This is a genomic window from Amycolatopsis silviterrae (assembly GCF_042684085.1).
GTDB classification, from domain to species: Bacteria; Actinomycetota; Actinomycetes; order Mycobacteriales; family Pseudonocardiaceae; genus Amycolatopsis; species Amycolatopsis silviterrae.
Map to the genome: position 1 here is coordinate 364,203 of NZ_JBHUKS010000026.1, position 53,365 is coordinate 417,567.

General features: G+C 71.5%; 59 protein-coding genes and 2 tRNA genes (1 of these 61 running past the window's edge). 31 read left to right on the plus strand and 30 right to left on the minus strand.

Annotated features, from left to right (window positions below):
* Positions 1–25: 25 nt before the first annotated feature.
* Positions 26–835, minus strand: a complete 810-nt coding sequence (locus tag ACFSVL_RS33035; protein ID WP_378309795.1) for a hypothetical protein — start codon at positions 833–835, stop codon at positions 26–28.
* A 482-nt stretch (positions 836–1,317) separates the two neighbouring features.
* Positions 1,318–2,871, minus strand: a complete 1,554-nt coding sequence (locus tag ACFSVL_RS33040) for a hypothetical protein (protein WP_378309797.1) — start codon at positions 2,869–2,871, stop codon at positions 1,318–1,320.
* An 83-nt stretch (positions 2,872–2,954) separates the two neighbouring features.
* On the opposite strand from ACFSVL_RS33040, the gene ACFSVL_RS33045 reads away from it, so the two are divergent.
* Positions 2,955–3,434: a nuclear transport factor 2 family protein gene (locus ACFSVL_RS33045; protein WP_378309799.1), complete on the plus strand. Its 480-nt coding sequence runs from the start codon at positions 2,955–2,957 to the stop codon at positions 3,432–3,434.
* Between the two features lies 1 nt (position 3,435).
* Here the strand turns inward: ACFSVL_RS33045 and ACFSVL_RS33050 are convergent, their stop codons facing one another.
* The 5 genes from ACFSVL_RS33050 to ACFSVL_RS33070 are packed head-to-tail and all read right to left on the minus strand — an operon-like array spanning position 3,436 to position 7,586.
* Positions 3,436–3,624, minus strand: a complete 189-nt coding sequence (locus ACFSVL_RS33050; RefSeq protein WP_378309801.1) for a hypothetical protein — start codon at positions 3,622–3,624, stop codon at positions 3,436–3,438.
* Between the two features lie 5 nt (positions 3,625–3,629).
* Positions 3,630–4,301: a lipoprotein gene (locus ACFSVL_RS33055; RefSeq protein ID WP_378309803.1), complete on the minus strand. Its 672-nt coding sequence runs from the start codon at positions 4,299–4,301 to the stop codon at positions 3,630–3,632.
* A gap of 46 nt (positions 4,302–4,347) precedes the next feature.
* Positions 4,348–4,755, minus strand: coding sequence for a TIGR03668 family PPOX class F420-dependent oxidoreductase (locus ACFSVL_RS33060; RefSeq protein ID WP_378309805.1), 408 nt, complete (start codon positions 4,753–4,755; stop codon positions 4,348–4,350).
* Positions 4,756–4,758: 3 nt separating this feature from the next.
* On the minus strand, positions 4,759–5,658 hold the full coding sequence (locus tag ACFSVL_RS33065; protein WP_378309807.1) for a S66 peptidase family protein: 900 nt from the start codon (positions 5,656–5,658) through the stop codon (positions 4,759–4,761).
* Positions 5,655–7,586 carry a S9 family peptidase gene (locus tag ACFSVL_RS33070; RefSeq protein ID WP_378309809.1) on the minus strand — a complete coding sequence of 644 codons (1,932 nt, stop codon included), beginning with the start codon at positions 7,584–7,586 and terminating at the stop codon, positions 5,655–5,657. Before ACFSVL_RS33070 ends, ACFSVL_RS33065 begins: the two co-directional genes overlap by 4 nt.
* 130 nt (positions 7,587–7,716) lie before the next feature.
* On the opposite strand from ACFSVL_RS33070, the gene ACFSVL_RS33075 reads away from it, so the two are divergent.
* The 6 genes from ACFSVL_RS33075 (at position 7,717) to ACFSVL_RS33100 (ending at position 12,847) form a co-directional block, all read left to right on the plus strand.
* On the plus strand, positions 7,717–8,292 hold the full coding sequence (locus ACFSVL_RS33075; protein ID WP_344275347.1) for a DUF3090 domain-containing protein: 576 nt from the start codon (positions 7,717–7,719) through the stop codon (positions 8,290–8,292).
* Positions 8,293–8,300: 8 nt separating this feature from the next.
* Positions 8,301–9,110 carry an SCO1664 family protein gene (locus tag ACFSVL_RS33080; RefSeq protein WP_378309811.1) on the plus strand — a complete coding sequence of 270 codons (810 nt, stop codon included), beginning with the start codon at positions 8,301–8,303 and terminating at the stop codon, positions 9,108–9,110.
* Positions 9,110–9,985: a phosphotransferase gene (locus ACFSVL_RS33085; protein WP_378309813.1), complete on the plus strand. Its 876-nt coding sequence runs from the start codon at positions 9,110–9,112 to the stop codon at positions 9,983–9,985. Before ACFSVL_RS33080 ends, ACFSVL_RS33085 begins: the two co-directional genes overlap by 1 nt.
* Before the next feature lie 58 nt (positions 9,986–10,043).
* Complete coding sequence (locus tag ACFSVL_RS33090; RefSeq protein WP_378309814.1) at positions 10,044–10,859, plus strand: DUF3097 domain-containing protein; 816 nt, start codon at positions 10,044–10,046, stop codon at positions 10,857–10,859.
* A 102-nt stretch (positions 10,860–10,961) separates the two neighbouring features.
* Positions 10,962–11,396 (plus strand): NfeD family protein, encoded by a 435-nt coding sequence (locus tag ACFSVL_RS33095; protein ID WP_378309816.1) that lies wholly within the window; start codon positions 10,962–10,964, stop codon positions 11,394–11,396.
* Between the two features lie 116 nt (positions 11,397–11,512).
* On the plus strand, positions 11,513–12,847 hold the full coding sequence (locus tag ACFSVL_RS33100; RefSeq protein ID WP_378310106.1) for an SPFH domain-containing protein: 1,335 nt from the start codon (positions 11,513–11,515) through the stop codon (positions 12,845–12,847).
* A gap of 521 nt (positions 12,848–13,368) precedes the next feature.
* On the opposite strand, the gene ACFSVL_RS33105 is transcribed toward ACFSVL_RS33100, so the two are convergent.
* Complete coding sequence (locus ACFSVL_RS33105; RefSeq protein WP_378309818.1) at positions 13,369–14,712, minus strand: MFS transporter; 1,344 nt, start codon at positions 14,710–14,712, stop codon at positions 13,369–13,371.
* A gap of 166 nt (positions 14,713–14,878) precedes the next feature.
* Here ACFSVL_RS33105 and ACFSVL_RS33110 point away from each other — a divergent pair, with 166 nt between their 5' ends.
* Positions 14,879–15,448: a TetR/AcrR family transcriptional regulator gene (locus ACFSVL_RS33110; RefSeq protein ID WP_378309820.1), complete on the plus strand. Its 570-nt coding sequence runs from the start codon at positions 14,879–14,881 to the stop codon at positions 15,446–15,448.
* A gap of 1 nt (position 15,449) precedes the next feature.
* Here ACFSVL_RS33110 and ACFSVL_RS33115 read toward each other — a convergent pair whose 3' ends face one another.
* The gene (locus tag ACFSVL_RS33115) at positions 15,450–16,523 is read right to left on the minus strand and encodes a DUF5937 family protein (RefSeq protein ID WP_378309822.1); all 1,074 of its coding nucleotides are present in this window, start codon (positions 16,521–16,523) and stop codon (positions 15,450–15,452) included.
* A 100-nt stretch (positions 16,524–16,623) separates the two neighbouring features.
* On the opposite strand from ACFSVL_RS33115, the gene ACFSVL_RS33120 reads away from it, so the two are divergent.
* Entirely contained in the window at positions 16,624–17,814 is a 1,191-nt protein-coding gene (locus tag ACFSVL_RS33120; RefSeq protein WP_378309824.1) for an MFS transporter, read from the plus strand.
* Positions 17,815–17,818: 4 nt separating this feature from the next.
* On the plus strand, positions 17,819–18,586 hold the full coding sequence (locus ACFSVL_RS33125; protein WP_378309827.1) for an SGNH/GDSL hydrolase family protein: 768 nt from the start codon (positions 17,819–17,821) through the stop codon (positions 18,584–18,586).
* Between the two features lie 4 nt (positions 18,587–18,590).
* Here the strand turns inward: ACFSVL_RS33125 and ACFSVL_RS33130 are convergent, their stop codons facing one another.
* Positions 18,591–19,118: a CGNR zinc finger domain-containing protein gene (locus tag ACFSVL_RS33130; protein ID WP_378309829.1), complete on the minus strand. Its 528-nt coding sequence runs from the start codon at positions 19,116–19,118 to the stop codon at positions 18,591–18,593.
* Positions 19,119–19,599: 481 nt separating this feature from the next.
* Between ACFSVL_RS33130 and ACFSVL_RS33135 the strand changes: the two genes are divergently transcribed.
* The 3 genes from ACFSVL_RS33135 (at position 19,600) to ACFSVL_RS33145 (ending at position 21,129) form a co-directional block, all read left to right on the plus strand.
* Positions 19,600–19,685 (plus strand) — tRNA-Tyr (locus ACFSVL_RS33135).
* Between the two features lies 1 nt (position 19,686).
* A tRNA-Arg gene (locus ACFSVL_RS33140) sits at positions 19,687–19,760 on the plus strand.
* Positions 19,761–20,466: 706 nt separating this feature from the next.
* On the plus strand, positions 20,467–21,129 hold the full coding sequence (locus ACFSVL_RS33145) for a GNAT family N-acetyltransferase (RefSeq protein WP_378309831.1): 663 nt from the start codon (positions 20,467–20,469) through the stop codon (positions 21,127–21,129).
* 114 nt (positions 21,130–21,243) lie between these two features.
* Here the strand turns inward: ACFSVL_RS33145 and ACFSVL_RS33150 are convergent, their stop codons facing one another.
* Positions 21,244–21,825, minus strand: coding sequence for a cytochrome b (locus tag ACFSVL_RS33150; RefSeq protein ID WP_378309833.1), 582 nt, complete (start codon positions 21,823–21,825; stop codon positions 21,244–21,246).
* A complete protein-coding gene (locus ACFSVL_RS33155; protein WP_378309835.1) occupies positions 21,822–22,898 on the minus strand; it encodes a catalase family peroxidase in 1,077 nt (358 codons plus the stop codon). The genes ACFSVL_RS33150 and ACFSVL_RS33155 overlap by 4 nt, the downstream gene beginning before the upstream one ends.
* 164 nt (positions 22,899–23,062) lie before the next feature.
* On the opposite strand from ACFSVL_RS33155, the gene ACFSVL_RS33160 reads away from it, so the two are divergent.
* The 5 genes from ACFSVL_RS33160 to ACFSVL_RS33180 all read left to right on the plus strand — a co-directional run bounded on the left by ACFSVL_RS33160 (position 23,063) and on the right by ACFSVL_RS33180 (position 26,866).
* Entirely contained in the window at positions 23,063–23,602 is a 540-nt protein-coding gene (locus tag ACFSVL_RS33160) for a sigma-70 family RNA polymerase sigma factor (protein WP_378309837.1), read from the plus strand.
* Complete coding sequence (locus ACFSVL_RS33165; RefSeq protein WP_378309839.1) at positions 23,599–24,210, plus strand: hypothetical protein; 612 nt, start codon at positions 23,599–23,601, stop codon at positions 24,208–24,210. Before ACFSVL_RS33160 ends, ACFSVL_RS33165 begins: the two co-directional genes overlap by 4 nt.
* Before the next feature lie 409 nt (positions 24,211–24,619).
* Entirely contained in the window at positions 24,620–25,513 is an 894-nt protein-coding gene (locus ACFSVL_RS33170; protein WP_378309841.1) for an aminoglycoside phosphotransferase family protein, read from the plus strand.
* Positions 25,514–25,661: 148 nt separating this feature from the next.
* A complete protein-coding gene (locus ACFSVL_RS33175; RefSeq protein ID WP_378309843.1) occupies positions 25,662–26,627 on the plus strand; it encodes an alpha/beta fold hydrolase in 966 nt (321 codons plus the stop codon).
* Between the two features lie 71 nt (positions 26,628–26,698).
* Positions 26,699–26,866: a hypothetical protein gene (locus ACFSVL_RS33180; RefSeq protein WP_378309845.1), complete on the plus strand. Its 168-nt coding sequence runs from the start codon at positions 26,699–26,701 to the stop codon at positions 26,864–26,866.
* A 6-nt stretch (positions 26,867–26,872) separates the two neighbouring features.
* On the opposite strand, the gene ACFSVL_RS33185 is transcribed toward ACFSVL_RS33180, so the two are convergent.
* Positions 26,873–27,673 carry a pentapeptide repeat-containing protein gene (locus ACFSVL_RS33185; protein ID WP_378309846.1) on the minus strand — a complete coding sequence of 267 codons (801 nt, stop codon included), beginning with the start codon at positions 27,671–27,673 and terminating at the stop codon, positions 26,873–26,875.
* Between the two features lie 46 nt (positions 27,674–27,719).
* A complete protein-coding gene (locus tag ACFSVL_RS33190; protein WP_378309848.1) occupies positions 27,720–28,130 on the minus strand; it encodes a hypothetical protein in 411 nt (136 codons plus the stop codon).
* A gap of 86 nt (positions 28,131–28,216) precedes the next feature.
* On the opposite strand from ACFSVL_RS33190, the gene ACFSVL_RS33195 reads away from it, so the two are divergent.
* Positions 28,217–29,389: a sensor histidine kinase gene (locus tag ACFSVL_RS33195; RefSeq protein ID WP_378309850.1), complete on the plus strand. Its 1,173-nt coding sequence runs from the start codon at positions 28,217–28,219 to the stop codon at positions 29,387–29,389.
* A complete protein-coding gene (locus ACFSVL_RS33200) occupies positions 29,386–29,991 on the plus strand; it encodes a response regulator transcription factor (protein WP_378309852.1) in 606 nt (201 codons plus the stop codon). Before ACFSVL_RS33195 ends, ACFSVL_RS33200 begins: the two co-directional genes overlap by 4 nt.
* Before the next feature lie 3 nt (positions 29,992–29,994).
* On the opposite strand, the gene ACFSVL_RS33205 is transcribed toward ACFSVL_RS33200, so the two are convergent.
* Positions 29,995–30,519 (minus strand): TetR/AcrR family transcriptional regulator, encoded by a 525-nt coding sequence (locus tag ACFSVL_RS33205; RefSeq protein ID WP_378309854.1) that lies wholly within the window; start codon positions 30,517–30,519, stop codon positions 29,995–29,997.
* A 139-nt stretch (positions 30,520–30,658) separates the two neighbouring features.
* Here ACFSVL_RS33205 and ACFSVL_RS33210 point away from each other — a divergent pair, with 139 nt between their 5' ends.
* Both ACFSVL_RS33210 and ACFSVL_RS33215 read left to right on the plus strand, forming a co-directional pair.
* Positions 30,659–30,892, plus strand: a complete 234-nt coding sequence (locus ACFSVL_RS33210; protein ID WP_378309856.1) for a hypothetical protein — start codon at positions 30,659–30,661, stop codon at positions 30,890–30,892.
* A gap of 23 nt (positions 30,893–30,915) precedes the next feature.
* Positions 30,916–31,755: an NmrA/HSCARG family protein gene (locus ACFSVL_RS33215; RefSeq protein WP_378309858.1), complete on the plus strand. Its 840-nt coding sequence runs from the start codon at positions 30,916–30,918 to the stop codon at positions 31,753–31,755.
* Between the two features lie 40 nt (positions 31,756–31,795).
* Here ACFSVL_RS33215 and ACFSVL_RS33220 read toward each other — a convergent pair whose 3' ends face one another.
* Both ACFSVL_RS33220 and ACFSVL_RS33225 read right to left on the minus strand, forming a co-directional pair.
* Positions 31,796–32,647, minus strand: a complete 852-nt coding sequence (locus ACFSVL_RS33220) for an oxidoreductase (RefSeq protein ID WP_378309860.1) — start codon at positions 32,645–32,647, stop codon at positions 31,796–31,798.
* Between the two features lie 85 nt (positions 32,648–32,732).
* Positions 32,733–33,581, minus strand: a complete 849-nt coding sequence (locus ACFSVL_RS33225) for a helix-turn-helix transcriptional regulator (RefSeq protein ID WP_378309864.1) — start codon at positions 33,579–33,581, stop codon at positions 32,733–32,735.
* Between the two features lie 107 nt (positions 33,582–33,688).
* On the opposite strand from ACFSVL_RS33225, the gene ACFSVL_RS33230 reads away from it, so the two are divergent.
* Together ACFSVL_RS33230 and ACFSVL_RS33235 are read left to right on the plus strand one after the other, a co-directional pair.
* Positions 33,689–34,267 carry a TetR/AcrR family transcriptional regulator gene (locus ACFSVL_RS33230; protein WP_378309866.1) on the plus strand — a complete coding sequence of 193 codons (579 nt, stop codon included), beginning with the start codon at positions 33,689–33,691 and terminating at the stop codon, positions 34,265–34,267.
* A 50-nt stretch (positions 34,268–34,317) separates the two neighbouring features.
* Positions 34,318–35,199: an alpha/beta fold hydrolase gene (locus ACFSVL_RS33235; protein WP_378309868.1), complete on the plus strand. Its 882-nt coding sequence runs from the start codon at positions 34,318–34,320 to the stop codon at positions 35,197–35,199.
* Positions 35,200–35,260: 61 nt separating this feature from the next.
* Here ACFSVL_RS33235 and ACFSVL_RS33240 read toward each other — a convergent pair whose 3' ends face one another.
* Together ACFSVL_RS33240 and ACFSVL_RS33245 are read right to left on the minus strand one after the other, a co-directional pair.
* The gene (locus tag ACFSVL_RS33240) at positions 35,261–35,749 is read right to left on the minus strand and encodes a DinB family protein (protein ID WP_378309870.1); all 489 of its coding nucleotides are present in this window, start codon (positions 35,747–35,749) and stop codon (positions 35,261–35,263) included.
* A 239-nt stretch (positions 35,750–35,988) separates the two neighbouring features.
* The gene (locus tag ACFSVL_RS33245) at positions 35,989–37,074 is read right to left on the minus strand and encodes a hypothetical protein (RefSeq protein WP_378309872.1); all 1,086 of its coding nucleotides are present in this window, start codon (positions 37,072–37,074) and stop codon (positions 35,989–35,991) included.
* 266 nt (positions 37,075–37,340) lie between these two features.
* Between ACFSVL_RS33245 and ACFSVL_RS33250 the strand changes: the two genes are divergently transcribed.
* Positions 37,341–38,333: an aldo/keto reductase gene (locus ACFSVL_RS33250; protein WP_378309874.1), complete on the plus strand. Its 993-nt coding sequence runs from the start codon at positions 37,341–37,343 to the stop codon at positions 38,331–38,333.
* Between the two features lie 32 nt (positions 38,334–38,365).
* Here the strand turns inward: ACFSVL_RS33250 and ACFSVL_RS33255 are convergent, their stop codons facing one another.
* A complete protein-coding gene (locus ACFSVL_RS33255; protein ID WP_378309877.1) occupies positions 38,366–39,346 on the minus strand; it encodes a GNAT family N-acetyltransferase in 981 nt (326 codons plus the stop codon).
* A 385-nt stretch (positions 39,347–39,731) separates the two neighbouring features.
* Between ACFSVL_RS33255 and ACFSVL_RS33260 the strand changes: the two genes are divergently transcribed.
* The gene (locus ACFSVL_RS33260; RefSeq protein ID WP_378309879.1) at positions 39,732–40,475 is read left to right on the plus strand and encodes an AfsR/SARP family transcriptional regulator; all 744 of its coding nucleotides are present in this window, start codon (positions 39,732–39,734) and stop codon (positions 40,473–40,475) included.
* Between the two features lie 78 nt (positions 40,476–40,553).
* On the opposite strand, the gene ACFSVL_RS33265 is transcribed toward ACFSVL_RS33260, so the two are convergent.
* Positions 40,554–41,675, minus strand: coding sequence for an FAD-dependent oxidoreductase (locus ACFSVL_RS33265; RefSeq protein WP_378309881.1), 1,122 nt, complete (start codon positions 41,673–41,675; stop codon positions 40,554–40,556).
* Between the two features lie 76 nt (positions 41,676–41,751).
* Here ACFSVL_RS33265 and ACFSVL_RS33270 point away from each other — a divergent pair, with 76 nt between their 5' ends.
* Together ACFSVL_RS33270 and ACFSVL_RS33275 are read left to right on the plus strand one after the other, a co-directional pair.
* Complete coding sequence (locus tag ACFSVL_RS33270) at positions 41,752–42,447, plus strand: TetR/AcrR family transcriptional regulator (RefSeq protein WP_378309883.1); 696 nt, start codon at positions 41,752–41,754, stop codon at positions 42,445–42,447.
* Positions 42,444–43,607, plus strand: a complete 1,164-nt coding sequence (locus ACFSVL_RS33275; RefSeq protein WP_378309886.1) for a tyrosine-type recombinase/integrase — start codon at positions 42,444–42,446, stop codon at positions 43,605–43,607. Before ACFSVL_RS33270 ends, ACFSVL_RS33275 begins: the two co-directional genes overlap by 4 nt.
* Positions 43,608–43,619: 12 nt before the next feature.
* Here the strand turns inward: ACFSVL_RS33275 and ACFSVL_RS33280 are convergent, their stop codons facing one another.
* Together ACFSVL_RS33280 and ACFSVL_RS33285 are read right to left on the minus strand one after the other, a co-directional pair.
* Positions 43,620–44,378 (minus strand): hypothetical protein, encoded by a 759-nt coding sequence (locus ACFSVL_RS33280; protein ID WP_378309888.1) that lies wholly within the window; start codon positions 44,376–44,378, stop codon positions 43,620–43,622.
* A gap of 27 nt (positions 44,379–44,405) precedes the next feature.
* Positions 44,406–45,092, minus strand: coding sequence for a TetR/AcrR family transcriptional regulator (locus ACFSVL_RS33285; RefSeq protein ID WP_378309890.1), 687 nt, complete (start codon positions 45,090–45,092; stop codon positions 44,406–44,408).
* A gap of 84 nt (positions 45,093–45,176) precedes the next feature.
* Here ACFSVL_RS33285 and ACFSVL_RS33290 point away from each other — a divergent pair, with 84 nt between their 5' ends.
* Complete coding sequence (locus tag ACFSVL_RS33290) at positions 45,177–46,313, plus strand: FAD-dependent oxidoreductase (RefSeq protein WP_378309892.1); 1,137 nt, start codon at positions 45,177–45,179, stop codon at positions 46,311–46,313.
* 93 nt (positions 46,314–46,406) lie between these two features.
* Here the strand turns inward: ACFSVL_RS33290 and ACFSVL_RS33295 are convergent, their stop codons facing one another.
* Positions 46,407–47,336, minus strand: a complete 930-nt coding sequence (locus ACFSVL_RS33295; RefSeq protein WP_378309894.1) for an AraC family transcriptional regulator — start codon at positions 47,334–47,336, stop codon at positions 46,407–46,409.
* 146 nt (positions 47,337–47,482) lie between these two features.
* Here ACFSVL_RS33295 and ACFSVL_RS33300 point away from each other — a divergent pair, with 146 nt between their 5' ends.
* Positions 47,483–47,947, plus strand: coding sequence for an anthrone oxygenase family protein (locus tag ACFSVL_RS33300; RefSeq protein WP_378309896.1), 465 nt, complete (start codon positions 47,483–47,485; stop codon positions 47,945–47,947).
* 17 nt (positions 47,948–47,964) lie between these two features.
* Here ACFSVL_RS33300 and ACFSVL_RS33305 read toward each other — a convergent pair whose 3' ends face one another.
* Positions 47,965–48,804, minus strand: a complete 840-nt coding sequence (locus ACFSVL_RS33305) for an alpha/beta fold hydrolase (RefSeq protein ID WP_378309898.1) — start codon at positions 48,802–48,804, stop codon at positions 47,965–47,967.
* A gap of 110 nt (positions 48,805–48,914) precedes the next feature.
* Between ACFSVL_RS33305 and ACFSVL_RS33310 the strand changes: the two genes are divergently transcribed.
* A complete protein-coding gene (locus ACFSVL_RS33310; protein WP_378309900.1) occupies positions 48,915–49,394 on the plus strand; it encodes an anthrone oxygenase family protein in 480 nt (159 codons plus the stop codon).
* A 563-nt stretch (positions 49,395–49,957) separates the two neighbouring features.
* On the opposite strand, the gene ACFSVL_RS33315 is transcribed toward ACFSVL_RS33310, so the two are convergent.
* The 5 genes from ACFSVL_RS33315 to ACFSVL_RS33335 form a co-directional block, all read right to left on the minus strand.
* On the minus strand, positions 49,958–50,446 hold the full coding sequence (locus ACFSVL_RS33315) for a GyrI-like domain-containing protein (protein ID WP_378309902.1): 489 nt from the start codon (positions 50,444–50,446) through the stop codon (positions 49,958–49,960).
* A gap of 32 nt (positions 50,447–50,478) precedes the next feature.
* Positions 50,479–50,802, minus strand: a complete 324-nt coding sequence (locus ACFSVL_RS33320; RefSeq protein WP_378309904.1) for a YciI family protein — start codon at positions 50,800–50,802, stop codon at positions 50,479–50,481.
* Positions 50,787–51,458, minus strand: a complete 672-nt coding sequence (locus tag ACFSVL_RS33325; protein WP_378309906.1) for an alpha/beta hydrolase — start codon at positions 51,456–51,458, stop codon at positions 50,787–50,789. The genes ACFSVL_RS33320 and ACFSVL_RS33325 overlap by 16 nt, the downstream gene beginning before the upstream one ends.
* A 109-nt stretch (positions 51,459–51,567) precedes the next feature.
* Positions 51,568–52,896 (minus strand): RNA polymerase sigma factor, encoded by a 1,329-nt coding sequence (locus ACFSVL_RS33330; RefSeq protein ID WP_378309908.1) that lies wholly within the window; start codon positions 52,894–52,896, stop codon positions 51,568–51,570.
* An 85-nt stretch (positions 52,897–52,981) separates the two neighbouring features.
* On the minus strand, positions 52,982–53,365 hold the 3' portion of the coding sequence (locus tag ACFSVL_RS33335; protein ID WP_449224395.1) for a TetR/AcrR family transcriptional regulator. Its footprint extends 375 nt past the window's final position; the window shows 384 of its 759 coding nt (coding positions 376–759); its start codon lies off the right edge, out of view; the stop codon is at positions 52,982–52,984.

Below are 53,365 nucleotides of genomic sequence, written 5' to 3' on the forward strand. Positions count from 1 at the left end.
ACCGGCGCCACCACTCACGAGGTCCCTACTTGCGCTCCGCCCGGTAATTCCGGAACAGCAGATACGTGGAGAGCACATCCGCCGACGCGCTCTCCACCGAGCGGTAGATGCCCCACTTCGGCCGCACGTAGTCGCCCTCGTCCGGCAGCTTCACCCCGGTCTTGCGGCCCTGCGCCACCACCGGCGCACCAGGACCGGCACCGCCCCGAAGCACGCAGGCCGCCGCCCCGGCGTCGCCCGGAGTGAGCGTCCACTCGACCGTGATCCACTTGTCCCGCAACGGAGCCAGCTTCGCCGCCGCGATCGACGGCGACCCCGGGTTCGCATAGGCGCGCGCCGAAATCATCTCCGTCCCGCCGTCCCGGACGAGATCCAGCGTCACCCACGGACCGTGGTTCGTCGCCGGGGTCTTGGTCTGGAAAATATGCGTGAACCGGCTCGTCCCGTGCAGGCTCGCCGGAATGAACATCTCGTACGACAGCGCCCACGTCTCGCCGTCGCGCATCTTCAGCGCGGAACCGTTCTGCACCATGCCCTTCGTCTCGGTCCGCTGCCGGTCGCCGCCGCCGGTGGTGTCCCGGTCGTCGCGCCAAATGTTGAACCGGTAGTGATCTCCCTCTACCACCACGTACTTCCGGTCCGGGTGCAGCCCGCCGCGATCGGCTTCGACCCCCTCGAACGCCTTCAGCCCGTCCTTCACCGGATCGGGATGCCACAACGGGCTCGCCGCCGAGGCGAACCCCGCCAGCGGACCGGCCAGGACCGGGACGGCGAGCGCCGCACCGGCCATCGTGCGCAGCGCCGTCCGGCGTGGGAACTCAGGGGAATCCGGCATCGCGGAGTGTCCTTTCCGAACAGGAACGAAAGGGGCACATCGGCCGGCGGCGCAGTACATCCGATGTCTGGCAGCTCAAAGGTAAGAGTCTTTCCGAACGCGGTCAACCCTCAGCCACGGGCCCGCGCGACGGTTCCGGTGAGGTCGTTCGCCCATCGCCGCCGACAGCCCGAAACTGTGCGGCGCGCCGCCGGTGCGTGATTGTTGTCCGTGAGGGCCTCCTTCACGGAATCAGATTCCCTCAAGGTGGCCCTCACGGACTTGAAGATACGGTCATAGTGGCGTCAATCGGGCATGCAGGCGACTCTGGTGTCCTTTATGGACAGTCGGCAAGCCGAGGCGCTGCCGCTCAAGTTCCTGGCAGAGGGGGAACAACCGGCGCTGACCCCGGACAGCTCGGCCAGCTCCTCCCGGTGCAGCCCGGGAACCGCGCGGCGGGCCCCGCCGGGCGCGATGTCTGTCCCTGACCGGGATACCCGGGGTCAGAACATCTTGCTCAGCACGTCGTGCCAGGCGGTGACGGCCTGCGCGAGCTGCGCGCCGCCCTTGGCCGCCTCGGTCACCGCGCTCAGCGCCAGCTTCGCCCGGCCGCGCTTCTGCTTCTCGCCGGGTTCGGCGGCGGCCTCGGCGATGTCCTTGACGTGATACAGCAGTTCCTCGCGCTCGCCGTCCGGCAGCCCGGGATCCTCCCGGACCGCCGCGGACAGCGCCTCGATCGCCTCGGCGAGCCGGTCGTCCCGGCCGGCGACCGGGGCCAGCACCGTCGTGATGTCCCGGACGGTGCTGTTGAGGATGAAATTGCTGTGCGTCACGTCGCCGCCGATTTCGATGCGGTGGCCGGACTGCGGCGCGGAATCCCGTTTGTAGTCGGCCATGTTGCCGAGCACCTCCGTCAGATAGTCGAGCGCGATGGTCACATACGCCAGATAGCCGCGGGCGAAGCTTCCGGAGTCGAGCCGGTCGGTGCTCCACCGGGCCACGAACTCGAACCCCTCGGCGCCCTTCGCCAGCCGGCGGCGGATCTCCTCGGTCACGAACCCGTCGAGCACCCCGCCGTCCAGCTGCCACCCGGAACCGAACCGCAGCGGCCACTCCCCGGTGAGCGCCGCCTCCTTCAACCGGGCGGTTTCGCCGAGGAAATCCCGGAGATCCTGCTCCATCGCCTCGCCCGACACGTGCTCCTTGAACCGGGCCTCCTGCGGCCGGTGCATGAGCGGCAGCAGCTTGGGCCGGGGGAGCGCGGCCAGCCCGTCGGCGACCGCGACGACCGCACCGTGCAGGTCGCCGAGGAAGGATTCCCACTCGCCGGGCGGGAGCACCGCGATCCCGGCCCCGTCGTCGGCCCGCCCGTAACGAGTGCTCAGCAGCTCCCGGAACCGCTCGCCCAGCGCACCGGTGACCGGAGCCAGCAGCCGCTCCGCATCCGGATGGATGCCGGAGAACAAAAGCTTCCGGGCGGAAGCCCACACCAGCAGGTCTTTGATCTGGCCGACCACCTCGCGGGTCGGGCGGGTGCCAGTGCGCTCCGGGCCCCACCAGACGTTGTAGCGGCCGTAGTCTTCCTCTTCCTGAAGGAAACGCCCCGGCTCGCACAACCGCTCGACCGGCGGCTGGAACACCTCCGCGTGCGCCCGGGCCTCGTCGGAGACGCCGATCGTGAGCGCGGCGAGCACCTCCCGAATCGTGCGCCGCGCTCGATCCGCGTCGGACACCGCTTCCCGCACCGAGCCGCTCAACGACAGCTGCACGGGCCCCGGATGCCGCGGCGACGGGAGCTTCGCCTCCCTCGTCTGCCGCTGCCAGTCGGACGCCCGCGACGACCGTTCAGCACGCGACTTGTCCTTCACCGCCTTCTCGTTCGCGGCGATCGCGGACTTGTTCTTCTCGTAGGCCTTCGACGCGAGCCAGAGCCCGCCGCCGATCAGCGCGATCCAGATGACCAGGTTCAGCCCGCCGGTCACCGCGGCGTCAGCGTCCTTGTTGACGGCCGCGGCGACCAGCACCACGACGATCACCACCGCGATCGCACATCCCAAGACGCCTCCCCCCGATCCAGAGCATGATGCCACGCCGCCCGGACGCGGGACGATGAACGAAGACAGCCCGAGGGGAGAAGCCGATGCGGGACACGGATCAGCACGAACTAGACGCCTTGCTCGCGACAGCCCGGATCGTCCGCACGTTCAACAGCTACTACCGCGCGGTCGACGAGCAGCAGTTCGACGCACCGCGCTTTCAGCGCATCTTCGCGCCGGACGGGCGGATCGTGCGCAGCAACGGCGGCGAGACCGCCGGACCGGCCAACATCGCCGACAGCCACGCCCGCAGCTTCGCCCGCTTCGAGGCGAGCCAGCACCTGCTCACCGGCCACGACGTCGAGATCAACGGCGCCGCGGCGGTCGTGCGGGCGAACCTCGTCGCCATCCACCTGTGGAAGGACCGGCCGGTCACCGTGCGCATGGACGACCGGGCGTTCACCGCGGGCGGCGTCGTCACCGCGGAACTGCGGCAGACCGGGAACGACTGGCGCATCACCGAAGTCCGCACCAAGATCCTGTGGCGGACCGGCTACTTCGGGGACCTCGCGCAGACCCGCTGAGTCAGCGTTTGAGGGCCCGGTACCGGTTGATCAGCGCCGTGACCGTCGCGTGGTCTGCTCCGCTGTTGAGCGCGGCGACCAGATCGTCCGGGCAGAGCTGGCACGGCTCGCCCCACCAGCGGCGTGCCCGGTTGTCCCAGATCTGGTACCCGCCGGGCACGCCCCTGGCGACGTAGCGTCGTTTCGCCATGGTCTTCAGTCCTGGTCGAACGCGGCGGCGAAGGTCGGGGCGAGACGCTTCAGCTCGGCTTGCTGCTCGGCCGAGGTCGCGCGCCAGCCGGCGGCCGTGACCGCGAGGACGCGGTTGCCGTGCGCGAGCACCAGCGCGCACGCGGTGATCCGGGTCCCCCGGAACTGACCGCAGAATCCGAGCTGCGGGTCGCCGCCGGGGACCGAAAACCGCGTTTTCACCGCGAGTTCCTCGTCCTCCACCACCGCGGTCCCGCAGTCCAGCGCCTTGCCGAGGCCGGAGACCACCTGCTCGCCGGAGTACCCCTGGTATTCGGCGACCAGCTCCCGGATCTGCACCGTGTCCGTCACCGAACCGGCCTGCGCCCCGTTCTTCGCGGCGGAATCCCACGGCTGGTCCGCGCCGCACACCCGCAGGACGCGCAGGGGAGTGGTGGAACCGACCACGTACGGCAGCGGCTTCTGCTGGCTGCGGACGCGGGCCGCGGACAGCTGTGCTTCGGTCGGCAGGTACTTCGTGAGATCTTTCGCGACCGGTGCCGACGAGGACGAAGCAGGCGCCGACGACGGTGCCGGGCTCGACGCGGCGGGCGCTGCCGGTGCCGCGGGCGGGTCGGCGGGTGCGGAGCAGCCGGAAAGAAACAGGACAAGCCCGGCGGCGATGACGACCTTGCGCATGATCCCCCTCAGTTCGCGAGGAAGATCGTCCACGCCCGGCCCGGCGTTACGACCCCGCCCAGCCCCGCCAGACCCGGACCTCCGTCACCACCATCGCGTGCTCCGGCGGCCGCTCCGCGTACTGCGGGTACTTCTCCGCCAGCCACCCGTCATACGGGTCCCGCTCCTCGACCACCCGCGCCGTCCCGTCCGCCCGCGCCCACCACAGCCGCGACCAGTCCTCGTCGTACTCGTCGGCCAGGAACGACACCGCCGGGTTCTCCGCGATGTTCGCCAGCCGCCGCAGCGCCGTCGTGCTCTTCGGCTTGTGGTCGACCGCGAAGACGACCGTGTCGCCGCGCACCGCGAACGTCACCGGCACCAGATGCGGGACCCCGCGACCGTCCGCTGTGGCGAGCCGGGCCACCCGCGCCGCCGCGAACCGCGCCCGGGTCTCCACAGTGGACAGTCGCACGGGTCAGTCCAGCGCCGGCGAGCCGAGGGTCAGCGTGCCCAGTTCGGTGTCGAGCGAGGCGGACACCCCGAGCGGCAGCGTCGGCGACCCGGGCACGTGGCCGAAGCCGAACCCGCTCAGCACCGGCACCCCGAGCGGCGAAAGCCGTTCCGCCAGCAGCTCGCGGATCTCCGCCGCGTCGCCGCACGCGGCCCACGAACCCAGCACGATCCCGCGCACCTCGTCGAGCCAGCCGGACCGCAGCAGCTGCGTCACCATCCGGTCGATCCGGTACGGGCTCTCGGTGACGTCCTCCAGCAGCACGATCCCGCCGCGCGCGGAACCCTGTTCGGCGGTGCCCACGCCGGACGCGAGCAGCGTCAGGTTCCCGCCCACCAGCACGCCCAGCGCCCTGCCCGGTACGAGCACGTCCGGCTCCCGCGCCCGGAGCACGCGCGTGTGGTCCGGCTCGAACAACGTCCGCCGCAAGTGCTCCGACGCCGTTTCGTCGAACAGCACGCTCGCGGGCATCGGCGAAAGCAGCGTGGCGAGGTCCAGATGCGTGTGCACGGCCCGATGCAACGCGGTCACGTCGCTCGACCCGGCCAGCACCTTCGGCCCCGCCGCCCGCAACGCGGCCCAGTCCACCAGATCGATCATCCGCTGCGTGCCGTAGCCGCCGCGCGCCGCGAGCACGCACCGGACCTCCGGGTCCAGCCACGCCTCGGTGAACTCCGCCGCCCGCGCCTTGTCCGGCGCGGACAGGTACGACTGCCCCGGAGCCCGCACCCCGGCGCCGACCCGCACCTTCACGCCCCAGTTCCTGAGCACCGGCAGCGCGGCGTCCAGCAGGTCCTGCGGCACCGGCCCGGACGGCGCGACGAGCGCCACGGTGTCCCCGGCGGAGAGTCTCGGGGGCCTCATCGGGTCAGCTCCAGCCGCGGCACGTCCGGCGTCTCGAAGCCGAACACCTGGCCGTAGAAGGAAAGCTCCGCCTCCAGCGCGGCGACGATCGTCTCCGCCTTCCGGAAACCGTGCTGCTCGCCCTCGAACCGCAGGTACGCGTGCGGGATCCCGCTGCCGTCGATCCCGGCGACGAACCGGTCCGCCTGGTCGGGCGGGCAGATCTCGTCCTCCAGGCCCTGCAGGAACAGCACGGGCCCGGCCAGCGAGCCGACGTGCGTCATCGGTGAGCGCTCCCGGTACCGCTCGGCCGTCTCCGGATACGGGCCGACCATGCTGACCAGGTACTGCGACTCGAAGTCGTGCGTTTCGCCGCCCTCGCCGGTCCAGCCGGCGAAGTCGAGGATCGGGAACTTCACCGTCGCCGCCGCGTACGTGCGGGTCATCGTGATCGACGCCGCCGACGTGAACCCGCCCGCGCTGCCGCCCCGGATGCCCAGCCGCGCCCGGTCGGCGATCCCTTCCGCGACAAGGGCCTCGGCGACCGCGGCGCAGTCGCGCACGTCCACCACGCCCCACTGCTCCCGCAACCGCTCGCGGAACGCCCGCCCGTAGCCGGTCGAACCGCCGTAGTTCACCGCCACCACGCCGATGCCGCGGCTGGTGAAGTACGCGAAGTCCAGATCGAGCGATTCGGAGCTGTGCCCGGTCGGCCCGCCGTGCACGTGGACCACGTATGGCGGCAGTTCGCCTTCCGGCGCAACGAAGTCCGGGTTCGTCGGCGGGAACACGTACGCCGGGATCTCCGCCCCGTCGGCCCCGGTGAACACCCGCTCCTGCGGCACCGGCAGGTACTCCGCGGGCGGCAGCGAAGCCGGCTGCGGCGTGAGTTCGCGCCACTTCCCGGTGCCCGGGTCGAGCACCACCACCGCGCTCTCGTGCCGGGGCCCGCCCGCGATCCCGGCGATCCCGTCCGCCGTCGCGACCAGCCCGGTCGAGGACCACACCGTCAGCTCGGTGTCGACGCGCGTCACCGAACCGTCGCTCTCGTCCAGGATCGCCGGCCGCCCGGAGTCGAGCACAGCGTGCTTCCCGTCGCCCAGCGGCGCGAACCAGCTGGTGCCGAGCTTCCACATCGGCCCGCCCAGCTCGCGCTCCACCGGCGCGAGATTGACCGAAGACCCGTCGAGCCCGACGCGGTGCAGATTCCACCAGCCGTCCGGATCGGCGAGCACGAGCAGCCGATCCGGCGTCTCCCACGAGACCTGGCACACCGCGACCTCCGGCCCGCCCGCCAGCACGCGCGCCTCCCCGAACGAACCGTCGGCCGCCACCGGCGCGACGAACAGCTCGGTCCCGTCCCACGGCATCGCCGGGTGGTCCCACGCGAGCCACGCCGCGTGCGCGCCGTCCGGCGACAGCTGCGGCGCGGTGAAGAACCGATGCCCCTCGACGAGCACCCGTTCGGCGGAGCCGTTCAGCGGGATCGCGACCAGCTCGCGGGAGATGTCCGTGCGCCGCGGCCCGGTGCTGCGCTCGCGGACCGCCCACACCTCGCCCGCACGGCCGGGCCGCAGGTCGCCGTAACGGACGCCTTGCGGCGTGGCCGGTTCCGGGGTCAGCGCGGAGACATCGCCGTCCTTCAGCGCGTACACCCGCTGGTCGGCCCAATGCGTGAACACCACGGCACTGTCGACCGCGAGCCACGGCCGTCCGCCGTACTCGTGCACCCGGTTCCGCACGTTCCACGGCGCGGGCAGCACGTCTTCGGCACCGCCGCCGGGAAGCGCGCGCACGAGCGCGACGCGACCGCCTTCGGCAGGCCGCGCCTCCGCCCACCAGAGCGCGCCGTCCACCGAGGCGAGCCATTGCGCGCCGCCGCCGGCGGCCGCGGCGTCCGCCGCTGTGACGGGTGAGGTCCAGGTTCCATGAGGAGAGATGCGAGGCACCCGGAAAGCGTAACGAGGATCCGCTGCGTGTCCGGATCCGCACGCACCGCGCAGGAATCGCGCGCGAACTCCCCTCAACCCGGGGCGGCGGATGCCGATCATGCGTCCGTGGCCTAGGGTCGAAGACGCTATGTCACGCGTAATCCACGTCTTCCGCAAGCCCGACCGGTTCGTGGCCGGCACGGTCGGCGAGCCCGGCGACCGCACCTTCTACCTCCAGGCGACGGAGGACGTGCGGACGATCAGCGTCACGATCGAAAAACAGCAGGTCGTCGTCCTCGCCGAGCGGCTCGGGTCGCTCCTGGAGGAGGTCGCCAGCCGGTTCGGGGCCGACGTGCCCGCCGAGGCACCCGACGACGAAGTCGACGTGGACCCGCTCGCGGTGCCCGTCGAGGAGGAGTTCCGGGTCGGCACGATGGGGCTCGGCTGGGACGCCGACTCCGGCGCGGTCGTCGTGGAACTGCTCGCGATCACCGAGGGCGAAATCGACGAGACCGTCGTGCTCGACGACACGGAGGAGGGCCCGGACGCGGTCCGCGTGTTCCTCACCCCGGTCGCCGCCCGCGCCTTCGCCGAACGCGCCGACCGCGTCGTCAACGCCGGCCGCAAGCCGTGCCCGCTGTGCGGCGAACCGCTCGACCCGGCCGGGCACATCTGCCCGAGGCAGAACGGGTACCGGCGCGACGTCGACGTGACCGAGGACTGAGGGCGCCCGTGGCGAGCACCGCGCCAGGGCCAGCCGATGCGGCCGCCCGCGACTTCGTCTCCCGCGGCCGCATCGACGTCGAGGGCAGGCTGGTCGACGCGTCCAACGTGACGCTGTTCTGCGCCATCGAACTCGACGGCGTCACCGGCCGCGTCGTGTACAAGCCGGTGTCGGGGGAGCGGCCGCTGTGGGACTTCCCGGACGGCACCCTCGCCGGCCGCGAGGTCGCCACCGCGATGATCTCCGACGCCTGCGGCCTCGGCGCGATCCCGCCCACCGTGCTGCGCGACGGCCCGTTCGGGCCCGGCATGGTGCAGCTGTGGGTCGAGACCGACGAGGACGCCGACGTCGTCGACGTCTGCGCGCCGGAGCAGGTCCCCGAAGGCTGGCGCACCGTCCTGCACGCGCACGACCGGCTCGGCGAACCGGCGGTCCTGGTCCACGCCGACCACCCGGACCTGCGCGAACTCGCGGTCCTCGACATCGTCGTCAACAACACCGACCGCAAGGGCGGCCACCTGCTCGCTGCGACCGACGGCCACGTCTACGGCGTCGACCACGGCATCTGCCTGCACACCGACCCGAAACTGCGCACCGTGCTGTGGGGCTGGATCGGGGAGGAGCTGCCCGCCGACGCCGTCGAAAAACTGCGCAAGCTCCGCGCGGACCTCGACGGCCGCCTCGGCGCGGAACTCGGCGAACACCTCACCGCTTTCGAAATCCGGGCGCTTTCGCAGCGCACCGACTATCTGCTCGCCGAGGCGGTGTTCCCCGAGCCCGGCGACGACTGGCGCGCGATCCCCTGGCCGCTGTTCTGATGGCGGACGTCATGGACACCGCCGCCCGCACCCGCCTCGTCAGCAGGTTCGGCCCCGCCGCCGAGACCTGGTGCGACGCACTGCCCGCGCTCGTCGACCGGCTCTGCCGCCAATGGAACCTCACCGTCGCCGAGGCCCGCTCCGGCAACACCGGCCGCACTCTGCTCTGCCGCGACCGCGAAAACCGGCTGAAAGTGCTCAAACTCTGCCCGGACCGCGCCATCGCCACCGCCGAGGCCACCGCGCTCGGCTCATGGGCCGGGCTGTCGCGCGTCGTGCAGATCCTCGACGCCGACCTCGACCACGGCGCGGTCCTGCTCGAAGGACTCGAACCCGGCACCACGCTCACCGAACGCGGCGCCGACGTCCCGTGGAACCAGATCGGCGAACTCCTCGCCGACGTGCACGGCGTCCCCGCCGCCGGCCCGTTCCCGACCCAGCTCGAACGCGTCCGCTTCATGTTCGGCCTCGCCGAACAACGGCTGGCCGGGTCCCCGGCCGAAGCGCACCTGCCGCTGAAAGCACTGCACGCCGGCCTGGCCCGCTCCGAGAAACTGGCCGCCAGCGGCCCGATCGCCCTCGTGCACGGCGACCTGCACCCCGGCAACGTCCTCGACGCCGGACCGGAACGCGGAGCCGTCGCGATCGACCCGCGCCCGTGCGTCGGCGACCCGGCCTTCGACGCGGTCGACTGGGCAGTCCTGCCCCTGGCCGGCGGCGGCGCGCTCGACGACGGGATCAACCGGCTCCCGCACCTGGACGGCGACCGGGTGCGGGCATGGTGCGTCGCACTGGCCCCGCTGGTGGCGATGGGCCCGCTCCGCCGCGGCGGCCCGACCCCGTTCACCGACGCGGTGCTGCGGATGGCGAGCTGACCCGGTCCCCGGCGTGGCGGCGGGACGGCCCCCTCCGCGAGCGATAGCGTGCCCGACCGTGCGCTCCCGTTCCTATGACGACGTGCTGTCCGGCCCCCGCAAGCGGAAGGTGCCGGAGGTCCCCGCCGAACCCGGGCTCGTGGTCGAAGACCCGGCCAGCGGCTACTGCGGCGCGGTCGTGAAGATCGAATACGGCAACGTCGTCCTCGAGGACGCCAAGGGCCGCCACCGCGTGTTCCCGCTCGCGCCCGCCGCGTTCCTGCTGGAAGGCAAACCCGTCACGCTCGTGCCGGTCAAGAAAACCGCCGCCCCGGCCCGGCAGGTGTCCGCCTCCGGTTCGGTGCGCGTGCAGGGCCTGCAGGCGCGGGTCGCGCGCGACTCCCGGATCTGGGTCGAGGGCAAGCACGACGCCGAACTGGTCGAACGCGTCTGGGGGCACGACCTGCGCGTCGAGGGCGTCGTCGTGGAACCGCTGGACGGCGTCGACGTGCTGGCCGACCGGATCGCCGAATTCGGCACCGGGCCCGGCCGCAGGCTCGGCGTGCTCGTCGACCACCTCGTGCCGGGCAGCAAGGAATCCCGGTTGGTCGGGCAGATCCACGACGAGCAGGTGCTGGTCACCGGCCACCCCTACATCGACGTCTGGCAGGCGGTGAAACCCGCGTCGGTCGGCATCCGCGCCTGGCCGGAGATCCCGCGCGGCACCGAATGGAAGGCCGGCATCTGCGACGCGCTCGGCTGGGGCGAACCGTACGAGGGATGGCAGCGCGTGCTCGCCGGGGTGCGCAGCTTCCGCGACCTCGAAACGCCGCTGATCGGCGCGGTCGAACGGCTCATCGACTTCGTGACCGATCCGGGCGACGACGCTCCGTGATGCCGCGCAGTGTCCGTTATGTCGCAAAAATCCAAGGTCACGCGTCGGTCACGTCGGGTAGCTTGCCCGGTGCGAACCGACGCGATCTGAGAGCATGAGGGCATGGCAGCGGCTCTGATCTGGCTGATTCTCGGCATCGTCCTGATGATCGCCGAGGTGATCTCCGGGGACTTCGTGCTGATCATGCTCGGGATCGGCGCGCTGCTCGGGGCCGGCTCGGAAGCGCTGACCGGCAACATCTACATCGACGTCGCCGTGTTCGCGGTCAGCTCGGTCGGCCTGCTCGCGCTGGTCCGCCCGACGCTCAAACGCCGCTTTCTCGCCGGGTCGAGCATCCCCACCGGCATCGACGCGCTCGTCGGAGCCCGGGCCGTCGTGGTGTCCACTGTGGACTACGATGCCGGCCAGGTGAAGATCGGCGGCGAGGTGTGGTCGGCGCGCGCCGTGCACGAATCGCAGCCGCCGATCGCTCCGGGAACCAGTGTCACGGTCGTCGAGATCTCCGGCGCCACGGCCGTGGTCGACATCGTCTCGTGAGGCGCCGTCCGAGGAAAAACGGTACTAGGTAAGGGGAAACGCTCTTGTCCACAATAGCGATCGTCGTGGTCGCGCTGCTGGCCCTGTTCGTCATCATCACAGTGGTCAAGGCGATCATGGTGGTGCCACAGGCCCAGTCGGCGGTGATCGAGCGGCTCGGCCGGTTCCGCACGGTCGCTTCGCCCGGCCTGACCTTCCTCGTCCCGTTCCTGGACAAGGTGCGCGCGCGGATCGACCTGCGCGAGCAGGTCGTCTCGTTCCCGCCGCAGCCGGTGATCACCGAGGACAACCTGACGGTGAACATCGACACCGTCGTGTACTTCCAGGTCACCGACTCGCGCGCGGCGGTCTACGAGATCTCCAACTACATCATCGGCGTCGAGCAGCTCACCACCACCACGCTCCGCAACGTGGTCGGCGGCATGAGCCTGGAAGAGACGCTGACCTCCCGCGATTCGATCAACACCCAGCTGCGCGGCGTGCTCGACGAGGCCACCGGCCGCTGGGGCATCCGCGTCGCCCGGGTCGAGCTGAAGGCGATCGAGCCGCCCGCCTCCATCCAGGACTCGATGGAGAAGCAGATGCGCGCCGACCGGGAGAAGCGCGCGATGATCCTCACCGCCGAAGGCCAGCGGGAATCGTCGATCAAGACGGCCGAAGGCCAGAAGCAGAGCCAGATCCTCGCCGCGGAAGGCCAGAAGCAGGCCGCGATCCTCGCCGCCGAGGCGGAACGGCAGTCGCGGATCCTGCGCGCACAGGGTGAACGGGCCGCCCGCTACCTGCAGGCGCAGGGCCAGGCGAAGGCGATCGAGAAGGTGTTCGCGGCGATCAAGGCAGGCCGCCCGACGCCGGAAGTCCTCGCCTACCAGTACCTGCAGACCCTGCCGCAGATGGCGCAGGGCGACGCGAACAAGGTCTGGATGATCCCGAGCGACTACGGCAAGGCCCTCGAAGGCTTCGCCCGCGCGCTCGGCGCCCCCGGCGACGACGGCGTGTTCCGCTACGAGCCGCCGCAGGACGACACCCCGGCCCGCCCGGACCTCGACGACGACGAGGTCGCCGGCTGGTTCGACACGAGCAGCGACCCGAAGGTCGCCGAGGCCGTCGCGGCCGCGGAAGCCGTGGCGCGCAAGGAGGTCGACGGGCCCCTGGGCGCGTCGGCGGAGCGCCGCGCGATCGGCGGAACGCCGCAGGCCAAGCCCGAGGCGCCCGCGCCCGCCCGGGAAGAGGAGCCGCCCGCGCCGCCGGAACGCCCGCAGCAGCCCAGCACCCCGCCGCCCGCCCAGCAGCAGCTTCCCCAGCCGCAGCCCCCGGCCACGCCGCCGGGCGGCCCGTACCAGGGACCGCCGCCGCAGCAGTTCGGCGGACCGCAGCAGGGGCCGGGCAGCGGGCCGTTCCCGCAGCAGGGCCCGTTCGGCGGACCGCAGGGCGGACCCCCGCCGCAGCGCTGATCGCTTCGCGAAAAGGGGGCTGCCGCACCGATTTCCGGTGCGGCAGCCCCCCTTGTCCGTCTGTGAAGGGCCCCCTGCGGGACTTAGATTCCCTCAGGGGCCCCTCACAGACGACACGCCCAGCTCCCGCCGCCCGCGTCGGCCCGGGCGCAAGCCGGTCCGGTCCGCCAGCCGCTTCGGCCTGGGCGGACATGCCGCAGCCGCACCAATAACGCCTCCTCAAGTCCCTGGCATGGGAATCTGACTCCCTCGGTGCCCCTCGCGGATGACAAACCCGATGCCGGGGGCTTACGGCCGGGGCCGCGGGTGTGCCTGAGGCGCGAGTTCGTCGTCTGTGAGGGACTCCTTGAGGGAATCAGATTCCCCCAAGGAGTCCCTCACAGACGAAGTTGACCGGTCATGTAGTCACCAATCGGGCATTTCGGCGCTCCTGGTGTCCTTTGTGGACTGCCAACGGGCGTGCGGCAGCGTGTCTTAAGCGCCTGGCACTGGACTCAGGGTCGGTGAAGGGCCCGATGCGATCAGCGGGCATACACGCGGACGTCGTCGATGTCGGCCTTCGACCGGTCCGGCAGCGCGATCACGCACACCGCGGTCACCACGACCGAGGCGACGATGTAGATCGAGATCGAATACGGCGTCCCGGTGGCGTGCAGCAGCCAGGTCGCCAGCAGCGGAGCCGGGCCGCCCGCGAACACCGAAGCCAGCTGATACCCCAGACCCGCGCCGCCGTACCGCAAATGCGTCGGGAAGCTCTCGCCGATCAGCGCCGCCTGCGGGCCGTACTGCATCGAGTGCGCGACCAGCGACACGATGATCGCGAGGAAGATCATCGCGTGGCCGCTGTGGGTCAGCACGGTGAAGTACGGGAACGCGATCACCCCGGTCAGCAGCGACCCGGTCAGATACACCCGTTTGCGCCCGATCCGGTCGGAGAACTGGGAGAACAACGGGATCAGCAGCAGTTCCGCGGCCGCGCCCACCAGCACCGCGTTGAGCACGAAGGTCTTGCTGAACTCCGGCCGCTGCACCACATACACGAGCACATAGCTGGTGAACAGGTAGAACGGCATCTGCTCGCTGAACCGCAACCCGGCCGACAGCAGGATCTCCCGCCAGTGGTGCCGGACGACGTCCTTCACCGGAGCCTTCGAAGTGCGCTTGGCGGCGACCGCGGCGGCGAACATCGGCGTCTCCATGATCCGCAGCCGGATCACCAGCCCGATCGCCACCAGCACCAGGCTCAGCAGGAACGGGATCCGCCAGCCCCACGACGAGAACGCCTCCGGCGACAGCGTCGCGGACAGCAGCGTCATCCCGCCGGTGCCCAGCACCAGCCCGACCGGGACCCCGACCTGCGCGAAACTCGCCAGCAGCCCGCGCCGTCGCTGATCGCCCCATTCCATCGCCAGCAGCACCGACCCGCTCCACTCGCCGCCGATCGCGATGCCCTGCACCAAGCGCAGCAGGACGAGGATCAGCGGGGCCGCGATGCCGATCGTCGCGGCGCCGGGCAGCAGGCCGACGATCGCCGAGGACACGCCCATCAGCAGCAGCGTCACGATCAGCGTCGCCTTGCGGCCCAGCCGGTCTCCCCAATGGCCGAAGATCGCCGCGCCGACCGGACGGGCCGCGAACCCGACCGCGTAGGTGGCGAACGACTGCATCACCCCGGCGTAGGCGGACGAGGCCGGGAAGAACAGATGGGGAAAAACCAGCGCGGCGGCGGTGTTGTACAGGAAAAAGTCGTACCACTCGATGGTGGTGCCGATCGATCCGGCCAGGGCCGCTCGGCGTACCTGCACCCGGCGGTCGCCGGAGGACGCTTGGACTGACTGGGTGACCTCGTTGTCGCCTAGAGTCATGGTCGTGCACCTCTCGTGACGGTCGTCACACTATAGTGTGGACGACCCGGAATGGTTTGACGATTCCCGTCGCCTGCTCCGGACGGGTTGTTTCCGCCCATCCGGCACGCCGTCCGGACCTGGATCGGGCGCCGCGCGGCGGGACCGCGCGACTACCATCACAGCCGTGACCGAGGACAAGCCGCTGCGCGCCGACGCGCGGCGAAACCGGGCGAAGGTGCTCGAAGCCGCCGAGACAGTGTTCGCGGCGAAAGGCACCGGGGCGCCGACCGAGGAGGTCGCGCGCGAGGCCGGGGTCGGCATCGGGACGGTATTCCGGCATTTCCCCACAAAAGAAGCGCTGCTGGAAGCCGTGCTCTACGCGCGGCTGCACCGGTTCGTCGACGAGGCGGACGCGGTCGTCGCGCAGAACGCCGCCGACGCCGGTGCCGCGTTCTTCACCTTCCTCACCAGCTGGATCGAGATGTCCAGCGCCAAAAACGCCTACTTCGAAGCGCTGAGCGCCGCTGGCGTGTGCGTGCCCAGCACCGGATCGGTGATCGGGGAGCGGCTGCGCGAATCCCTCGGCGTGCTGCTGCGGCGCGCGCAGGACAGCGGCGCGGTGCGGCGCGACGTCACCACCACCGAGCTGATTCCGGTCATCATCGGCACCGCGAAAGCGGCCGAGCACGTCGGAACCGACCGCGAACTGCGCGACCGCACCATCGCGATCCTGTTCGACGGCCTCCGCACCTGAGTCAGCGCAGGACGGCGGCGAGCAGATCAGTGCCGAGCGAAGACAACTGCGGCAGATCGAGCGAGTAGCGGACGTACCGGCCGTGCCGTTGCGTGGTCAGCAGGCCCGCCCGCCGCAGGACCGCGAGGTGCCGGGACACCTCCGGAGCCGACAGATCCCAGCTGTGCGCGAGTTCGCCCGTCGTGTGCGGGCTGCGGGCCAGCATGCGCAGCAGCCGCAGCCGCACCGGATGGGCCAGCGCGTCGAGCCGCAGCACGACCGTGTCCAGCGGCACCGGCGCGGCCGCTTCGGCGACGGGGTACTGCACCACCGGCCGCCAGCCCGCCGCGTGCACCACGGCCAGGTGCGGACTGCCGAAAACGCTGGGAATGAACGTGACCCCGCCGTCGTGGGCGGAGGTCGCCTTGTCCTGCAGCTTGTCGATGACGATCCGGGCCCCGTCCTCGGACAGCGCGACCGCGCCGGAAACCGCGTCGAGCGCCGCCCGGATTCCCTTGTGCCGCAGCAAATCCTGCTTGTGCCGAAGGTCGGCGGCGAGCTGCGGCTGGAGCCCGGCCCACGCGCTGTCGAAGAACGTTTCAGCGCACTGTTCGAGAGTGTCGCGGACGCGGGCGCGCGTGGCCGAGGGATTCGTGAGCAGGCTTTCCGCGAACGCTTCCTGCCGAGGGCCGCGTGCCTGAGCGAGGTCCAGCGCACGCTCGCGCGAAGCCGGGTCGGCGAGTGGAGACCGCGCGGCGATCCGGGTGCTGCCGCAGGTCGAGACCAGCGCCGCGGTCGCGTACGTTTCGTCGTCGATCAGGTCGACGTCGGCCAGTTCCTCGGCGAGCGTCGGGCGCGGATGTGCGGGCAGCAGGAAGTCGGCCTGGGCCGAACGCCACAGAGAGTCGGCCTCCCGCACGCGTTCGGCCAGTTCGGGCCGCATCCCGGCGCAGACCTCGCGCGCCCATGCGGCGAAGTGCGGATGATGCGCCGGCTCGGCGAGCACGTGCAGCATCGCGGTCAGCTCCGCGAGCGGCGACGCGGCGAACCGCAGTTGCTCGGCGGGCAGCCCGGCGATGTCGATCCTCAACGTCACCGCCCCAGCATCGCCGATCGGACGGCCCGGTCCTTCGCCGGTTGACGGAAATTGCGAATCGGCGTGCTCCGCACCAGGTCAGCGCAGCACTGTCGGCGCCATGACCACCAAGATCCGGCCAGTCGCGCTGATCCGTGTTTCCGGCGGCCCGCGCTACGCGGCCGCCATGGCCGTCGACGCGGTCGGCACCGGCCTGCTGCGCCCGTTCCTCCTGATCTACGGCGTCACCGTGCCCGGCCTGTCCGCCCCCGCCACCGGAGCCGCGATGACCGCCGGCGTCCTGGTGGGCCTCGGCTGCATGCCCGCCGTGGGCCGATGGCTGGACCGGGGCGCGCGCAGCACCGTGGTGGCCGCTTCGATGCTGGTGCGGGCGCTGGGCGTCGCGACATTGCTGGCGACGCCGACGGGTCAGGTGTGGCCGTTCGTCGCGGCGGCTGTGCTCTTTTCAGCAGGCAACCAAGCTTGGCCAGCCGCGCACGCCGCCCTGGTCGCGACGCTCGCCGTCGGCCGGGAACGCGACGCGGCACTCGCCGCCAGCCGGTCCCTCCGCAACGCCGCGCTCGGCATCGGAGCCCTGCTCGCCACCGCGTGCCTGGCCGGTGGTTCGGAAGCGTTGCGGGCCATGGCAGTCGGCACCGGCGTCGCGTATCTGGTCGCCGCCGGCCTCGCCTGGTCCGTCCACTTGCGCGCCCCGGCCGCCGCGGCGGTGCCGACCGCGGAGGGTGCGCCGCGGATGGGCGCGCTGCTGGCCGCGAACGTCATCTACGCGTTCTGCCTCAACGTGCCGGAGATCGCGGTTCCCTTGGTGCTGACCGCGTATCTGCACGCGTCCCCGGTGTGGTCGGCGGTGGTCTTCGTGGCCAACACGGTGCTCGTGGTCGCCCTGCAGGTGCCGGTCACCGTCGCGCTGGCGCGGGTCTCCCGGCGGGTCGCGCTGGCGGCCGGGGGAGTCGTGTTGACCTTGTCGTACCTCGGCTTCCTCGCGGCGTCCTCGCTCGGACCAGGCTGGGCAGCGCCCGCGATCGCCGCGGTCTCGGTGGTCTGCACCATCGGCGAGATCATCTACGCGGGCAGCGCCACCGCGCTCGTCATCGCAGTGGCTCCCGCGCGCCTCGTCGGCCGGGCGATCGCCCGCTTCGAACTGTCGACCGGTGTCGGGCTCGCCGTGTCTCCGGCGGCGATCACCGCGCTCGCCCCGCTTGGCTCGGGAGCGCTCTGGGGCAGCCTCGCCGGGGCGACGCTGCTGTCCGCGGGCGCCGTGGCCGGGCAGGGAAAGCGCGGCCTAGACTGAGCTGATGACCAACCGCTTAGTCTGTATTGGCGATTCGTTCACCGAAGGCGTCGGGGACGACGACCCGTCCGCGCGCAACGGTGTCCGCGGCTGGGCCGACCGGGTCGCCGAGGCGCTGGCGAGCGAGCCCGGGTTCCGCTACGCCAATCTGGCGGTGCGCGGGAAACTCCTGCCGCAGGTGCTCAACGAACAGATCGAACCGGCGCTGGCGATGAAGCCGGACCTGGTCACCGTGTACGCGGGCGGCAACGACCTGATGCGGCCGCGGGTGGACATCGACAGCCTCGCCGACTCCTACGAACGCGCCGTGGCCCGGTTCCGCGCGGCCGGCGCGCAGGTGCTGCTGTTCACCGGCGTCGACGGCGTGGAAGACGCGCTGTTCCGGCAGATCCGCGGCCGGGTCGCGATCTACAACGAGCACGTGCGCGGCATCGCCGCCCGCCACGAGACGCTGCTGGTGGACATGTGGTCGATGCGCCAGCTGCGCGACCGTCGCATGTGGTCCGCGGACCGGCTGCACCTCAACGCGGCCGGGCACACCGAAATCGCCATCGCCGTGCTCGCCGCGCTGGGCGTGCAGCACAGCCTCACGCACGTCGCGCTGGGACCGCGCCCCCGCCTGTCGACGCGGGAACAGCGCGCGGCGAACCTCCGCTGGGGCCGGGAACACGCGCTGCCGTGGATCGGCCGCCGCCTGCGCGGCGAGTCCTCGGGCGACACGATCGCCCCGAAGTACCCGGAACTGCAGCCCTTCGGCGAAACAGTCGCCTGACGGGTCACCCCGCGAGCTGCCGCGCGCGATGGTCGGCGACGTTGACCCGCGTGCCGCAGCGAGTGGAACAAAACCGCCGCCGACCGTTACGCGACGTGTCCACGAACGCGACGCCGCACCCCTCGCGCGCACAGACGCCGAGCCGGTGCGGCTCCTCGCACACCAGATGCGCGAGCCCGCCCGCGGTGTACGCGTAGAACCTCTCGACCACTCCCGCGCCTTCGCTGGAGTAGTGCAGATGCGGGGCTTTCCCGTCGTGGCTGGCGATATTGGGCCGGCACGCGGCGATCGCGAGCAGATCGTTGACGAGATCGACCCGCTCCGCCGTCGTCTCCGCGACGAAGACCCGGTGCAAGCGCCGTCCCCACGCGAGAATCCGCTCCGCGTCGTCCGCCGCGATGCGCGGCAACACCATCTCGTGCGCCTGCCCCGCGGCCCGCACCTCGGCGGCCGTGACGCCTTCGCGCTGGGCAAGAGTCGCCAGATCGGCGGCTACCTGCGCGCCCGCGCCGCCGTAAGGATTGAAGTGCACTCGCCCATTACAACACGATCCGCCCCGCCCGGGAACGTCCAGCCGGAAAATAGATTGCGTGCCGCTTGCGGGCAGGCGAAGATCAAGGCACGAGAACGGTTGAAGGAGCGCTCATGACGAACCTGCGGGAGATGCGCGGCACCGCCCACACTGCCCGGCGTTCGTCCGGCTATCAGCGTCGCACCTGGCGAAAAGGCGGCCTCCTCGAATGCGCGGGCTCCCCGTCGTGACGTAAGCAAACGTCCGACGAGAGCCGCCCATCGGGGAACCGATCCGGGCGGCTTCTCATTTTCCGGCCCCCCGGAAGCAATTACCTCCGGCACGCGAGCGTAATTTCCTGCTGCCCATTTCACGATGGCCGCCGCGGTTCTTTGACAACTCCACAACGGAGCAAGACTTTTCCCCAAGGCTCGTCCCCGTCGCCTCACCCGCGGCCAGGACGAGCGCCGGGTCCGGCAGCCGAACGCGGCCGGACCCGCACGGTGAAGACGGGGCGGCGGCGCCCCGCCCGGCGGTAAACCGGGTGTCCCTTTCGCGGCACTGGGGGTTCGACTCCCTCCTTCACCACACCCCGGTAGCTCAGCCGGAAAGAGCGCCGCACGACGAATGCGGAGGCCCCAGGTTCGAATCCTGGCCGGGGTACGGGCGCCGGCGCCGGGGGAGCGCCGGCGCCTCGCGCGCAGTTCCCGGGCCGTTGCCTGGCATTGGCGCCGAGGGCATCGCGGAGTCCTGAAGGTTCCGTTGCCGCACCGCTGGCCGGACGCCGAGGTGACCCGAATAGGTGGGCGTCAGTGTCGAACGCCGCGACGAATCAGTCGGGGATCGGGCACTAACGGTGCCCCGAGGACCCGAGCACATCCCAATGCCGAGATCCGCGGGCGCGGTCGCGCGCACCATCGAGAGGGTGGACTCCTTGCATCTCGCGCTCAGTTCGGGGGTGCCGCTCGCCGGGTCGACTGGCATCGGGCGAACGACGCTGCTCGCCCGAGCGGGCGACGAGAATGCCGGTCGTGGGGGCCAGGGTGTCCATCATCCGGCTCGGTGTCCTGCGGCGGCACGAGTCGAAACCGGCGGACGCGGTGCGGATCAGGCTGCTGACCGCGGGGAGGTTGCCCGGCTGGCTGCGGAGTCGTGGCCGGAGGCCGCATTGTTCGCCGAGGTGCGTCCGCTGCGGGCATCCCCGCGGGCGTCCAGGACGCGGTGTACCGGCTGCGGCGCGCCGGATCCGGCGGCTCGGCCGGAAAGCGGGGCGCACCTGGACCAAGACCTGCCGATCTTGGCAGGAGGAGGCGTCGGGATACCTCGTCCGTCTGGGAAGGAAACGTAATACGTGGAGACAGGTGCGCACATGTCGGAGTCCTTTGTCGTCGGTCCGGTCACGGACGTCTCCGAGGACGCCGCCTTCGCGTTTCACCGCGACAACCTCGGCGATTTCATCTTGCCCCTCCCTCGGGACACGTTCCGGCGGATCGTCGAAGAACGCCAAGCGATCGCCGTCGAGCAAGGCGGAGAGATCGCGGGCATCTGCTACGTCAAACCGGACGGCAAGGAGCTCGACGACGTCGTGCGCTGGGAATTCGGCGGGCTTTTCCTCGCGCCGGCCCTGCGTGGACTGGGACTCGGTGCGCTGCTGAGCAGCGTCGCGATCGCAGCTGTCGCCCGTGCCGACGGCAAGCCGGTCATGGGCTACGTGCATCAGGACAATCAGGAGGGCCTTGGCTTGCTCGTCCGTCGGCTCGGTTTCCGGATGACTGGCCAGACAATCCGGCTCGGCCCCGACGACGCCGCAGGGTATCTCCGCCGCGACAGCGCCGGTTTCGCGGCGGCCAACATTCTTCGTCTTCCCGACGCGGCGCTGGCACGCATCGCCGACGCCGTGGAACACCTCGACGATGGTTCGCGGAGCCGCTCCGGGCGGATCCCGGTTCGGCTCGCTGACGGCTTGTTCCCAGCAGGACCGCGGGAAGCCGCGCAATGTCTGCGCGTTTTCGCTGAGCGCAGCGAAAGCTGACACGTCGCTGTGTCCCCAGTGGACGTTCGTGAGGAACCCCGAGTGTGAGCCGCGCGGCCTCGGCCTGCTGATCGGGTCGCCGAAACGGCGTCATCGCCGCTCCGCGGGTCTTGGTCAGCCTTCGCTCGGCTGAGGATCCGATCCCGGCGGCAGGTCGCGCTGCTGTGCGGCGCGGCGCCCGAAGGTCATGCGCGACAGGAGCCGGTCGCGGAGGACGAGGGAGTGGAACAGCACCGCGAGGAGATGCGCGGTGAAGGTGATGAAGAGGGCGTACGCCAGCAGGGAGTGCGCAGTGCGCAGCACCGAGTAGAGGTCCGCGTTCGCCGGCGTGATCGCGGGCAGGTGAACTGAACCGAAAAGCACCGCGGGAGTGCCGGAGGCGCTGACCATGGCCCATCCGACGAGGGGCTGGGCGAGCAGAAGCAGGTACAGCAACAGTTCGGAGCCGGTCGCGGCCAGTCGTTCCATCTTGCCCAGCGGGGCGGGCGGGGGCCGGTGCCGGAGCCGGTTCGCGATCCGGACGACGGCGAGGAGCAGCACGAGCGCGCCGAGCGGCCGGTGCACCGCCTGCAGGAGCCGGTAGTCGGCGAGCGAAGTGACCATGGCGAATCCGATCAGCAGCATCGCGACGACCAGGACGGCCATCGCCCAGTGCAGGATCCGCGTGAACACCGTGAATCGTTGCGGGGCGGTCATGCGGACGCCTCCCGGACCTGGACGGCGCTGGGCTGTTTCGGTTCGCCGCTACGGCGCTCGAACGACCGTGCATACACCGCCGAGCGGGCACTGAGGAGGGGATCGTCCGAGACCGCGAGCCCGTCGGGCAGGACGGTCGGATCGAAGTTCACGTCCCGCGCGTTGCCTTCGGCCTCCGTCTCCGCGCGGTCGAGGACGAGGGTGCCGGCGATGATCCGGCGTCGTCCGGGCGGCCATGCGGTGGTCGCGTCGTCGGTGGGGTCGCCGGGCTCGGCGACAGTCAGCACCAGGCGCCACTGCGACGCGGCTTGCGCGATGGCCGCGGTCGCGGTGTCGAAGAGCCGATCGCGCCCGCCGGCCTGCGCGGACGGCGGGCGGGGCACTGGTTCGAACGTCCAGCGGATCGCGCAGGTCTGCCCGGAACCGGCGGTGGCGACGAAGGCGTTGAGGCCGTGGAAGGTGCTGTCGGCGAACCCCGCAGAGGGCGGCTGGGCCTTCACGCGGGCCATTGCTTTCACGGTTTCGGGATGCCGTCGCAGGAATTCCGCGGTGCGCCGGGGATCGGGTTTGCCGGTGGCGGGATCGGGGGCATAAGCGACGATCCGGTCGGCGAATCCCTGCGGAGTGCGGTCGAGGAACACCGGAATGTTCACCATCGCGGTGCGCCATTGTTCCCCGCCGGGGAGTTCGAAGCGGAGCGCGAGCCCGCGCACGGTCGCCGGGGCGTCCGGGGCGTAGGGCATGCCGCCCGAGAGCGAGAACCGGCCCGTGACCGGGTAACTGCCTCGCCGGAACACCGAAGCGGAACAGACCTCGGCCCCCGCGCCGTTCGCCTCGAATCTGCCGGAGAGACTGACCCCCTTCGCGTGGTTGCGGCGGAAGCCTTCGTGCCTGCCGTACACCTGCTCGAACCGGTCGGCGAAGTCCGCGGGCGTCAGGGAATCGCCGCCGAGCCTGCCGCTCGCGCCGAGGAACGCCCCGACGTCGACGACGCCGATTCCGGCGACGGCGGCCATCCCGAACAACGCGCCGCGCCTGCTGACGGGCAATTCGCGCAGTCGCTTGTTTTCCATTCCAGCCTTTCGAGCGTCGACGTTTCCCGGGGTTACGCGCGGCTCGGCGCGGGCGTTGAACGGCGGCGATGTGGCGAGCGCCACATGGGAAGATCGGGGTGGCGGTTCAACAGCGTGCGCTTGCCGTGCGTATCCATCCGCGGTACGGCGAAACGGGGTGAGCGGTGCGGTTGTGGCGATCCGGGGACGAGGCGGTCGCGGAGTCCCTGCGCGGTGAGGCCGGCGTGCGGGCCGCGTACGACCGGTACGGCGGCGAGCTGTTCGGCTTCGCATTCAACGCGCTCGCCGATCGGCAGCTTGCCGAGGACGTCGTGCAGGAGACCTTCGTCCGGGCGTGGCAGGCAGGCCGCCGGTTCGACCCGGCGCGGGCGAGCCTGCGCTCCTGGCTGTACGGAATTGCCCGCAACCTGGTCATCGACGCGCGGCGCAGGCGTACTGCCAGACCGGTGCCGACCGAGGCGCAGCCCGAACAACGGGCCGACGACCCGTTCGACCGGCTGCTGCTGAGGATTCAGCTGGACGAGGCGATGCGTCAGCTGAGCGACGACCATCGCGCCGTGCTGGAAGCCGTGCACGTCGAAGGCCGTACTTGCGCGGATTACGCCGCGGAGCGCGGCATCTCCGCGTCGACCGCGCGCAGTCGGCTCTACTACGGCATTCGTGCGCTGCGGCTGGCGCTCGAGGAGAACGGGGGCTTGCGGTGACGAACGGGCAGTGCGAGCGGGTGCGCGGCGAGATCGCCGAACTGGTCATGCTGGGCAGACCCCTGGACGCGGAGTTGCTCCGGCACGTCGACGGCTGCGCCGGGTGTTCCCGGGACCTGGCTGAGATCCAGGAGGTGGCTGGCGTGTTCGCCGCTGCCGAGGGAGCTTCGGGGCCGCCGGACCTGGGGCGGCGGATCGAAGCGCGGGTGCGCGTCGCGCGCGGAAAGCGTTTCGTCCGGCGGATCGGCGTCGTGGCGGCGGCCGCGGCGGTAGCGGCCGCGGTGGCGCTGGGCACCGGCATGCTGTCGGGGCCCGCTGAGCCGCCGCCGCAGGTAGCGCTCATCCGCGACGGCTCGATGGTCCCGCGTCCGTGGGGCACCGAGGTGCCGATCATGCTGACCGGTTTGCGGACGGGGGAGACGTATCAGTTCGTCACTGTCGGCCGCGGCGGCCGCAGCATCCCGGCCGGCAGTGTCCACGCGAGCGACGCCGGCACGGTCCACACGCGGATGATCACCGCGATGAGCCGGGACACGATCACCGCTCTGCTGGTGCGCGACGCTGACGGTCAGCAGGTGGCGACGGTGCCGGTCGGACAGCAGGGGTGACCGTCGACGACGCAGGACGACCCGCCCGCCAGCTCGACCAGCCGGGTGCGCTGCGGACGGTGCGCGCTAAGCCAGCGAACAACCGGGTCCATGCGCGAAGACTGCCGGCTGGCGGGCATTCTTGCTGAGTGCAGGGGCAGGGCCCGCAACCGCGAAGCGCGCCTAGCGGGAAGCCGATCCCCGAGCGACCAGGTGCTCGCTCGCCCGCTCCCAGCACCACGGGCCGTGCCAGGCGCCGTGCACGAGAACGAACGTCCTGGACTCGTTGTCCCTCATGATGATCACGCTAACCAGCCAACGGGCGCCCAGCGGTTCGCCGAGCACTTTCCTGCCCGAAACGACCCGGCGCCATTGCCTGGCGGCTCACGATGTCCCGGAGCGAAATCCGCTTCCCAGTACCGTGTTTCCCATGACCGACACCGAGATCGAGATCACCGCCGACCTGGTCCGGGACCTGCTGCGGGACCAACATCCCGACCTCGCCGACCTGGCGATCCACGAGGTGCCGGGCGGCTGGGGCAACCAGATGTGGCGGCTCGGCGACGACCTGGTCGTGCGGATGCAGCGGATGGACCGAACTCCCGAACTCCAGTTGAAGGAACGCCGGTGGCTGCCCGTGCTGGCCCCGCACCTGCCGCTCCCGGTCCCGGCCCCAGTGCGGTCCGGCGAACCGTCCGAACGTTTCCCCAAGCACTGGACCGTGATGACCTGGGTCCCCGGCGACCCGCTGGACCACAGCACGATCAGCCGAGGCACCCACGCGGCCGACACCCTCGCGGACTTCCTCCGCGCACTCCACGTGCCAGCCCCCGCCGACGCGCCGATCGCCACCGACCGCGGCACCCATCCCCGCGACTGCACCGAGGGCTTCCAGCAGTTCTTCGAGGCGGTCCCCCTGGACGACGTCGCCCCCGACGTCCAGGCAATCTGGGACGACGCCGTCGCCGCCCCGGCATGGGAAGGCCCGCCGGTGTGGGTGCACGGCGATCTCCATCCCGCGAACGTCGTCGTCACGGACGGGACGCTTTCCGGCATCGTCGATTTCGGCGACCTGTTCGCCGGCGACCCGGCCTGGGACCTCGCCGCCGCGTGGGTGCTGCTGCCTGAGGGGATGGCCGCGCGGTTCTTCGACACCTACGCCCGCGCGGACAAGGCGACGATCCGGCGCGCCCGCGGCCTGGCGGCGTTGAAGAGTCTCTTCCTGATCCTCATGGGACAGAACGGAGACCGCGGCCTCCCCGGCGGCAAACCGCACTGGGGACCGGCGGGCCGGGCGGCGCTGGAGCGCGTGCTGCGCGATTGACCCTCGGCCGCTGCGGAAACCCCGCAAGCGGCACCGTGCGCGGTTCGGCAACCAGTGGGCGGAGGTCTTCGGCCAACGCCATGTCCAGGACGAGGTGCGTTCGTTTTTCGCTTCGCTGGTCCGGCCGTTTCGGCTACTGTCGGCGTTCATGATCGATAACGTGGAGGTGCGGTCCTCCGGGCTTCTCCCGGTTGGCGGAGGGCACGAGATCTACTGGGAGGAATCGGGAAACCCCGACGGGATCCCCGCCGTGCACATACACGGGGGACCGGGCGCCGGGCTCGGCAGCGGCTCATACCGGAACAAACTCGATCCGGAGCGGTTCCGCATCATCGGTCTGGACCAGCGAGGCTGCGGACGGTCCAGGCCGCTCGTCACGGCGGCGGGCTACCGGCTGGAAGACAACACCACGGCCGACCTGATCGCTGACCTCGAACGGGTCAGGGAGCACCTTCACGTCGGCGAGTGGCTGCTCAACGGCGTGTCGTGGGGCTCGACGCTCGCCCTCGCCTACGCCCAGGAACATCCGGCAAGGGTGCTGGGCATCGTTCTCATGGCAGTCACCACTACTGACCGGTTTCAGGTGGACTGGATCACCGAGACAGTCGGCGCGGTTTACCCCGAAGCGTGGGACAGCCTCGCGACGCATGCCGAGCAGGCGGGCATAGGTTATCGTCGGCACGAAGGCCGTGTCGTCGAGGCATACGCCCGTTTGATGACCGACCCCAAGGCTCGGGACGCGGCGTCCCGGGCATGGATGGACTGGGAAGACCACCACGTCTCGATCGGCACCGGCCAGGTCCATTCCAGTGCCGACTGGAGCGACGAGGTCCGGCAGGTTTTCGCCACGCTCGTCACGCACTACTGGGCCAACGACGGGTTCCTGAATCCGCCGATCCTGCGGCGAATGGACCGCCTGCACGGCATCCCGGCCACCCTCGTCCACGGCCGGCGCGACGTCAGCGGACCGGCGGTCTTCCCCTGGATGCTGCACCGTGCCTGGCCCGGCAGCGAACTGGTCATCGAAGAGAGCGAAGGCCATGGCGGCGAGCTCATGGTGAAGGCGTGGCGCTCGGCCAATGACCGCCACGCCGACCGTATCGAGGCACGGTGAAATGTCCCGCTCCGCCGAGCGAAATCGGTAAGGGTTGAACTGCACTGAACCATTACCGCACGATGGCGGACATGGAAGAAAACCGCTGTCCTCGCTGCGGCTGGCCGCTAGCCGACCTGCCCGCCTCCGCTGTCGTGCCCGCGTCGGCGGGCAGCCGCGCCGACTATCTCCGTTGTGTGTGCGGCGCCTGGATCGCCCGGCTCGGCGGGGTGGTCGTCGGGTCCACCCGGCCGCGCTGAGCTGACTTACCAGTGCGAGGGCCGGGCCAGCCGCTGCGGCAGCTTGGTCGCGTGGTCGCCGCGGGCGGCGTTCACCTGGGACTGGGTAAGGAAAATGCTGTCGGTGAAGTCGGCTCCGCGGACGTCGGCGTCGCGCAGATCCGCGCCGATCAGGTCTGCCCGGCGCAGGTCCGCGCCCCGGAGGTCGGCCGCGATCAGGTACGCGCCGCGCAGGTTCGCGGCACGCAGGTCCGCCCCGGCGAGCTTCGCGCCCATGAGGTCGGCGCCGCGGCGGTCCTTCTTCCGGCCGGCTCCGGCGCGGACGAGTTCGCTCGTGCGCGTCAGCAGCGGGTTCGCCTGGGCCCGCCGGGCGTCGACGTCGATCGCCAGCACCGCGTCCGCGTCTCCCGCCGTCGCCTGTTCGAGGTCGGCGATCGCGGCGTCCAGCTCGGCGTGGATCTCGCGGGTCGCGGCCAGCGAGCGCGCCTCGGTGAGGTACCAGAGCAGCTCGTGCAGGTGCCGCATCACCGGCAGTGCGGCGAACATCCGATCGCGGGTTTCCGGGGCGTCGCGCCAGCTCCGGCCGGCGAAGGTCACCTGCGACACCTGCTGTCCGGCGCCGAAGCAGTCGTACCCGGTGCAGCCCGCGAAACCCTTGGGGCGCAACCGGTCGTGGATCCCGCAGAGATCGTCCGGCCGCAGGTTCGGGCACGGGTCGCCAGCGCGCTTGTCGATGGCGAAATCAGCGGATCTGGTGAAAGTGAGCGCGACGCAGCACAGTGCGAAACAGCTCGTGCAGTCGGCGGTCAGGGTGTGGCGGTCGGGCAAGGTCTCTCCAGCGAAGGCGGGCGAACCCGCCAAGGGTAGTCCCCGCTCAACTGCCGACGACGACCACGACGCGTCGGCGGCGCGCCCGCATCACCAGCAGCGCGAGCGCGAACACCTGCAGTTCCGGTGCGACACCGGGCAAGTCGGCGACGCGGGCGCTGAGGGTGCCGATCGTGTTCCCGGCCTCGTCGACCCGCGCGTGGTCCCGGCGGCCGGTCCGGCGGAAGCGAAGCACCTCGCCGCCGCTCTCGACGCTCCACTCCCGTCGGCCTGGCCGGTGCGCGCTCGCGATCACTGATCCGTCGGCGGCCAGCAACTGCCGGGTGCCGAGCCGATACCCGGCGCCGTCCAGCTGGAACTTCCCGCCGGACCGGGCTTCGACCACGGTGAGCGGCTGCCCGTCGCGGGTGATCTCGTAGCGCTTGCTCGCCAGGCCGGTTTTCTTCGCGTGCAACATGCGGCCAGTCCAGCATCGCCTCGCCGGGACCGCCCGTGCCGTTTGTCATGGGTGATCATCGGCGAGGCGGTCGTACCATGATCGACGTGCGCGAAACCGATCCGGACCGCTTCTCGATCCGGCAGTGGCCGGACTGGAGCTTTTGGACGGACCCGCTCCGCGGCGCCTCCGAACTGCACCGCGGCCGCGTCCGGTCCGTGCTGGTCAACGGCCTGATGATGGGCTTCCTCGCGGCCTGGGTCATCGACCTGTCGGACGGCCGGAACGGCGCGGTGCGCACCGGGCTCGCCGTCGGCTTCCTCTGCTGCTACGCCCTCGCGTACCTGCTCGTGCTGTGGTTCGGCCCGGTCGCGCTGCGCCGTCGGCGGATCGCGATGGTGGCGGTGATGTTCGTGCTCGGCGCGCTGCCCGCGCTGATCCTGGGCTCGCCGGTGTACCTGACCGATCTCACCTACGCCATCGCGATCGGGCTCATGCTGTTGCCGCTGCGGTTTTCCCTGCTGCTCGGTTTCGGCACGGCCGCCGCCCAGATCGCGTGGATGGCCGTCAAGGACGGCCGCGTCGGGTGGGGCGTGGTCCTCACGCTCGTCGCGGTCACCGCGATCCTCGGCGTCGTCTACGCCCTGATGTTCACCATCGGCCACCTCAAGCTCGCCCGCGAGCAGGTCCGGCGGATGGCGGTCGACCAGGAACGGCAGCGCGTCGCCCGGGACCTGCACGACGTCCTCGGCCACAGCCTCTCCACGATGACCCTGAAACTCGGCCTGGCACGGCGGATCCTGGAATCGTCGGACGACGCCGCCCCGGCACTCGCCGAGATCCGGGACCTGGAAGGACTGTGCCGGGAAGCCCTTTCCGACGTCCGCGCCACCGTCTCCGACTACCGCACCGTGTCGCTCGCGACCGAGGTCGCCGGCGCGAAAGTGGCCCTGCGCGCCGCCGGCGTCCAAGCCGAACTGCCCGCCGCGGCCGACGGTGTGGCTCCCGAACTCCAAGGCGTTTTCGGTTACGTGGTAAGGGAAGCTGTGACCAACGTGCTCCGCCACTCCGACGCCCAGCGCTGCAGTATCCGCGTCGGCCGCGACTGGCTGGAGATCGCCGACGACGGCACTGTCCCGGCCGATGTCGTCCCCGGGCACGGCCTCACCGGCCTGGCCGAACGGATGGCCGTGGTGTCCGGCTCGCTCGAACACGGCCGCGGCCCCCAAGGCGGGTTCCGGGTCCTCGCACGCGGACCGGCGACCGGAGGTGCGGCGTGATCCGGGTCCTGCTGGCCGACGACCAGGCGCTCGTGCGCGGCGCGCTGGCCTCCCTGCTGCGGATGGAGTCCGACATCGAAGTGGTCGCCGAGGTCGGCTCGGGCACCGAAGTGGTGCCTGCCGCGCAACGGACCACGCCGGACATCGCGCTCGTCGACGTCCAGATGCCCGGCCGCGACGGGCTCTCCGTCACCGCCGAACTGCGCCGCGCGCTGCCGGACTGCCGCGTGCTGATCTGCACCACCTTCAGCCGCCCCGGCTACCTGTCCCGTGCGATGTCCGCGGGCGCGGCGGGCTTCGTGGTGAAGGATTCGCGGCCGGAACAGCTGATCAACGCGATCCGCCGGGTCCACGCCGGGCTGCGGTTCGTGGACCCGGCGCTCGCCGCGGAATCGCTGGCCAGCGGCGCGAGCCCGCTCACCGACCGCGAGGCGGACGTCCTGCGCGCCGCCGCGGAAGGCGGAACGGTCGCGGACATGGCGACGGCACTCGGCCTGTCGGCGGGCACCGTGCGGAACCACCTGTCGTCGGCGATCGGGAAAACGCAGGCCCGCACCCGCGCGGAAGCGGTCCGGGTCGCCGAGACGAGCGGCTGGCTGTAGCGCCTACGCGGCCAGGCCGTGAAAGACCAGGTCGAGCAACCCGGCCGCCTGCCCAGCCGGGTCCGGTTCGGTCTCGGTGACCAGCGCGACGGCGTTGACCAGCTTGAACACCTGCCCGACCGAGACCTCCCGACGGACCTCGCCGGCCTCCTGCGCGCGGGTCAGCAGTCCTTGCGCCGCCTCGAATACCGCCGCCCGGCAGGACGAGCCGTCCTCGCCCAGCGCCGCCGCGAGCCCCCGCTCCGCGCTGCCGTACGCGATGACCTCGCCCAGCCACTCCTTCAACGCCGCACCCGGCGACGGTGCCGCAGTCAGCTCGCCGGCTCGGTGGCACAACGCGTCGATGTGGTCGCGGAAGACCGCCTCCAGCAGCGCCTGCCGGGTGGGGAAGTGGCGGTACAGCGTGGCGTTCCCGACCCCGGCGCGCTGCGCGATGTCGTCCAGCGCCGCGTCGGCCCCCTGCTCGGCGAAGGCGCTTCGCGCGGCCGCCACCAGCCGGTCGTAGTTGCGCTGGGCGTCGGCCCGCATCGCGGCCTCCTGGTTGCCTAATCGGGGATTGTCCCCGTATCGTAGCCGACGGAAAACGGGGACGGTCCCCGATTAGGAGGTTTCGTGGGCTCCCGGCTGCGGGACTACGCCGCCCGGCACGCCGAGCCCGGGCAACGAGGTGCTGATCCTCACCGGCACCGGCGACGCGTGGACCAGCGGCACCGTCTTCGCCGACACCCACTTCCGCTCCGGCGCGGTCGCAGGCGACGGGCAGCATCTCGTCTACCAAGAACTGCTCGGCCTCAACCGCGCCGCCCGGCGGCTCACGCACGCCGTCGTCCAGCGCCCGTGGCAACGCCGCCTCGTGGACGACCTCGCCTTCGGCCGCGCACACCACTTGCTCACCAGCTGAAACCCCATCCACCGGAGGAAAAAATGCCCACCATCCTCGTCACCGGAGCCACCGGCACCCAAGGCGGCGCGACCGCCCGGGGACTGCTGGCCGCCGGACAACGCGTCCGCGCGCTGGTCCGAGACCCGGAAACCCCCGCCGCACAAGCACTCGCCGCCGCCGGAGCCGAACTCGTCCGCGGCGACCTGGGCGACCTCAGCTCGCTCGACGTGGCCGTCAAAGGGGCCGACGGCGTCTTCAGCGTCCAGCCGACCCTCGGCTATCCCGGCACCCCGCCCGGCTTCACCCTCGACGACGAACTCCGCTACGGCCGCAACGTCGCCGACGCCGCCGCGGAAGCCGGTGTCCGGACCTTCGTGTACGCCTCAGTCGGCTCGGCGGACGCCCCGCACGGCATCACGCGCTGGCAAACCAAGTCCACTTTGGAGCGTTACGCCCGCGACCTCGGCCTCCCGGTGACCGCGCTGCGGCCGGTCCGGTTCATGGAGAACCAGCTCCACCCGCGGATGGGCGTCCGCGACGGCGTGCTGACCGACGTCTTCCTCCCGGAATCCCCGGTCCAGCTGGTCGCGGCCGCCGACATCGGCGCGTTCGCCACGCTGGCCTTCACCCGCCCGGCCGAGTACGCCGGACGGACGATCGAACTGGCCGGCGACGAGCTGACCATGCCGCAGATCGCCCAGGCCATGGAGCGGGCGCTGCGCCGTCCGGTCGCCTACCGCCCGATCCCGCGCGAAGCGCTGACCGACCCCGACGCCCTGGCCGGCTACGACTTCGCCAACAACGGCGGCTGGCGCCCGGACATCCCGGCCCTGCGGAAGGAACACCCGGGCCTGCTGGACTTCGCCGCCTGGCTCGGGTGACGGGGCCGCCGAACCCCCAGGAGATCGGCGGCCCCCAGCGTCACGCGACGGTCACTCCGCCTTCGGTGGAGTCGGTGGAGAGGGTGAGCTTTTCCCACGCGTCGAAGTCGTCCTGGACGCGCTGGCGTCCTGCGGTCACCAGGCGGAGCGCGTCCGAGCCGAGCAGGAGATGCACCGGCGGGTTCTCCTCGTCCAGCAGGCTCAGGATCGCGTCGCCCGCGCGATCGGGGTCGCCGATGCCCTGGCCCGCGAGCTTCTGGCGACGGGTCCGGATCGGGTCGAACAGTTCGTCGTAGTCGGCGATGCTGCGCGGCGCGCGGACCAGCGACCGGCCCGCCCAGTCGGTTTTGAACGCGCCCGGTGCCACCGCGGTGACCCGCACGCCGAACTGGCCGACCTCCTGGGCAAGCGTGTCGGTGATCCCTTCGAGCGCGTGTTTGCTGCCCTCGTAGAACGCCAGCCCGGGGAAGGTGGTGTGCCCGCCCATCGACGTGATGACGAAGATCTGGCCGTCGCGCCGTTCCCGCATGCCGGGCAGGACCGCCTTGACGGTCGCGACGGTGCCGAAGACGTTGACCTCGAACTGGCGGCGCAGATCGGTCATCGACGACTCTTCGAAGGTGCCTTCGAGCCCGTAGCCGGCGTTGGCGACGAGCACGTCGATCGGCCCCAGTTCCTCCTCGACCTCCCGCACTGCCGGGTCGATCCGGTCCGCGTCGGAGAGGTCGAGGAGGTAGGCGTGGGCGCGGTCGGGGTCCAGCGCCCGGAAGGCGGCCGCGTGCTCTTGGGTGCGCACGGTGCCGGCGACCCGGTGCCCGGCCGCCAGCGCGCGCCGGGCGATGGCCAGGCCGAGGCCGGTGCTGACGCCGGTGATCAGGAATGTCTTGCTCACTGCGATGTTCCTTTCATGGAAGAGGCCGCGTGCGCGGGCACGACGGCATGGCCCCGCGCCGCGGCGGGGCCGGTTCGGGCGGAGGTCAGGACCGGGCGGGTTCGCTGCCCCAGCTGGCCAGCAGCCGCAGCCGGTCCTCGGACGGCGAGCCGGACTGCGCGGTGTAGACCACGAGCGACTGGCCGGGGTCGGCGACCGAGGTGAAGATTTCGTACTGCAGCTCCAGATCGCCGGCGACCGGATGCCGGAGCCGTTTGAGGCCGGTGCTGCGTTCCCGCACGCGGTGTTCCGACCACCACGCCGGGAACTCCGGCGACCGCATCATCAGCTCGCCGATCAGGTTGGCGATTCGCTGATTGCGCGGCTGGGCGGCCGCTGCCAGCCGCAACCCGTGCACGTAATCGCGCGCGACGCGTTCCCAGTCGCACCACACCAGACGGGCCCGCGGATCCAGCAGCGTCCAGCGCGCCATGCTGCGTTCCTGGCGCGGCAGCTCGGCCACCCCGGGAAACAGCAACGCCCACAACGCGTTCCCGCCGACGACCGTCAGGTTCCGGTCGCTGACGAACGCGGACGCCAGCTCCATCGAGTCCAGCACCTGACGCAGCGCCGGCCGCAGCCGGACCGGGTGATCCGTCCGGTCCTGGCGTCCGGCGGCGCCGCCCGCGAGGGCGAACAGATGCCGCCGCTCGATGTCGTCGAACCGCAGCGCGTCGCAGAGGGCGTGCAGCACCTGCTCCGACGGCTGCCGGGCACGGCCTTGTTCCAGCCGCGTGTAGTACTCCGTGCTCACCCCGGCCAGCTGCGCGACCTCGCCGCGCCGCAGTCCGGCGACCCGGCGGCCGGAGCCGAACTCGGCCGGCAGACCGATTTCGTCCGGCGTGAGCCCCGCGCGGCGGGCCCGCAGGAACTCGCCCAAGTCGTTCTCGCCCATGCCCCGAGTCTGCCTTTCGCCCCCAAGATCACCAAGGGCGTAGCTGGCCCTGCCAGTACTACCCACGTTCTTGAACGCTCGATCCAGAAAGCGGGTAGGGTGTGGTCATGGTCAGGACACGCGAGTTCGACACCGAAGCGGCCGTGAGCCGGGCGATGGAGCTGTTCTGGTCGCGCGGCTACGAGGCGACCTCGGTGCGCGATCTGACCCAGCACCTCGGGATCGGGCAGGGCTCCCTGTATGCCGCGTTCGGCGACAAAGACGGCCTGTACCGGGCCGCGCTGGAGCACTACCGGGCCACCCTCGCGGCGACCGCCCTGGAAGGCCTGAAGAACGGCACCGACGCCCGTTCGGCGATCCGGACGCTGCTGGTCGAGCGGATCCGGCTCGCCGTGGCGGACGACGGCCGGGGCTGCCTGGCGGTCAACGCCGTCTGCGAACGCCTGCCGGGGGATCCGGCCACCCGCCGCACCGTCCAGGACATGCAGGACGCCAGCCGCGACGCCATCGCCGAGGTGCTGCGCGTCGCGGCGGAGCGCGGCGACATCGCGGCGCGGCACGATCCGCGGACGCTGGCCGCCTTCCTGGTCACCTTCCTCAACGGACTGCTGGTCACCGCGAAGATCACCCCGGACGTCCGCGCCCTCGAACCGCTCGCGGAGGTGGCGCTGGCCGCCCTCGACTGAGTTTTTCCTGCCGTCAATCTGGATCGTACGTTCAAGAAAGAGGGATAACCATGATGCTCGACCACGACGGAACGCCGGTCCGCACCGGCCGCGCCACGGTCAACGGAACGAGCCTGCACTACCGGACCGCGGGTTCCGGCCCCGCGGTGGCACTGCTGCACGGCGTGCCCAAAACCGGCTACCACTGGCGGTATCTCGTCCCGAAGCTGACGCCGCATTACACCGTCGTCGTCCCGGACCTGCGCGGACTCGGCGATTCCGCCCGCCCTGCCGGCGGATACGACTCCGCGACGATGAGCGACGACGTCGCCGGCCTGATGGCCAGCCTTGGACACGAGAACTACGCCGTCGTGGGGGAGGACTGGGGCGCGGTCATCGGCTACCAGCTCGCCGCCCGCCACCGCGAGCGCGTGACCGCGCTGGTGTTCGCCGAAGCGCTGTTCCCCGGCTTCGGCTTCGAGGACCACACCGCGCTCACCGCCGAAAACGTCGCCAGCGGCATGCACCTGTGGCATCTGGGCTTCTACTTCCAGCCGGACGTCCCGGAAATGCTGATCGCCGGCCACGAACGCGAGCTGATCACCTACATGATCAAGTTCGAACGCAGCCGTCCCGACAGCGCCACGCCCGACGCGATCGAGGAGTACGTCCGCTGCTACTCCATGCCCGGCGGCATCCGCGCGATGCTCGCGATCTACCGGTCGATGCTCGTCGACGCGGAGCAGAACCGGCAAGCCGCGCAACGGAAACTCGATATCCCCGTCCTGGCGCTCGGCGGCTCCGCCTTCATCGGCGACCGCGCCGAATCGCAGATGCGGATCATGGCCGACGACGTCACCGGCCGCGTTTTCGACGCCGGGCACGACCTCGCCGAGGAGGTCCCCGACGAGATGGCCGACGCGCTCCTGCCGTTCCTGGCCAAGCATCACTGAACCCGGTGGTGCCGCGCGCGACCCCCAGTGCTCCGCGCGCGGTGCCGCCGAAGTCCGCCGGTCAGGACAGCGGCTGATCGATCTGCTCGCGCAGGATGTCGCCGTGCCCCGCGTGCCGGGCGAATTCCTGGATCATCGCGAGCAGCGTCCAGCGCATGCTGACGGTGCCCTCGCCGGGGAAGTCCTTGGTGTCGTCGAGGCTGAAGCGGGCCGCGATCTCCCGGGACCGCTGGCTGGCGCGCTCGTACTCGGCGATCACGTCGTCGACGGTTTCCTCGTCGGTGACGGCGAAGGTGCCGACGTCCCGCTTCGAGTACCCGTCGCATTCGGACTCCTCGAGCCCCGCCCAGAACCGCTGGAACCAGATCCGTTCCGCCGCGGCGGCGTGCTTGACCACCGAGATAGGCGTCGACAGCGACGCGACGAGCCGCCGTCGAGCGTCCTCTTCGGACAGTCCGCGCAACGTCTCGACCAGTGCTTCTCGGTTGCGGTCGAGCGTGTTCTCCAGCAGTGCTCGTTCGCTGCCGTCGGTGATGCGTTCGGTGGGCATGGTTCCACTCCGTTTCTCGGGCATGACGGGACTCGCGGACAGTGCCGCGTGATTTCGGGGACGGCCTGACGAGGCCGGGATCGTGCAGATGCTCACCAGAGGGAGCGCTCCGACGCGGGCTCCGAAGAGCACCGCAGGCGGTTCGCCGGGAAGACCCGGCGGCTGAGGTCATTCAACCACAACCCGGCTAGGCGTGGCGGCCGCTGCACGGCCTGCTTGCGTCGTGCAGCGGCACCCGGCTATCCAGCGTCTTCCGCTGGTTCCTCCTGCTTCTCCGCCGCCTTCTCCGCTTCGCGAAGCCGGTGCAACTCGTCCAGCTCCGCCTGCTGCGCCCCGACGCGAGCACGCAGTTCTCCCAACTCAGCGTGCAACGGCGCGAGCGTCTCGGCGTACCCCTTCGTCGCCTGGCTCAATTGCGCGGCGGATTCGGCGACGCGCTGATCGGCCGCCGCCTGGACGCCCCGCACCCGCTCGTCCGCCTCCGCTGCCTGCTCGCGCAACCGTCGTTCCTGGTCGCGCATCCGGCTCTCGTGCTCCGCGGTCAGCGACGTCCGGAGTTCCTGCTGCGCTTCCGCGGCGTCACGGCGAGCCTGTTCCAGGTCCTCCACCGCCGTCGCGCGCAACGCCGAGATCTCGCGCTGCAACGCCGTGACCCGGTCGTGCGCCGCCGCTGCCTGTTCGAGCGCCCGCTGCCGGTTGTTCTCGGCCTCATCGCGGACCGCCAGCGCGGCTTCCTGCGCTTTTCTTGCCGCAACGGCGTTCGCGAGCGCCGCGTCGCGTTCCTTCCGGTCCACTTCGGACTGCTGGCGTGCCTCGACCTCAGCCGCCCGCGCTTCCTCGGCGGCGTGCACCGCCTGTGCTCGCTCCGCGTTCGCCGCCCGAGCCTGCTCCACCGCCTCGTCGCGCGCGGACTCGGCCTCCGCCCGAGCGGCGAGGGCCGCCGCGGTCTGGTCGGTGACGTGCGTGCGCAGCGCGGCCAGCTCCGCGTGCAGCGGGTCCAACGCCGAGAGCGCCGAACCGAGCTGCTCGTCGAGCGCCTGGGTGTCGAGCAGGGTCATCGGCTGGTCCGGGCCGTAGACGGTCACCCAGATCTCGCGCTGCTCGTCGAGCATCGCGCACGTGACGACCTTCGCGCCCCACTTCCCGTACCGCTCCGGATCGGCCGGGCAGTACGGCGTCGGCCGCCCGCCCTGCCGGGGGATGGGCGGCAGCGGCCGTCCGCAGTAGGCGCACCCCGCCTCGTCCCCGGCGGCCAGCGCGCGCACGGTCGCCTCCCGCCGCTCCTCCCGGCTCCCGCGCCGGATCGGCGGCCCGTCGGTCTCCATCAATGCCCCTTTCCGCAGGTGAGCACCACTCTACAGTTAGAGATTCAATACTGGAACTTGAGGTATCAGATAACTAACTGAAACTGATGACAACCTGCGGTACAGATAGAACTATATGGATAACTGAGATTATTCATATAGTTCCGCGCGAGACGGCGGACCGGTCCTCTGGCTTGACCTGGAGCGCGCTCCACGCCCTAGCGTCGGAGCCGTTCGCCAGTTTTCGAGGTACCGCCCGGACCGCCGGGCAGGAGGAGCATCCGCGCATGATCACCCGAACCACGCTCGGCTCGCCCGGTCTCGCCGCCAGCACGATGGGCCTGGGGTGCATGGGGATGAGCGAGAGCTACGGCGCCGCCGACTGGGACGGCGGCCTCGCCACCATCGGCCGGGCGCTGGAACTGGGCGTCACGTTCCTGGACACCGCCGACGCCTACGGCACCGGGCACAACGAGGTGCTGGTCGGCCGGGCCGTCCACGGCCGCCGCGACCAGGTGCAGGTGGCCACCAAGTTCGGCATCGACCGCAGTGGCGGCGATCGGGCCCGCCGGATCCGCGGCGCCCGGGACTTCGTGCTGCGCTCCTGCGACGCCTCGCTGCTGCGGCTGGGCGTCGACGTGATCGACCTGTACTACGCGCACCGCCCGCCGCAGGACGTGGAGATCGAGGAGACCGTCGGGGCGATGGCGGAGCTGGTGGAGGCGGGTAAGGTCCGTCATCTGGGCCTGTCCGAGGTCGACGGCGAGCTGCTGCGCCGGGCGCACGCGGTGCACCCGATCACCGCGGTGCAGAGCGAGTATTCGCTGTGGACCCGCGACGTCGAGGCGGTCACCCCGGTGATGGCCGAGCTGGGAGTCGGGCTGGTGCCGTACTCGCCGCTGGGGCGCGGGTTCCTGACCGGCGCCCTGGACCGGTCCGCGCTGGGCGAGAAGGACTTCCGGCGCACCAACCCCCGCTTCTCCGGCGAGGCGGGGGAGGCCAACGAGAAGATCGCGCAGACCGTGCGCGAGGTGGCCGACCGGCTGGGCGCGACCCCGGCCCAGGTGGCGCTGGCCTGGGTGTATGCGCAGGCCGAGCGGCTCGGGGTGGCGGTGGCGGCCATTCCGGGCACCCGCAGCCCGGCCCGGCTGGAGCAGAACGCGGCCGCGCTGGAGCTGACCCTGGACGCCGAAGCGCTGGCCGCGCTGGACCCGCTGAACGACCAGGTGACGGGCGAGCGCTACACCCCCGCGCACACCGCTGAGGTCGCGCGGGGCTAGCCCCGTTCAGCTGTTGTCGTCAACCGAAGACGTCACAGCTCCCGGTTGACCACGCTGCCCGTCCGCACGGTGGCGAATCCCAGCCGGTGGTTCACCTCGATCATGTGCGTGTTGCCCGCCCCGGTCGCGGTCCAGACCTGTTCCGCGCCGGGCCGGTCCGCGGTGAACCACCGGAGCATCTCGGACTTCATCGCCAGCCCCAGCCCGTGCCCGCGATGTCCGGCGAGCACCGCGGTGTCGCCCTGCTGCAGCCTTTCCGGCATCAGCGGCCGCGCCTCCATCACCGTCAGGCCCGCGACTGCGCCCCCGGGTCCGACCGCCACGACGGCCCGGTGCTCGATGTCCCGCTCGCGGCAAGCGGCTTCGATCCGGCGGACCCGGTCGGCCGACCACTGCGGCTCGGCCAGCCCGGACTCGCCGAGCGGCGCGTCGGCGATCGCACCGCGGGCTTTCGCGTACTCCTCGACGAGGTCGTCCGGGGCGGCGCCGATCCAGCGCACCAGCCGGTATCCGCCGGGCACGGGGGCGTCCCACCGCCGCCGGTCGACCTCGTCCAGCCGCATGATCTGCAGGATCGCGGTGTGCACGATCCGGAATCCGAGCCCGAGCGCCCAGCTCTCGCCGGGACCGCCGAGCGTGAGGTTCCATCCCTCCACGAGGGTCCGGCCGCGCTCCCGCAGCTTCGGTTCCAGCGCGTGCAGCAGCTCGGTGCCGATGCCCTGCCGGCGCACTCGCGGATGCACGTGGATCCGCACGGCGGCGACCCGCTCGTTCCCGTCGCCGGGCAGGTTCACGATCGCCCTGGCGACGAGCCGGCCGTCCCGGTGCGCGGTCCACACCAGCTGCTCGCCGGCCTGGACCTGCGGCGCGCGCAGGGTGGAGATCGTCTCCTGCCGCGTGAAGGCCGGACGTTCCGGGGAATCCGCCTGATAGGCCGAAAACTGCAGTTCGTGCAGCTCGTCCCAGTCCGTGTCGCTCGCCCGGTCGATGTCGAACAGCCGCACGTCCAGCATGTCGCCCCCCTGATCGGAATCAGCCCCGTTCCGGCAATTTACCGCCAGCAGGACGATCCCCGTGTCGCCGCGGCGGACGCGCTGGCCGCCCAGTTCCCCGTCGGCGACGCACATCCGGCGGCCGGGTCGGAGCGGGCGCGTCGCGGCCGGCCCCGGTCACGGCGCGCCCTGCCGGGTCAGTGGAGGTACAGCATGGGCTTTCACCTCCCGATTCCCGTTCGAGGGGCGGGATTCCCGTTCCGGCGCACCGGGCGCGTTCTCGGCGTGGAGCGTCGCCGCCCGGGCCGCCGCCCATCGTGGCCGGGGCGCCTTGTCGAAACCTTGCCGCGACCTTGAACCCATCGCGGCGGGGCTGGTATCCCGGAAAGCAACCCAGGGAGGTTCCGTGTGCGCCACCGAGGTCAGGGTGCTCGGAGAGGTCGAAATACGGGTCGGCGGAAGGGTTCTCGCGCTGGGCCCGCCGCGCCAGCGCCGGCTCCTGGCGGCGCTTCTGGTCGAGCCGAACGTGCAGATCTCGACCGGCGAGCTGATCAGCCGGGTCTGGAACGGCTCCCCGCCGCCGCGCGTGCACAACGCGCTCTACAGCTACGTTTCCCGGCTCCGCGCGGTGTTCCAGTGCAGCGATCGGCTGATCCTGACGCGCGGGCACCGCGGATACGTGCTGATCGCCGACGATGACGACGTCGACCTGTGCCGCTTCCGCGCGCTGGTGTCACGTGCCCGCCAGCCCGGCGGCGACCGGCGGCGCGCGAAACTGGCGTACGAAACGGCGTTGTCGTTGTGCCGCGGCGTCCCGTTCGTCGACGTCGACGCCGCGTGGCTGGCCGATCTGCGCTGCAGGTTCGCCGCCGAACGGCTCGGCGCGGAACTGGACCTGTTCGACATCTGCCTGCGGGAAGGCCGGTCCTCGGAGCTGCTCGGGCCGCTGAACCATTACGCCGCCGAGCATCCGCTGGACGAACGGATCGCGGCGCAGCTGATGACGGTGCTGTGCCGGCACGGCCGCCAGGCGGACGCGCTCCGCCGCTACGCCGGGCTGAGCCGCCGCCTCCGCAACGAACTGGGCGTCGATCCCGGCGCGCGACTAGTGGCACTGCACTGCCGGATCCTGTCCGGCGCGTGCCCCTAGCCCGCCGAAGGTCCGTGAGGGGAACCCTGAAGGAATCAGGGTCTGTGAAGGTTCCCCTCACGGACAACTACCCTGGTCCTAGGTCCCGGCGACGAAATCGGCGAGCAAGCCGTGCGGCGCGTCGGGGCCGAACATCTGCTGTTGCATGTGCGCGCCGTCCGCCGCGGTTTCCGCGCCGCGCGGGAACATCGCCTGCTCGTATTCGGCGAGCGCGGCCTCCGTGTCGTCCGGATGCGCGGCGAGCGCGATCCCGAGTTCGGCCCCGTCGAGCATGGCGAGGTTCGCGCCTTCGCCGTTCGGCGGGGAGAGGTGCGCGGCGTCGCCGATCAGGGTTACGCCCGGCACGCGCTCCCACCGGTGCCCGATCGGCAGGCCGTAGTGCGGCCGGAAGGCGGGCGCGGTGTCGCTTTCGGTGATCAGCGCGGTCAACGCCGTCGACCAGTCCTCGAACTCCGCCGCGATCCGGGCGGTCGTGGCCGTGGTGTCGGCGAAATCGATGCTGTCGAACCACTCCAGCGGCCGGGCCAGCCCGACGTAGGCGTGCAGGATTCCGTCCCGCTCGCGGTGCGCGGTGATGCCGTGACCCGGCGCGAGCGCCAGCAGCATCCCGCCGCCGACCGCTTCGGCGGTGGCGGGGAACCGGCGGTCGGAGTCGTAGAGGAAGGTCTCGACGGACGCCGTGCCGCGGTACTCCGGCGTCGCCTCCGACAGCAGAGGCCGGACTTTCGACCAGGCCCCGTCCGCGCCGACCAGCAGGTCCGTGGTGACCGTGCTCCCGTCGGCGAACGCGACCTCGTAGCCCCCGGCGACCGCGCGCACCCCGGCGACCTTGTGTCCCCAGTGGACAGTGCCCTCCGGCAGCGAGTCGATCAGCAGCTGCCGCAGCTCGCCGCGGTGGACTTCGGGGCGGCCGCCGGTGCCGTCGTCGGGTTGTTTGAACAGCACAGTCCCGTCGCGGCTCAGCAGCCGGATCTCTTGTCTCCCTTCGAGGATCAGGCTGCGGAATTCGTCGGTCAGGCCGGCGGCCTCGACGGCGAGCTGGCCGTTGTAGTCGTGGATGTCGAGCAGGCCGCCCTGCGCGCGGGACGTCGGGGAGGGCTCGGCCTCGTAGACCGCGGCCGGGATTCCGTGGACGTGCAGGACGCGGGCGAGGGTGAGACCGCCGAGCCCGCCGCCGACGATCGTGACGTGTGTGGTCATGACAAAACTCCTTCGGAAGAGGTCTGGTACGCCATTCCATAGTGGAACGGCGCTCCAGATGTGTCAAGATGGGCGCATGGCAACGCGGACGCGCCGGGCACAGCGGCGCACGGAGGCGCTTTCCCGGGAACGCATCGTCGAGGCGGCGGTGGAACTGCTGGACGCGGCGGGCGAGAGCGGCCTGACGTTCCGCGTGCTCACCGAACGCCTGGCCACCGGGCCCGGGGCGATCTACTGGCACGTCGCGAACAAGGGCGAGCTGCTCGTCGCCGCGACCGACGCGGTGGTGGCCGACGCGCTGGCCGCGGAGCCGGCGGGGTCGCCGCGGGAGGAGGTGCACGCGGTCGCGCTCGGGCTGTTCTCCGCGATCGACGCGCATCCGTGGCTCGCCGCGCAGCTGCTGCTCCAGCTGTCGCGCAGCCCCGGCGGTCCGGTGACGCCGCGGATCCTCGAAAGCTTCGGCCGCCGGGTCCGCGCGCTCGGCGTCCCGGAACAGCACTGGTTCACCGCGGCCTCGGTGCTGATGCACTACGTCCTGGGCGCGGCCGGGCAGAACGCGGCGAACAGCCAGGTCACCGAGCCGGACGCGGACCGGGCCGAATTCCTCGCCGCCACCGCGGAAGCGTGGGAGGCGCTGGACCCCGTCGAGTACGAGACGACGCGCGCGATGGCGGGCCAGATGAGCGAGCACGACGACCGCGAGCAGTTCCTCGCCGGGATCGACCTCGTGCTCGCCGGTGTCGCCGCGCTGTATCCGGGCGGGCGCGCATGACCCTCGCGCTCACCGATGCCGGGGAAGCGGGCAAGGACGCGCGGGAGCGGTTCGGGGAGTTCCTGCGCGTCTACGCGTCGCTCAACACCCGCGTCGCGTACGCGACCGATCTCGGCATCCCGCTCGACTGGGTGCCCGGCTACCAGCCGCCGGACCCGGGACGCCGCCGCGGCCGTGCCCGGCGCACCGATCCGGACGCGCTCGCGTGGCTGCCGTGGTGCCTGCGCAACGGGTTCACGTCGTTCGCCGACGTCCGGGTGGAGCACGTCGAGCAGTGGCTGGACGAGCTGGCGCGAGCCGGATACCGCGATTCGACGCGCGGCCGGATGCTGTCGGCGGTGTCCGCGTTCTACCGCAAGTACCTGCTGCGGGAAGGCTTGGCCGGGCACAATCCGGCGGCGCTGGTGGACCGGCGCGCCCAGCATCTCAACCGGCCGTCCGGCGTCCCGTCGCAGACCGCGCGCTGGTCGTTCGACGCGTGCCGGGCGTTGCTGCTCGCGGCGTGGCTGCTGGCCGGGCACAGCCGCAACGGCCCGCGCGACCGGGCGATGGTCGAAATCCTGATCGGCACCGGCGTGCGCGCGGAGGAACTCGTCGGCGTCGACCTGAAGGACTACCGGCGTCCGACGGCTGGCGGCATCGGCGTGCTTCGCGTGCACGGCAAGGGATCCAAGGACCGCGAGGTCGCGCTCGCCGCACCGGTCGCGGACGCCCTCGACGCCTATCTGGCGGACCGGGTCACGCCGCAGGTCCCGGCGCTGCGCGGGCAGGTCGGCGCGAACCGGGCGGAGGCGCTGTTCGTCACCGGCACCGGCGCGCGCGTGCACGTTTCGCACGTGACCGCGTTGCTGCGCCGGCTGTGCGCGACGTTCTGCCAGGAACCCAAGACCGCGCGACTGCGGGAGGTCCTCGACACCGCCGAGGCCCGGTTCGTCGCGACGCACCTGCAGGCGTTGTGCGACACCATCCACCCGCATTCGGCGCGCCATTCCTACGCGACGCACGCGATCGAGCGAGGGGTCCCGCCGCGCCAGGTGCAGCGCGACCTCGGGCACTCGGCGCTGTCGACCACGGAAGGCTATCTCCACGACGAGAACGCCATCCGCGATTCGGCCGCGCACGAACTCGCTCCGGCGCTGCATCGCGGCTGGCTCGGGTGACCGCTTCAGCGGTCAGGCTTCGATGAACGGTTCGGTGCAGAGCGTGCAGGTGATCGGCCCCAGCTCCAGGATCGAGCGGGCGGCACGGATCCGGCGCGGCGGTTCGCACCGGCAGATCGCGGCGACGTAGTTGGGCCCGCCGCGGTGCGCGCCGCGGCCGTCGACCGGGGCGATCACCACCGGCGGGACCGGTTCGCCCGTCTCGTCCGGCGCTTCCGGGTCGCCGGGGTCGCCGGGGTCGCCCGGGGGAGCGGCGACGGCGCGGCGCGCGACCTCCTGTTCGGTGTGCCGCCACACGGTCAGCGCGTCTTCGAGCCGGGCGAGTTCCCCTTGGTACGCATCGAGAGTCCGGGGGAGCGCGGTGGTGGCGGACCAGCCGATCCGGTCGGCCTGTTCGGCGCGCAGGCCGAGTTCGGCGGCGAGCGCGGCGAACCGTTTGTTGTGGTAGCGGCCGTCGCTGACGTCGACGATGTCGCGGGTGGCGGCGAGTCCGTGCGCGGCCTCGTGCAGCGTGGTGGACAGGATCTCGGCCGGGCCGCGCCGGAGGCCTTCCGCGCCGAGGAAGAACTCCGCGCGCGGTTCGACGCCTTCGCCGACGTGCCAGCGGGACCGCGCGAAGTGGCCGTGGATCTCGGTGGCGGTGCCCATCGTTCCGGAGGCCAGCACGAGGATCGCTTCGGGGACGTCCGCGTGCCGCCGCCGGATCTCGGCCCAGAGCCGTTCCATCGCGTGCATGACGCGGGTCGTCGGGCCCAGCGCGGCGGTGTCCATGCGCCTATCTTGCCGCTTAAGCGGTAACTAGGCGAGGGACAGGCCGGAGAGCACCCGGTCGAGGCCGGCGGCGAAGACGGCGTCGGAGTCCGGGTGGACGGCGTCGCGGGCGGTGCGCAGCAGGGTGGGGTAGCGGCCGGTGTCGAACATCCGCTGCAGGTACGGTCCCGCGGCGCGCTGCCAGGTCTGCTCGTCGACGCCGGTGTCGGTGATGAGCCGCCGCTCCCGGATCTCGCTGCGGACGGCGCCGGTCACGTACGCGTGCACGGTGAACACGGTGATCATGGCGTCCTCGATCGGGCCGGGACCGGCCGCGGCAGCGAGCGACGCCTCCAGGTACGCGAGCGCGTTCGGGCCGAGCCCGGGCCGTCCGCCGATCAGGTCCGCGAACCACTCGTGCCGCTGGACGGCCGCGCGGCAGCCGTGCGCGAGCGCGCGGAGGGCGGCCGGCCCCTCGGTTTCGGGATCCGGCAAGGGAATCTCGCCGTAGACGGCGTCGGTCATCAGGTCGAGCAGTTCCTCTTTGGTGTCGAGGTAGCCGTACAGCCGCATCGGCCCGGAGCCGAGCGCGGCCGCGACTTTGCGCAGCGACACCGCTTCCAGCCCGCCTTCGTCGGCGAGAGCACAGGCGGTCTCGACGATGCGGGCGCGGCTCAACGGCGCCGGCGTCGCGCGCGCCGGCGGTTCAGGCCGTTCCCACACCAGTTCGTCCATGCTCGCCCCTTTCCCGGATGACAGTACCGGGACGCTTCCGATACAGTGTATTTCGTCAATACGGTGTATCGAGGGGAAGTCATCATGCGAATCGTCATTGCCGGGGGCGGACTCGGCGGGCTCACCTGCGCGCGGGTGCTGCGGGTGCACGGCATCGACGCCGTGGTCTGCGAACGCGACGCCGGGCCGGGCGCGCGGGTGCAGGGCGGCACGCTGGACCTGACGGTGGACGAGGGGCAGTGGGCGCTGCGCGAGGCCGGTCTGGAGGCGGGTTACCGCGGGATCGCCCGTCCGGAGGGCCAGGACATGGTCCTCTACGACTCGGCGGGAACCCTGCTGCGCCAAGAGATCACGCCGGAGGACGGCGAGGCGCGCTGGGGCCGTCCCGAGGCCGACCGGCCGGCGCTGCGGAAACTGCTGCTCGACGCGCTCCCCGAGGGCACCGTCCACTGGGGACACGCGGTGACCGGCGCCGAACCGCTCGGCGACGGACGGCACCGGGTCCATCTCTCCGGCGGCGAGACCCTGGAGTGCGATTTCCTGATCGGCGCGGACGGCGCCCGGTCGCGAATCCGCCCTCTGCTGACCGATGCGGAACCGGCGCACTGCGGCGCGTACGGGATGGAGCTGGTCATCCACGACGCGGACCGGGCGCACCCGGCGGAGTCGGCGCTCGTCGGGCGCGGCAGTTTCTCCTCGCTTGGGGACCAGCGGACGCTTTCCGCGCAGCGCAACGGAGACGGCACGATCCGGGTCCACCTGAGCCTGCGCGGCGACGAGGGCTGGGCGGAGACGTCGGGGATCCCGTTCGACGACCCGGACCGCGCCCGCGTCGCGCTGAAGGACCTGTACGCGGGATGGCCGGCGGAGTTCCTGGCGTTGCTGGACGCGACGTCCGGGCCGGTGCAGGTGTATCCGCTGACCGCGCTGCCGGTCGGGCTGCGGTGGGACCCGGTGCCGGGCGTGACGCTGATCGGCGACGCGGCGCACCTGATGTCGCCGTTCGCCGGACAGGGCGCGAACCTCGCGATGCGCGACGGCGCCGAGCTCGCCCTGAACCTGGCCGAGGGCGGCGACGTGCGGAAGTTCGAGCAGGCGATGTTCGACCGCGCGGAGCCGGCGGCGCGGATGTCGGCGGACAACATGGAGCTGTTCCTGTCCGACGGCGCGGCGGAAAAGGTGCGGCACCTGTTCGCGACGATGTTCGGCGAGGAGGACTGAGCTGCCCGGGATTTGCTTGGGGCGGAAGGATTCCCGCGCCGTTTCGTGCAGGCGGTGGCCGGTCTGGCCCGCGCGTACAGCCCCGGGCGTTGCTCAGGCAGGTTCGCGCAGGCGGTAGTGCTGCGGGCTGCGCCCGTACTCCCGCTTGAACGCGGCGCTCAGCGTGAAGGGGCTGCGGTACCCGACCTGCCGGGCGATCGCGGTGAGCGTCGCGTCCGGCTGCTGCCGCAGGAGGTCGGCGGCGAGGGAGAGCCGCCAGGTGGCGAGGTACGTCATCGGCGGCTCGCCGACCGCGTCGGTGAACCGCCTGGCCAGGGCGGCGCGGGAAACGCCGGTCGCGCTCGCGAGGCCGGCGACGGTCCACGGCTGCTCGGGCTGGTCTTGCAGCAGGCGCAAGGCGTGTCCGGCCACCGGGTCGCTGTGCGCGCGGTACCAGGAGGGCGCGGCCGGGCGGTCGAGCCATTCCCGCAGGACCCGGACGAGCAGCAGGTCCAGCAGCCGGTCGAGGACCGCTTCCTGGCCGGGGGTGTCGCGGTCGATCTCGGCGGCGAGCAGGGCGACCAGCGGGTCGTCCGCGGTCTCGGCGGTGACGACCGGCGGCAGCGCGGCGAGCAGCCTGCGCGAGACCTCGCCGACGGTCGGATAGGTGCCGGTGAGCAGCACGGTCGGACCGTCGAGCGCGGATCCCCAGGTGCGGACGCCGAGGTCGGTCAGGTCGGCGAGGTGCCCGCCGTCGGGGGTGACGCAGACCTGGCCGGGCTGGATCACCGCCTGCGGCGGGGTGGCCGGGTCGTCGGCGACCAGGTACGGGTCGGGCCCGCGGAGGACGGCGACGTCGCCGGCTCCGAGCCGCACCGCCGCGTCCGCCGCCGGCCCGAGCCAGGCTTCGCCGCGCACGACCGCGAGGACAGTGAGCGGCGCTTCGTCCTCGATCCGCAGCGACCACGGCGGGCGCAGCACCGACCGGAGCAGGAACGCGCCGTGCGCGCGGGGGCCTTCGAGCAACGCGGTGAGCGGGTCCACCAGGCCGAGACTAGCGCCAGGGCAAGCGGAACAGGCCGCATTCGGTGAGACGGCAACGCATGCCTTCGAGTGGATAGCCGATGGATCGTCCAGGCCGGAGTGGGTTCACTGAGTTCCGTTCCCGACGGACGGAAGGCAGGACGACAATGGCGGCAGCGAAGGCGGTTCTGGTGGCGGCGGTGGTCGCGGCAGGACTGATCGCGGGCTTGTTCTACGCGTACGCGGTCTCGGTGATGCCGGGCCTCGCCCACGCTGACGACCACACGTTCGTGACCGCGATGCGCGAGATCAATGTCGCGATCCTGAACGGCTGGTTCCTCCTGTCGTTCCTGGGCGCGCCGCTGCTCGCGGTGGTTCTCTGTTTCATCAGCCGGGCGCGCGAAGGGCTGCCGTGGCTGATCGCGGGCGCGGTGCTGCTGGTGGCGATGCTGGTGATCACCGGCGCGGTCAACGTGCCGATGAACGACGCGCTCGCCGCGCAGGGTGCCGATCTCGCCGCCCTGCGCGCTCGGTTCGAGCAGCCGTGGGTGCTGTGGAACACCGTGCGGACGGTGGCGTCGGTGGCCGGGTTCGGGTGTCTCGTGGGTGCTTTGGCGACCCGGAGGGCATGATCTCCAGCCCGACCCGCTCAGACCGCCAGCATCGCCGCGGCGATCGCCCCGGCAGCGGCGTCCGGAATCGCACTCGCGGCGTCGTCCAGGACGAGCAGTCGCGCGCCGGGGATCTCACGGGCGAGGGCTTCTCCGTTGCCGACCGGGAAGAACACGTCGCGCCGCCCGTGCACCACGACGGCGGGAATCGCGATCTCCGGCAGCCGTTCGCGCCAGCGCGGCGTGCAGTCGAGCTTGGAGAACACCATGCCCAGCTGGTTGGCCATCTGCACGGCCGGCTCGGTGCTCGCCGCCCGATCGAAAACCCGGGCGGCCAAGGCCCGCGCCGCATCGGGATCGTTGCCGAGGACTACGGCACCAGCGGCGGCGTGCTCGGCGACGGCGGCACGGTCCGACCAGTCGGGCATCGGCCGGGAGAACAGTTTCCGCATTGATTCGGCGTCGTGGTCGGGCAGATCCGGGTCGACCGGACCCGGCGCGACGGGCCGCGTTCCGTAGAGGGTGAGGGCGGAGAACGCGTCCGGATGGTCGAGCGCGGCGACTTGGGCGACCATCCCGCTGACCCCGGTTCCGGCCAGGTGCGCGGGCCGGTCGTCGAGTTCGCGGGCGAGCGCGGCGGCGTCGGCGGCGAGGTCGCGCAGGGTGTAGGCCGGGGCGTCCGGGTCGAGGGCGGTCGAGGTGCCGGCGTCGCGGAGGTCGTAGCGGACGACGTGCCGTCCGCCCCGGGCGAGGGCCTCGCAGAGGGCGTCCGGCCAGGACAGCATCGTGGTGCCGCCGGCCAGCAGGACGAGCGGCGCGGCCGGGTCGCCGAAATGCTCGGCGCCGAGCGTGACGCCGTGGGGAAGAGTGTGCTGCATGACGGTCTCCTGTTGAGACGATCGCGCATGGTTCCGAGCGGATAACCGATGGATCGTCTCGCGGTCTGCGGGTTGACTGGGGTGTGTTGGGGGATTGGACGGGAGGCAGGGTGACGGTGATCGTTTCCGAGGTGGTGCTCGTGGCGGCGGTGGTCGCGGCGGGGCTGATCGCGGGGTTGTTCTACGCGTGGACGGTGTCGGTGATGCCGGGCCTCGCCCGCGCCGACGACCACACGTTCGTGACCGCGATGCGCGAGATGAACGTCGCCATCGTCAACGGCTGGTTCATGCTGTCGTTCCTGGGCGCGCCGCTGCTCTCGATCGCGGCGGTCGTCCTGCACTTGACGAGCGGTGCACAGGGCGGTTTGCCGTGGCTCGTCGCGGGCGCGGTGCTGCTGGTGGCGATGCTGGTGATCACCGGCGCGGTCAACGTGCCGATGAACAACGCCCTCGACAAGGGCACAGCCAGCGTCGCCGAGCTGCGCGCCCGGTTCGAGAAGCCGTGGGTCCGCTGGAACACGGCGCGGACGGTGCTGTCGGTGGCCGGATTCGGTTGTCTCGTAGGCGCTTTGGTCGCCCGGGGCGCGTGATCCCGGACGGATGGCGGGTCGGTCGGCGAGCTTGAGTGCGTTGGTGGCCCGGGATTTCCGGGCCACCAACGGATGAGTCGGCGAGCACGGAGGAGCCAGCGAGGCCGGGCAGTTGGCGGCTCGGGCCTTTTCCCGGACCGCTGATTCCCGTGCCGCCCCTGGCCCCGTCCGCTGGCGGCCGGTCGGCGCCTCTGGTGTTCCGGTGGTCAGGGCCTGGTCCCCGGACTATAGGCGGGCCGGTCGGCAAGACTGAGCGCATCGGACGACCCGGCGCCCTTCATCCCGGGCCACCAGCGGATCAGCCAACGGCCCGGAATCCGTCTGCCGCCCGAAATCCCGAGCCGCAGACGGCCGGCGAGCTGGCTGCCCGGCCCCACGGTCGCTGCCGGATCACGCAGCGCGCCCGAGCCCGTCAGCGACCCGGGCGCGTGACCCCGAGTCACCAGCAGCCAGCGAGCCTTAGCCCGCTGCAGCCCGGGACGTGATACCGAGAAGCAGGCAGGCCGGTCGGCGAACCAGGATGCCTGCCGAGGACCACCCGGTTCCCGAGCCAGCCAGCGGGGTCAGTCGGCGAGCCGGAAGCAGAGGTCGGTGTCCCAGTTCGCCGGGTCCGGCTCCACCTGCGGGTTGGTGCGGTAGATCTCGAGCCGGGCGGCCCAGTGCTCGCCGTCGGCCTCGACCGTGCGGTCCCAGCGCACCTCCTCCTTTTCGCCCCAGGCGAGCAGGTCGGCGGTCGCGGCGAAGAGGCCGTCCGGCGAGCCGTGGTGGGTGGCCTGTGCGTACTTCCCGGCGGGGAGGGCGGCGTTGAAGTAGTCGGCGCCGAGGTCGATGGGTTCGGCGACGGGCACTCCGGCCTCGACGGTGACGGTCTGCATGTCCGTGCCGAGCACGCGGTAGCGCAGGAACGGGGCGCAGGCCGGTTGGAGGCCGCGTTCGGCCAGCGCGCCGATGATCGCGGCGATCCGGTGCGCGACTTCGGCCATTCCGTCGAACGCGACCGTCGCGCGGTAGCCGACGTAGCGCTGCTCGTTTCTGTCCACAATGGAGGGCATGGGTTCCTTTCCGGAATACGGGAGCACGGGGCTCAGCCGAGGAGCGGGCGGACTTCGATGGTGCCGTAGGTGGCGGCCGGATGCCGGGACGCGTGGTCGACGGCCTCGTCGAGGTCGGCGCATTCGAGTACGGCGTAGCCGCCGATCTGGTCCTTGGTTTCGGCGAACGGCCCGTCGCTGAGAAGGACTTCCCCGTCCCGCACGCGCACCGTGGTGGCGGTCGCGGGCGGGTGCAGGCCTCCGCCGCCGACGAGGATGCCGCGTTCGAGCAGGTCCTCGGACCAGCCGCCGCAGCCGAGCGCGAGCTGTTCCTCGGTCGGTTCTTCGGAACCGGCGATCATCAGCAGGTAGCGCATTCGTTCTCCTGGTTCAGGGTTTCGGCGAGGCGGGCGGCGAACGCCTCGGGTTCGCCCGAGAAGCCGCCGTGGTCGCCCGGGAACCGGACGGGCTCGCCGCCGAGTGCGCGGGCCAGTCCGACGCCTGCCTCGTACGCCGGGGTCCCGGCCGCGTCGCCCACCGCGACGACGATCCGGGTGCCGGCGGCGGTGAGCGCGTCGAGGTCGGGTTCCCAGGCTCCGATGGCGGGCATCAGCCTGCCGAAGAACAGCTCGAAGTTATCGCGCATCCGTTCGCCTTGCGCGATTTCCTCGGCGGTGGGGTGCTCCGGGGGCGGCGGGATCTCGAACCCGCTGGCGGCCATGAACGCGCCCATCGCCGCGTCGACGCCCTGTTCCCGGTAGATCCCCGGGATGTCCGGGAAATCGGCCAGCAGTGCGCCGAGGTAGCGGCTGACCGGCGGTTCGTGCGCGACGAGCGTCCGCACCGCGCCGGGGTAGCGGGTGGCGTGTTCGAGCATGGTGATCGCGCCGCCGCTGTTGGCCAGCACCGAGACCGGGCCGCCGGGCAGTTCGGCGAGCAGCCGCTGCACGTCGTCGGCGTGCTGGCCGACCAGGTCGTCGGCGAGTTCGGCGGGCTGGCTGCGCGAGAGGCCGCGCGGGTCGAAGGTGACCACGGTGTAGCGGTCGGCGAGGCGCGGGCGAAGGGCGGCGAACGCGGTGGCGGCCCGGAGCCCGCGACGTCGTAGTGGATCTCCGCGCCGGGCGCGTGCAGGGTCTTGGTGATCATGGCTGTCCTTCCGAGGTTCGGGCCGGTTTGCCTTCCCGACGAACGGACGAGGCGGAGACAGACACCTCCGGCGGAGAAATTTCCGAAAGTCGTCTGCGAAGGTAGCTGCGTTCGGCTCCGGTGCGGGCCAGTTCGAGCGCTTCGGCATACGCGACCTGGGCTTCTTCGGTGCGGCCGAGCCTGCGGAGAAAGTCCGCGCGGGTGGCGGGCAGCAGGTGGTAGCCGGCAAGTTCGCCGGTGAGCCGGTCGGCGAGGGCGAGCCCGGCTTCCGGGCTGAACGCCATGCCGACCGCGACCGCGCGGTTCAGCTCGACCACCGGGCCCGGCCGGAAGCGCAGCAGTTCGAGGTAGAGCCCGGCGATCTGCGCCCAGTCGGTGTCCTCGGCGCGCGCGGCGGTGGCGTGGCACGCGGCGATCGCGGCCTGCACCTGATACGGGCCGGGGCTGCGACGGCGCAGCGCTCCCTCCAGCAGCGTGGTGCCCTCGGCGATCGCCTCGGTGTCCCACCGGCTCCGGTCTTGTTCGTCGAGCGGGATCAGTTCGCCGTCGGGCGCGTTTCGCGTGCCGCGGCGGGCGTGTTGCAGCAGCAGGAGCGCGAGCAGGCCGGTGGCTTCGGGTTCGTCCGGCATCAGCGTGCACAGCAGCCTGGCCAGCCGGATGGCCTCGGCGGCCAGGTCGGGGCGCTGGAGGTCGTCGCCGTCGCTGGCCGAGTAGCCCTCGTTGAACAGCAGGTACAGCACGCCGAGGACGGCGGCGGTGCGTTCGGGCAGCAGATGCGCGGGCGGCACCCGGTACGGGATCCCGGCGGCGCGGATCTTGCGTTTCACCCGGACGAGACGCTGCGACATCGTCGATTCGGACACCAGGAACGCGCGGGCGATCTCCGTGGTGCTGAGCCCGACGAGCGTGCGCAGCGCGAGCGCGACCTGCGCTTCGAACGCGAGCGCGGGATGGCAGCAGGTGAAGATGAGCCGGAGCCGGTCGTCCGGCACTCCGCTCGCTACACCGTCTTCGCCGTCTCCACTGTGGACAGTGGCCGGGTCTTCCGGGACGGCGAGGCGCGCGGCCTCCCGGAGTTTGCCCGCTCCGGTCGCCTCGCGCCGGAGCCGGTCGACGGCACGGTTGCGGGCGGCGGTGGTGAGCCAGGCCCCGGGGCGTTCGGGAACGCCGTCGCGCGGCCAGGTGCGCACGGCGAGCGCGAACGCGTCCTGGGCGCATTCCTCGGCGAGGTCCCAGTCTCCGGTGACGCGGATGAGCGTGGCCACGACGGAGCCCCACTCGTCGCGGAACGCCTGCGCGACCGCGGCGTCGTGCTCCCCAGCCACCGTTTGCCTCCCTTCTCGTCTCTGGCGAACGGGTTCCGCCGACACTCTCCGCACGGTAAACCCCGGCACCGACAATTTCGCGCGGTCAGGCTCCGGCGAGCTGAGCGATGCCGTCGAGGATGCGGTCGAGTCCGAAGCGGAAGTGGTGCTCGGGATCCGAGGAGCCGCCGTAGGTCTGGCCCGCGGTGGTGCCGACCCGGCTCGCGCGCGGGAAGTGCACCGGATCCGCCGCGGGGATCCCGGCCAGCACCGGCGCGGACCGGTTCCACCAGACCAGGTCGGTCATCCCGCTGCGGCGCGCGGCGCGGGACGCGTCCACCGAACCGCGCGCGGCGCCCGCGACCAGTCCGTTGACCAGACTGACGATCGCGTCGAGCTGCACGTCGTCGAGGCCGAGTTCGTCCATCGCGGCCAGCTCGCGCTCGTACTTGGCGAAGGTGTGCGGGCCCAGCGTCGGACGGCCGACGCG

What these genes read in the sequence shown, in the direction of transcription:
- ACFSVL_RS33035 (WP_378309795.1), bottom strand. Translation starts at nt 835, where the DNA reads ATGCCGGATTCCCCTGAGTTCCCACGCCGGACGGCGCTGCGCACGATG.
- ACFSVL_RS33045 (WP_378309799.1), top strand. Translation starts at nt 2,955, where the DNA reads ATGCGGGACACGGATCAGCACGAACTAGACGCCTTGCTCGCGACAGCC.
- ACFSVL_RS33050 (WP_378309801.1), bottom strand. Translation starts at nt 3,624, where the DNA reads ATGGCGAAACGACGCTACGTCGCCAGGGGCGTGCCCGGCGGGTACCAG.
- ACFSVL_RS33055 (WP_378309803.1), bottom strand. Translation starts at nt 4,301, where the DNA reads ATGCGCAAGGTCGTCATCGCCGCCGGGCTTGTCCTGTTTCTTTCCGGC.
- ACFSVL_RS33065 (WP_378309807.1), bottom strand. Translation starts at nt 5,658, where the DNA reads ATGAGGCCCCCGAGACTCTCCGCCGGGGACACCGTGGCGCTCGTCGCG.
- ACFSVL_RS33075 (WP_344275347.1), top strand. Translation starts at nt 7,717, where the DNA reads ATGTCACGCGTAATCCACGTCTTCCGCAAGCCCGACCGGTTCGTGGCC.
- ACFSVL_RS33085 (WP_378309813.1), top strand. Translation starts at nt 9,110, where the DNA reads ATGGCGGACGTCATGGACACCGCCGCCCGCACCCGCCTCGTCAGCAGG.
- ACFSVL_RS33095 (WP_378309816.1), top strand. Translation starts at nt 10,962, where the DNA reads ATGGCAGCGGCTCTGATCTGGCTGATTCTCGGCATCGTCCTGATGATC.
- ACFSVL_RS33100 (WP_378310106.1), top strand. Translation starts at nt 11,513, where the DNA reads ATGGTGGTGCCACAGGCCCAGTCGGCGGTGATCGAGCGGCTCGGCCGG.
- ACFSVL_RS33105 (WP_378309818.1), bottom strand. Translation starts at nt 14,712, where the DNA reads ATGACTCTAGGCGACAACGAGGTCACCCAGTCAGTCCAAGCGTCCTCC.
- ACFSVL_RS33120 (WP_378309824.1), top strand. Translation starts at nt 16,624, where the DNA reads ATGACCACCAAGATCCGGCCAGTCGCGCTGATCCGTGTTTCCGGCGGC.
- ACFSVL_RS33125 (WP_378309827.1), top strand. Translation starts at nt 17,819, where the DNA reads ATGACCAACCGCTTAGTCTGTATTGGCGATTCGTTCACCGAAGGCGTC.
- ACFSVL_RS33145 (WP_378309831.1), top strand. Translation starts at nt 20,467, where the DNA reads ATGTCGGAGTCCTTTGTCGTCGGTCCGGTCACGGACGTCTCCGAGGAC.
- ACFSVL_RS33150 (WP_378309833.1), bottom strand. Translation starts at nt 21,825, where the DNA reads ATGACCGCCCCGCAACGATTCACGGTGTTCACGCGGATCCTGCACTGG.
- ACFSVL_RS33155 (WP_378309835.1), bottom strand. Translation starts at nt 22,898, where the DNA reads ATGGAAAACAAGCGACTGCGCGAATTGCCCGTCAGCAGGCGCGGCGCG.
- ACFSVL_RS33170 (WP_378309841.1), top strand. Translation starts at nt 24,620, where the DNA reads ATGACCGACACCGAGATCGAGATCACCGCCGACCTGGTCCGGGACCTG.
- ACFSVL_RS33175 (WP_378309843.1), top strand. Translation starts at nt 25,662, where the DNA reads ATGATCGATAACGTGGAGGTGCGGTCCTCCGGGCTTCTCCCGGTTGGC.
- ACFSVL_RS33180 (WP_378309845.1), top strand. Translation starts at nt 26,699, where the DNA reads ATGGAAGAAAACCGCTGTCCTCGCTGCGGCTGGCCGCTAGCCGACCTG.
- ACFSVL_RS33190 (WP_378309848.1), bottom strand. Translation starts at nt 28,130, where the DNA reads ATGTTGCACGCGAAGAAAACCGGCCTGGCGAGCAAGCGCTACGAGATC.
- ACFSVL_RS33205 (WP_378309854.1), bottom strand. Translation starts at nt 30,519, where the DNA reads ATGCGGGCCGACGCCCAGCGCAACTACGACCGGCTGGTGGCGGCCGCG.
- ACFSVL_RS33215 (WP_378309858.1), top strand. Translation starts at nt 30,916, where the DNA reads ATGCCCACCATCCTCGTCACCGGAGCCACCGGCACCCAAGGCGGCGCG.
- ACFSVL_RS33225 (WP_378309864.1), bottom strand. Translation starts at nt 33,581, where the DNA reads ATGGGCGAGAACGACTTGGGCGAGTTCCTGCGGGCCCGCCGCGCGGGG.
- ACFSVL_RS33230 (WP_378309866.1), top strand. Translation starts at nt 33,689, where the DNA reads ATGGTCAGGACACGCGAGTTCGACACCGAAGCGGCCGTGAGCCGGGCG.
- ACFSVL_RS33235 (WP_378309868.1), top strand. Translation starts at nt 34,318, where the DNA reads ATGATGCTCGACCACGACGGAACGCCGGTCCGCACCGGCCGCGCCACG.
- ACFSVL_RS33240 (WP_378309870.1), bottom strand. Translation starts at nt 35,749, where the DNA reads ATGCCCACCGAACGCATCACCGACGGCAGCGAACGAGCACTGCTGGAG.
- ACFSVL_RS33245 (WP_378309872.1), bottom strand. Translation starts at nt 37,074, where the DNA reads ATGGAGACCGACGGGCCGCCGATCCGGCGCGGGAGCCGGGAGGAGCGG.
- ACFSVL_RS33250 (WP_378309874.1), top strand. Translation starts at nt 37,341, where the DNA reads ATGATCACCCGAACCACGCTCGGCTCGCCCGGTCTCGCCGCCAGCACG.
- ACFSVL_RS33255 (WP_378309877.1), bottom strand. Translation starts at nt 39,346, where the DNA reads ATGCTGGACGTGCGGCTGTTCGACATCGACCGGGCGAGCGACACGGAC.
- ACFSVL_RS33265 (WP_378309881.1), bottom strand. Translation starts at nt 41,675, where the DNA reads ATGACCACACACGTCACGATCGTCGGCGGCGGGCTCGGCGGTCTCACC.
- ACFSVL_RS33270 (WP_378309883.1), top strand. Translation starts at nt 41,752, where the DNA reads ATGGCAACGCGGACGCGCCGGGCACAGCGGCGCACGGAGGCGCTTTCC.
- ACFSVL_RS33275 (WP_378309886.1), top strand. Translation starts at nt 42,444, where the DNA reads ATGACCCTCGCGCTCACCGATGCCGGGGAAGCGGGCAAGGACGCGCGG.
- ACFSVL_RS33280 (WP_378309888.1), bottom strand. Translation starts at nt 44,378, where the DNA reads ATGGACACCGCCGCGCTGGGCCCGACGACCCGCGTCATGCACGCGATG.
- ACFSVL_RS33285 (WP_378309890.1), bottom strand. Translation starts at nt 45,092, where the DNA reads ATGGACGAACTGGTGTGGGAACGGCCTGAACCGCCGGCGCGCGCGACG.
- ACFSVL_RS33290 (WP_378309892.1), top strand. Translation starts at nt 45,177, where the DNA reads ATGCGAATCGTCATTGCCGGGGGCGGACTCGGCGGGCTCACCTGCGCG.
- ACFSVL_RS33300 (WP_378309896.1), top strand. Translation starts at nt 47,483, where the DNA reads ATGGCGGCAGCGAAGGCGGTTCTGGTGGCGGCGGTGGTCGCGGCAGGA.
- ACFSVL_RS33305 (WP_378309898.1), bottom strand. Translation starts at nt 48,804, where the DNA reads ATGCAGCACACTCTTCCCCACGGCGTCACGCTCGGCGCCGAGCATTTC.
- ACFSVL_RS33315 (WP_378309902.1), bottom strand. Translation starts at nt 50,446, where the DNA reads ATGCCCTCCATTGTGGACAGAAACGAGCAGCGCTACGTCGGCTACCGC.
- ACFSVL_RS33320 (WP_378309904.1), bottom strand. Translation starts at nt 50,802, where the DNA reads ATGCGCTACCTGCTGATGATCGCCGGTTCCGAAGAACCGACCGAGGAA.